The 57,671-nt window shown below is 71.2% G+C and carries 53 protein-coding genes and 2 tRNA genes (2 of these 55 cut by a window edge); 44 read left to right on the top strand and 11 right to left on the bottom strand.

Translation table 11 applies throughout. From position 1 onward, the window contains the following. The 3 genes from obgE to OG928_RS22940 all read left to right on the top strand — a co-directional run. Positions 1-154 carry the end of a GTPase ObgE gene (gene obgE, locus OG928_RS22930; RefSeq protein ID WP_406286757.1) on the top strand. It extends 1,289 nt beyond the left edge of the window, so only the last 154 of its 1,443 coding nucleotides appear in the window; its start codon lies beyond the left edge, outside the window; it ends in the stop codon at positions 152-154. A gap of 64 nt (positions 155-218) precedes the next feature. Next, positions 219-1,322, top strand: a complete 1,104-nt coding sequence (gene proB, locus OG928_RS22935) for a glutamate 5-kinase (protein ID WP_406291141.1) — start codon at positions 219-221, stop codon at positions 1,320-1,322. A gap of 46 nt (positions 1,323-1,368) precedes the next feature. Continuing rightward, a complete protein-coding gene (locus OG928_RS22940) occupies positions 1,369-1,755 on the top strand; it encodes a hypothetical protein (RefSeq protein WP_406286759.1) in 387 nt (128 codons plus the stop codon). Positions 1,756-2,022: 267 nt separating this feature from the next. Here the strand turns inward: OG928_RS22940 and OG928_RS22945 are convergent, their stop codons facing one another. After that, positions 2,023-3,087, bottom strand: a complete 1,065-nt coding sequence (locus OG928_RS22945) for a methyltransferase domain-containing protein (RefSeq protein ID WP_406286762.1) — start codon at positions 3,085-3,087, stop codon at positions 2,023-2,025. Further along, positions 3,084-3,395 carry a hypothetical protein gene (locus OG928_RS22950; protein WP_406286764.1) on the bottom strand — a complete coding sequence of 104 codons (312 nt, stop codon included), beginning with the start codon at positions 3,393-3,395 and terminating at the stop codon, positions 3,084-3,086. The genes OG928_RS22945 and OG928_RS22950 overlap by 4 nt, the downstream gene beginning before the upstream one ends. Positions 3,396-3,928: 533 nt before the next feature. On the opposite strand from OG928_RS22950, the gene OG928_RS22955 reads away from it, so the two are divergent. The 5 genes from OG928_RS22955 (at position 3,929) to OG928_RS22975 (ending at position 8,657) form a co-directional block, all read left to right on the top strand. Then, entirely contained in the window at positions 3,929-4,600 is a 672-nt protein-coding gene (locus tag OG928_RS22955) for a helix-turn-helix transcriptional regulator (RefSeq protein ID WP_406286767.1), read from the top strand. A 19-nt stretch (positions 4,601-4,619) separates the two neighbouring features. Then, positions 4,620-4,760 (top strand): hypothetical protein, encoded by a 141-nt coding sequence (locus OG928_RS22960; protein ID WP_406286769.1) that lies wholly within the window; start codon positions 4,620-4,622, stop codon positions 4,758-4,760. Next, a complete protein-coding gene (locus OG928_RS22965; protein ID WP_406286770.1) occupies positions 4,757-4,945 on the top strand; it encodes a DUF397 domain-containing protein in 189 nt (62 codons plus the stop codon). Before OG928_RS22960 ends, OG928_RS22965 begins: the two co-directional genes overlap by 4 nt. Positions 4,946-5,214: 269 nt before the next feature. Then, complete coding sequence (locus OG928_RS22970) at positions 5,215-6,921, top strand: ABC transporter transmembrane domain-containing protein (protein ID WP_406286772.1); 1,707 nt, start codon at positions 5,215-5,217, stop codon at positions 6,919-6,921. After that, complete coding sequence (locus OG928_RS22975; RefSeq protein ID WP_406286774.1) at positions 6,918-8,657, top strand: ABC transporter ATP-binding protein; 1,740 nt, start codon at positions 6,918-6,920, stop codon at positions 8,655-8,657. Before OG928_RS22970 ends, OG928_RS22975 begins: the two co-directional genes overlap by 4 nt. Before the next feature lie 88 nt (positions 8,658-8,745). Here OG928_RS22975 and OG928_RS22980 read toward each other — a convergent pair whose 3' ends face one another. Beyond that, on the bottom strand, positions 8,746-10,296 hold the full coding sequence (locus OG928_RS22980) for a fatty acyl-CoA synthetase (RefSeq protein ID WP_406286776.1): 1,551 nt from the start codon (positions 10,294-10,296) through the stop codon (positions 8,746-8,748). A gap of 126 nt (positions 10,297-10,422) precedes the next feature. On the opposite strand from OG928_RS22980, the gene OG928_RS22985 reads away from it, so the two are divergent. The 3 genes from OG928_RS22985 (at position 10,423) to OG928_RS22995 (ending at position 13,548) form a co-directional block, all read left to right on the top strand. Then, positions 10,423-11,685: a glutamate-5-semialdehyde dehydrogenase gene (locus tag OG928_RS22985; protein WP_406286778.1), complete on the top strand. Its 1,263-nt coding sequence runs from the start codon at positions 10,423-10,425 to the stop codon at positions 11,683-11,685. A 79-nt stretch (positions 11,686-11,764) separates the two neighbouring features. Beyond that, positions 11,765-12,430: a hypothetical protein gene (locus tag OG928_RS22990; protein ID WP_406286779.1), complete on the top strand. Its 666-nt coding sequence runs from the start codon at positions 11,765-11,767 to the stop codon at positions 12,428-12,430. Positions 12,431-12,495: 65 nt separating this feature from the next. Next, entirely contained in the window at positions 12,496-13,548 is a 1,053-nt protein-coding gene (locus tag OG928_RS22995) for a hypothetical protein (RefSeq protein ID WP_406286781.1), read from the top strand. 7 nt (positions 13,549-13,555) lie between these two features. On the opposite strand, the gene OG928_RS23000 is transcribed toward OG928_RS22995, so the two are convergent. Further along, positions 13,556-14,620: a M48 family metallopeptidase gene (locus OG928_RS23000; RefSeq protein WP_406286782.1), complete on the bottom strand. Its 1,065-nt coding sequence runs from the start codon at positions 14,618-14,620 to the stop codon at positions 13,556-13,558. A gap of 160 nt (positions 14,621-14,780) precedes the next feature. On the opposite strand from OG928_RS23000, the gene OG928_RS23005 reads away from it, so the two are divergent. The 9 genes from OG928_RS23005 (at position 14,781) to OG928_RS23045 (ending at position 23,489) form a co-directional block, all read left to right on the top strand. Next, entirely contained in the window at positions 14,781-14,930 is a 150-nt protein-coding gene (locus OG928_RS23005) for a hypothetical protein (RefSeq protein WP_406286784.1), read from the top strand. 211 nt (positions 14,931-15,141) lie between these two features. Continuing rightward, positions 15,142-16,401, top strand: a complete 1,260-nt coding sequence (locus OG928_RS23010; RefSeq protein WP_406286785.1) for a TerD family protein — start codon at positions 15,142-15,144, stop codon at positions 16,399-16,401. A gap of 114 nt (positions 16,402-16,515) precedes the next feature. After that, entirely contained in the window at positions 16,516-17,811 is a 1,296-nt protein-coding gene (locus tag OG928_RS23015; protein ID WP_406286787.1) for an extracellular solute-binding protein, read from the top strand. Further along, entirely contained in the window at positions 17,808-18,749 is a 942-nt protein-coding gene (locus OG928_RS23020; RefSeq protein WP_406286788.1) for a carbohydrate ABC transporter permease, read from the top strand. Before OG928_RS23015 ends, OG928_RS23020 begins: the two co-directional genes overlap by 4 nt. Beyond that, on the top strand, positions 18,746-19,579 hold the full coding sequence (locus OG928_RS23025; protein ID WP_406286789.1) for a carbohydrate ABC transporter permease: 834 nt from the start codon (positions 18,746-18,748) through the stop codon (positions 19,577-19,579). The genes OG928_RS23020 and OG928_RS23025 overlap by 4 nt, the downstream gene beginning before the upstream one ends. 21 nt (positions 19,580-19,600) lie before the next feature. After that, complete coding sequence (gene nadD, locus OG928_RS23030; RefSeq protein ID WP_406286791.1) at positions 19,601-20,203, top strand: nicotinate-nucleotide adenylyltransferase; 603 nt, start codon at positions 19,601-19,603, stop codon at positions 20,201-20,203. Then, positions 20,200-22,227, top strand: a complete 2,028-nt coding sequence (locus OG928_RS23035; RefSeq protein ID WP_406286793.1) for an LCP family protein — start codon at positions 20,200-20,202, stop codon at positions 22,225-22,227. The genes nadD and OG928_RS23035 overlap by 4 nt, the downstream gene beginning before the upstream one ends. A 192-nt stretch (positions 22,228-22,419) precedes the next feature. Continuing rightward, entirely contained in the window at positions 22,420-22,851 is a 432-nt protein-coding gene (rsfS, locus tag OG928_RS23040) for a ribosome silencing factor (protein WP_406286794.1), read from the top strand. Continuing rightward, the gene (locus OG928_RS23045) at positions 22,848-23,489 is read left to right on the top strand and encodes a histidine phosphatase family protein (protein WP_406291143.1); all 642 of its coding nucleotides are present in this window, start codon (positions 22,848-22,850) and stop codon (positions 23,487-23,489) included. The genes rsfS and OG928_RS23045 overlap by 4 nt, the downstream gene beginning before the upstream one ends. A 159-nt stretch (positions 23,490-23,648) precedes the next feature. Here the strand turns inward: OG928_RS23045 and OG928_RS23050 are convergent, their stop codons facing one another. Then, positions 23,649-24,221, bottom strand: a complete 573-nt coding sequence (locus OG928_RS23050) for a PadR family transcriptional regulator (protein ID WP_406286796.1) — start codon at positions 24,219-24,221, stop codon at positions 23,649-23,651. 118 nt (positions 24,222-24,339) lie between these two features. On the opposite strand from OG928_RS23050, the gene OG928_RS23055 reads away from it, so the two are divergent. The 7 genes from OG928_RS23055 to OG928_RS23085 all read left to right on the top strand — a co-directional run bounded on the left by OG928_RS23055 (position 24,340) and on the right by OG928_RS23085 (position 29,893). Further along, positions 24,340-25,479 carry an LLM class flavin-dependent oxidoreductase gene (locus tag OG928_RS23055; RefSeq protein ID WP_406286798.1) on the top strand — a complete coding sequence of 380 codons (1,140 nt, stop codon included), beginning with the start codon at positions 24,340-24,342 and terminating at the stop codon, positions 25,477-25,479. Between the two features lie 197 nt (positions 25,480-25,676). Next, complete coding sequence (locus OG928_RS23060) at positions 25,677-26,432, top strand: glucose 1-dehydrogenase (RefSeq protein ID WP_406286800.1); 756 nt, start codon at positions 25,677-25,679, stop codon at positions 26,430-26,432. Positions 26,433-26,441: 9 nt separating this feature from the next. Beyond that, complete coding sequence (locus tag OG928_RS23065) at positions 26,442-26,591, top strand: hypothetical protein (protein WP_406286801.1); 150 nt, start codon at positions 26,442-26,444, stop codon at positions 26,589-26,591. A gap of 28 nt (positions 26,592-26,619) precedes the next feature. After that, the gene (locus OG928_RS23070; protein ID WP_406286803.1) at positions 26,620-27,555 is read left to right on the top strand and encodes an alpha/beta hydrolase; all 936 of its coding nucleotides are present in this window, start codon (positions 26,620-26,622) and stop codon (positions 27,553-27,555) included. A gap of 162 nt (positions 27,556-27,717) precedes the next feature. Beyond that, positions 27,718-28,479: an SDR family NAD(P)-dependent oxidoreductase gene (locus tag OG928_RS23075; RefSeq protein ID WP_406286805.1), complete on the top strand. Its 762-nt coding sequence runs from the start codon at positions 27,718-27,720 to the stop codon at positions 28,477-28,479. Positions 28,480-28,652: 173 nt separating this feature from the next. Further along, positions 28,653-28,725 (top strand) — tRNA-Ala (locus OG928_RS23080). Positions 28,726-28,909: 184 nt separating this feature from the next. Then, positions 28,910-29,893 carry an SDR family oxidoreductase gene (locus OG928_RS23085; RefSeq protein WP_406286807.1) on the top strand — a complete coding sequence of 328 codons (984 nt, stop codon included), beginning with the start codon at positions 28,910-28,912 and terminating at the stop codon, positions 29,891-29,893. 33 nt (positions 29,894-29,926) lie between these two features. Here the strand turns inward: OG928_RS23085 and OG928_RS23090 are convergent, their stop codons facing one another. After that, complete coding sequence (locus tag OG928_RS23090) at positions 29,927-30,379, bottom strand: nuclear transport factor 2 family protein (protein ID WP_406286809.1); 453 nt, start codon at positions 30,377-30,379, stop codon at positions 29,927-29,929. Continuing rightward, a complete protein-coding gene (locus OG928_RS23095) occupies positions 30,376-31,014 on the bottom strand; it encodes an HD domain-containing protein (protein ID WP_406286811.1) in 639 nt (212 codons plus the stop codon). The genes OG928_RS23090 and OG928_RS23095 overlap by 4 nt, the downstream gene beginning before the upstream one ends. Positions 31,015-31,177: 163 nt before the next feature. On the opposite strand from OG928_RS23095, the gene OG928_RS23100 reads away from it, so the two are divergent. The 3 genes from OG928_RS23100 (at position 31,178) to OG928_RS23110 (ending at position 33,228) form a co-directional block, all read left to right on the top strand. Beyond that, complete coding sequence (locus OG928_RS23100) at positions 31,178-32,137, top strand: GlxA family transcriptional regulator (RefSeq protein WP_406286812.1); 960 nt, start codon at positions 31,178-31,180, stop codon at positions 32,135-32,137. Between the two features lie 230 nt (positions 32,138-32,367). After that, positions 32,368-33,144, top strand: a complete 777-nt coding sequence (locus OG928_RS23105; protein ID WP_406286814.1) for a rhomboid-like protein — start codon at positions 32,368-32,370, stop codon at positions 33,142-33,144. A gap of 11 nt (positions 33,145-33,155) precedes the next feature. After that, positions 33,156-33,228: transfer RNA gene (locus tag OG928_RS23110), tRNA-Ala, on the top strand. Between the two features lie 80 nt (positions 33,229-33,308). Here OG928_RS23110 and OG928_RS23115 read toward each other — a convergent pair. Then, positions 33,309-34,469 (bottom strand): epoxide hydrolase family protein, encoded by a 1,161-nt coding sequence (locus tag OG928_RS23115; RefSeq protein WP_406286816.1) that lies wholly within the window; start codon positions 34,467-34,469, stop codon positions 33,309-33,311. A 62-nt stretch (positions 34,470-34,531) separates the two neighbouring features. On the opposite strand from OG928_RS23115, the gene OG928_RS23120 reads away from it, so the two are divergent. Continuing rightward, positions 34,532-35,509, top strand: a complete 978-nt coding sequence (locus OG928_RS23120) for a helix-turn-helix transcriptional regulator (protein ID WP_406286818.1) — start codon at positions 34,532-34,534, stop codon at positions 35,507-35,509. Positions 35,510-35,560: 51 nt separating this feature from the next. Here OG928_RS23120 and OG928_RS23125 read toward each other — a convergent pair whose 3' ends face one another. Then, entirely contained in the window at positions 35,561-36,133 is a 573-nt protein-coding gene (locus OG928_RS23125; RefSeq protein WP_406286820.1) for a Uma2 family endonuclease, read from the bottom strand. Positions 36,134-36,324: 191 nt separating this feature from the next. On the opposite strand from OG928_RS23125, the gene OG928_RS23130 reads away from it, so the two are divergent. The 5 genes from OG928_RS23130 to leuS all read left to right on the top strand — a co-directional run bounded on the left by OG928_RS23130 (position 36,325) and on the right by leuS (position 43,829). After that, complete coding sequence (locus tag OG928_RS23130; protein WP_406286821.1) at positions 36,325-37,704, top strand: glutamine synthetase family protein; 1,380 nt, start codon at positions 36,325-36,327, stop codon at positions 37,702-37,704. 7 nt (positions 37,705-37,711) lie between these two features. Beyond that, entirely contained in the window at positions 37,712-39,085 is a 1,374-nt protein-coding gene (locus tag OG928_RS23135) for an aldehyde dehydrogenase family protein (RefSeq protein WP_406286823.1), read from the top strand. A gap of 11 nt (positions 39,086-39,096) precedes the next feature. Then, positions 39,097-39,861 carry a 3-oxoacyl-ACP reductase gene (locus tag OG928_RS23140; RefSeq protein ID WP_406286825.1) on the top strand — a complete coding sequence of 255 codons (765 nt, stop codon included), beginning with the start codon at positions 39,097-39,099 and terminating at the stop codon, positions 39,859-39,861. Positions 39,862-40,041: 180 nt separating this feature from the next. Next, positions 40,042-40,686, top strand: a complete 645-nt coding sequence (locus OG928_RS23145; RefSeq protein ID WP_406286827.1) for a lysoplasmalogenase family protein — start codon at positions 40,042-40,044, stop codon at positions 40,684-40,686. Positions 40,687-40,928: 242 nt separating this feature from the next. Next, a complete protein-coding gene (leuS, locus tag OG928_RS23150) occupies positions 40,929-43,829 on the top strand; it encodes a leucine--tRNA ligase (protein WP_406286830.1) in 2,901 nt (966 codons plus the stop codon). Positions 43,830-43,931: 102 nt separating this feature from the next. On the opposite strand, the gene OG928_RS23155 is transcribed toward leuS, so the two are convergent. Next, positions 43,932-44,525: a hypothetical protein gene (locus OG928_RS23155; RefSeq protein ID WP_406286832.1), complete on the bottom strand. Its 594-nt coding sequence runs from the start codon at positions 44,523-44,525 to the stop codon at positions 43,932-43,934. Between OG928_RS23155 and OG928_RS23160 the strand changes: the two genes are divergently transcribed. The 6 genes from OG928_RS23160 to holA all read left to right on the top strand — a co-directional run bounded on the left by OG928_RS23160 (position 44,514) and on the right by holA (position 52,816). Then, positions 44,514-46,217 (top strand): FGLLP motif-containing membrane protein, encoded by a 1,704-nt coding sequence (locus OG928_RS23160; RefSeq protein WP_406286834.1) that lies wholly within the window; start codon positions 44,514-44,516, stop codon positions 46,215-46,217. The genes OG928_RS23155 and OG928_RS23160 overlap by 12 nt on opposite strands. Before the next feature lie 248 nt (positions 46,218-46,465). Beyond that, positions 46,466-47,098, top strand: a complete 633-nt coding sequence (locus tag OG928_RS23165; RefSeq protein WP_406286836.1) for a hypothetical protein — start codon at positions 46,466-46,468, stop codon at positions 47,096-47,098. 199 nt (positions 47,099-47,297) lie between these two features. Further along, positions 47,298-48,143, top strand: coding sequence for a DegV family protein (locus OG928_RS23170; protein ID WP_406286839.1), 846 nt, complete (start codon positions 47,298-47,300; stop codon positions 48,141-48,143). A 293-nt stretch (positions 48,144-48,436) separates the two neighbouring features. Beyond that, complete coding sequence (locus OG928_RS23175) at positions 48,437-49,237, top strand: helix-hairpin-helix domain-containing protein (RefSeq protein WP_406286841.1); 801 nt, start codon at positions 48,437-48,439, stop codon at positions 49,235-49,237. After that, positions 49,234-51,924 carry a ComEC/Rec2 family competence protein gene (locus OG928_RS23180; protein WP_406286843.1) on the top strand — a complete coding sequence of 897 codons (2,691 nt, stop codon included), beginning with the start codon at positions 49,234-49,236 and terminating at the stop codon, positions 51,922-51,924. The genes OG928_RS23175 and OG928_RS23180 overlap by 4 nt, the downstream gene beginning before the upstream one ends. Next, positions 51,836-52,816 carry a DNA polymerase III subunit delta gene (holA, locus tag OG928_RS23185; protein ID WP_406286845.1) on the top strand — a complete coding sequence of 327 codons (981 nt, stop codon included), beginning with the start codon at positions 51,836-51,838 and terminating at the stop codon, positions 52,814-52,816. The genes OG928_RS23180 and holA overlap by 89 nt, the downstream gene beginning before the upstream one ends. Positions 52,817-52,999: 183 nt before the next feature. Here the strand turns inward: holA and rpsT are convergent, their stop codons facing one another. Next, positions 53,000-53,266, bottom strand: coding sequence for a 30S ribosomal protein S20 (gene rpsT, locus OG928_RS23190; RefSeq protein ID WP_406286848.1), 267 nt, complete (start codon positions 53,264-53,266; stop codon positions 53,000-53,002). Positions 53,267-53,630: 364 nt separating this feature from the next. Between rpsT and lepA the strand changes: the two genes are divergently transcribed. Both lepA and OG928_RS23200 read left to right on the top strand, forming a co-directional pair. Next, positions 53,631-55,484, top strand: a complete 1,854-nt coding sequence (lepA, locus tag OG928_RS23195) for a translation elongation factor 4 (protein ID WP_406286850.1) — start codon at positions 53,631-53,633, stop codon at positions 55,482-55,484. Positions 55,485-55,868: 384 nt separating this feature from the next. Continuing rightward, positions 55,869-57,671, top strand: partial view of an AMP-dependent synthetase/ligase gene (locus OG928_RS23200; protein ID WP_406286852.1) — the 5' portion only. It continues 123 nt past the right edge of the window; the window shows 1,803 of its 1,926 coding nt (coding positions 1-1,803); the start codon lies at positions 55,869-55,871; its stop codon lies beyond the right edge, outside the window.

A 57,671-nucleotide genomic window follows, 5' to 3' on the forward strand; every position in this document is an offset into this window, starting at 1 on the left:
CTGGGAGCCCACCGTGGCCACCGGCGCGGAGATGCTCGGGCGGCGCGGCGAGGACCATCGCCTGCAGACGCATCGTCCGGCGGTGGACAAGCGCCGCGAGCGCGAGGCCATCGAGACGCAGTACGAGGAATTCGATCCCTTCTCGGAATCCTGACCCGCAGCGGGTCGGGGAAAGCGGGGCCAAGGTGCTCAGTGGGGCCGGCGCGGCGCGCGAGGACGTGACCTCCGCGCGCCGCATCGTGGTCAAGGTCGGTTCGTCTTCGCTGACGACCGCCCAGGGGGGGCTGGACGCGGATCGCGTCGACGCCCTCGTGGACGTGATAGCGGCCAAGCGCGCGGAGGGTGTCGAGGTCGTCCTCGTCTCCTCCGGCGCGATCGCCGCCGGACTGGCCCCGCTCGGCCTGCCGCGCCGACCGCGCGACCTCGCCACCCAGCAGGCCGCCGCGAGCGTCGGGCAGGGCCTGCTCGTGGCGCGCTACACCGCGTCGTTCGCGCGGTACGGCCTGCGGGTGGGCCAGGTGCTGCTGACCGTCGACGACGTCACCCGCCGGGCGCACTACCGCAACGCCTACAACACGCTCGACAAGCTGCTCGCGATGGGCGCGGTGCCGGTGGTCAACGAGAACGACACGGTGGCCACCGAGGAGATCCGGTTCGGCGACAACGACCGGCTCGCGGCCCTGGTCGCGCACGTCGTGCACGCCGACCTGCTCGTGCTGCTGTCCGACGTGGACGGCCTCTACGACGGCGACCCGGCGAAGGCGACGTCCTCGCGTGTCCCGTTCGTGCACGGATCGAAAGATCTCGAAGGCATCGAGATCGGCAAGGCCGGCAAGGCCGGCCTCGGCACCGGCGGCATGGTGACCAAGGTCGAGGCCGCCGGCATCGCGACCTCCGCGGGGATCCCCGTCGTGCTCACCGCGGCCCGCTTCGCGTCCGACGCGCTGGCCGGCAAGGACACCGGAACGCTCTTTCACCGCACCGGAGTTCGTACCGCCGACCGGCTGCTCTGGCTGGCCCACGCGAGCACCGCGCGCGGTCGGCTCACGCTCGACCCGGGCGCGGTCACGGCTGTGGTCGAGCGGCACAGTTCGCTGCTGCCGGCCGGCATCACCGGCGTCCAGGGCGGTTTCGCTGCCGGCGATCCGGTGGACCTGGTTGACGAAAACGGTCACATCGTGGCCCGCGGACTGGTCAACTTTGATGCGAAGGAACTACCGGGGCTGTTCGGGCGATCGACCCGAGAGTTGGCCCGGGAGTTGGGCCCGGCCTACGAGCGCGAGGTCGTCCACCGTGACGACCTGGTGCTGCTGCGCCGCTGAGCGACGACCACGGAAGATCAGCAGCTCGCCGACGGGAGGCCCGGCCGTGCCGGAGCGTGAGGATCGTCCTTGGGGCAACGCCGAACACGACGGCGCGGGCCGAATGTGGCACATCACGCTGACCCTGGCCGGCAAGGCGGGGGACCCCGACGACGTGCGTCAGGCGTTGGAGCGGCTCGCGCACGAACACCCCTTTCTGCTCGCGGGGCGCTATGCGGCCGACCATGCCGAGGTGCGGTATTGGGAGGAGGCGCCGAATTTGCACGATGCGGCGGCGATTGCCTTGCGGCTGTGGGGGGAGCATCGGCAGAGTGCGAATCTGCCGCCCTGGGAGTTGATCGGGCTGGAGGTCGTGGATCGGCCGACGTATCAGAAGCGGGCGAGTTCGCCGGCGCCGTTGCCGGTGCGGCCTGGGCGCGTTCAGCCGTTCTGATCGGGCTCCGGTCACCCGCGCCGCCAGCCCGCCCCGTGGCTCTCGCAGCATGACGTTCGTGGGTCGGCTCGGCGTCGTAGTAGTCGACGTTCACGATTCGACCGGGAACGTGGAACTACGGCGAGCCCCACGACCCTCCGGCCGTCCCATCTCGATATGGCACAGCCCACAGGGGGCGGCTCGTTGACCGCCCCCTCGGGTTGTCCCGGGTTGCGCAGAAGCTACTCGGCGTAGGGCGGGAGGACCGCCCACCTTCCCCCCGCGCAATCAGCGATCACGGTCTGTGTCCCGTCGGGGGCGACCGCGATTCGATACGCACTGCGCGACGGCCGGTCGTGCGCCTTGTAGTCGCTCCAGAGGCGAGCCCAGCAGATCGGCCAACCGTCGCGGCCCCGCCTGGCGTGCGATTCCGTTTGTGGTGATGGTCGCAATCGAGCCGTCCCGGTGCCAGACGGTAAGCGCGTCTGACGCCGAGTCGGTCAAGACGTCCTCCAGTCTCAGCCAGAACGAAACCAGGAACGTGAACTCGCTGTCGTTCCATGCCGTCACCGGCATCGTGCAGGGCTCTGCCGGCCCCTCGGGATTGTCGGGGCGCGGCATCAACGGTGCGCCATCGGCTGGGCGCAGGCTCATGAAGTACGCCCCGGTGGGCAGGAATCGCCCCTGCGCGCCATGCTGCTCGTCGATGTCGAGGACTGCGATTCCGGCACCGAGCGGGACGACGACCACTCCGCCGGGATGAACTGCGCGGCGCCAAGCCGCAGGAAGGCTGCTCACTCCACAGGTGGCGATCAGGCGATCGGTGCTGTCGGGCCGCACTACGCCGTCGCTGCCGCCGTCGCCACAGACGACGGTGATCTCGCCGTGTCCGGCGGCGTCGAGGGCCGCGCGAGCGGCGGATACCAGCTCGGGGGCAACGTCGATGGAGAGCACGTTCTCGTCTCCCGCGAGCCGCCCCAGGATGCCGGCGTTGTATCCCGACCCCGTACCGATTTCGGTAACCGTCACGCCGTGACGCACGTCAAGCGCGTCCAGCATGTCGGCCATGAGTGACGGCACCGTGGACGAGGACATGCTGGGCCATGTCGAAGTGAGCAGTACCTGGTCGAGGTAGACCCAGTTGAGCCAGTCCGGGTGTGTGTGGTTCACCTCCTCGGACACCCATGTGCCGTCTGCGATCTGATGGCTGCGCGTGAACCGAGGTACGTAGGTGTGGCGAGGCTCTTCCCGGAACGCGGCGGCCACTCCCGGCCGGAGCGCGTGGCCGCTGGCGGTCAATGCGTCGACCATGGCTGCGCGCCGTGAGACTGCTTCGTCGTCGAGTGTTGTCATGTGTTTGCGGCTTCCTCCAAGTAGTCGGCGATGGCTCGGCAGATGTCGTCGCGGTCGGGCGTGAAGGCCCATTGCCCGTTCGGGTTCAATTCGAGCGCCCAGATCGTGCCCGTGTCGTCTTGTACGAGGTCCCAAGCGGCAAACACCAGACCGAAGGCGCGGGTTACGGCACGGATGGCTGCCTGCACCGCCTCGGGCAGCGTCCCGGGTGTGTACGTGACGCCGTCCCGGCCGACTGCGCGGATGTCGAGGTACGGGCCCACCGCGGCCGCCTCGCTGATGAACAGGCGATCCGCCACCACCGCCACGCGGTACTCGGCCGACTTGGGCCCGATCTCGCGCTGGAGAAAACCGACGTGCCGTAGTCCACGTGGAGGGGGACGAGCAGGTCGGTTTCCGGCGCCTGCGCGAGGGCCTGTGCTTCGATGACCTTCTGCATTGTCGTGTCTCCTATCGGTTGGTGGGCCTTGTCGTCATCGACAAGGAATCCGTGGGGGCGGCGTCGGCCGGTATTTCGGCGGGCGACCGGAGCAAGGGGCCTAGGTCGTCTTCAACCACCGCTCCGATCACAACGGGCGCACTCGCAGGGCGGGTTCAGGTGCACCGTCGGGCTTGCCGCGCTCATCTCGTACCGCTGCAAGGGCTCAAGGTCCTCGCGCTCGCCATTGGCCTTGATCCGATAAACGTAAAGCGTCATTCCGCTCGTGGGGCGCCGGATGTTCATAGAACGACCTCCAGATCACGAACTGCCGGTTTCAGGTACATCATCGACGCGCCCCACCTACGATCTGAAGCTACGGACACTGAACTGTTCGGGACTGTGTAATTCAGGGGAGAGTGCGTGACCAGGGAGCTGGAACCTGGAGCGTCCACGCAGGCGCTCTATGGCTACGAGCTGCGAAGACTTCGCGAATTGACCGGCAAGTCGGCGAAGGAAGTGGCTGACGCCGGAAATTGCACAAGCTCGCTTGTGTACATGTTGGAGTCCGGAAAGCGTCGTCCCCACATGGAGTTCACCAAGTCGGTGGACGAGCTCTTGGCAGGCGACGGTCTGTTGACCCGAATTCAGGAGGTCATCGATCGAGAGCAGCCGCGCTACCCCAGTGGTTCAAGGGCTACGTGGACGCGGCAACGCGCCACTCGGTTACGGATTTTCGAGGCCCAGGTCATCCCGGGACTGCTACAGACGGCGGCCTACGCGCGGCTCCTCTTCGGTGTGAACCGACCCCGTGATATCGAGAAGCGGCCCATCGAAGTCCGAGTCACGAACCGCATGGCTCGACAGGTGATCCTTCACCGCGAGGACCCTCCGGAAGTGTGGGTCGCCATCCCTGAACATGCACTGAGGACGGCGCTTGCACTGCCAAAGCGCGACGCGGCCGAGCGGTATGAGCATTTGCTCACCATCGCCGCGTTGCCCCACGTCGTACTCCAGGTGATCCCGGATCGCCGTGGGGTACATGCTTGTATGAACGGATCGTTCACGCTGCTCACGAGCCCTCAGGGGGGGTGAGTGCGCTTACGTCGAGACCATGGGCAAAGGCTGGTTGATCGACGTTGAAGCAGAGGTGCGCGAAGCCGAGCGCCGTTACGATCTCATGCGGACGGTGGCCTTGACCCCGGCCAAGTCGGTCGCCCTCATCGAAACGCTACTGATGGAGTGTCAGCAATGAGCACTGCCCCCCACTCGCCTCGCTGGTTCAAGTCGTCACACAGCGGCAACCAGGAGGGAAACTGCGTCGAGACCGCCTTCTTGATGACTGCGGTGGGCGTCCGCGACTCCAAGGACACGAGCCTGGGTCAGATTGCTGTCGACCCCGCGTCCTGGTCGGCCATGCTCGGTGCGATCAAGGCGTGACCTACGCGTAGCGGCCGCTCGGTAGGCCCCGGCCTCTGGCGGGCGTACCGGCCGCCCGGCCCCAGTGCGTTCGTGTAGTCGGCGATGGCTCCTTGAGTGCCCAGTACGCCCAAGAACTTCGTAGCACGCTCGGATCGCGGGCGGGCTGGGCCCTTTCGCCGGTCGAGCGCTTGCTGGGATTTCGGTCGGCATGGGTGGGAAGTGTGGGTTGCCGGCCCGGGAATAATGCGTGGCTTGGGGTGGGGGTGCGGGGTTAGCGTCGCGGGACCATGCGTACGTTTCCCGTTGCCGATCCCGGCGATCCCGATATCCGGTCGGCGGGCCGCTACCTGTTCTGGCTCGCTGTTTGTTCTCGCAAGACGATCACCATGGGAATCCTGTGGGCGTCGATGTGGATGGTTGCCCAGGCCCTGCTTCCGGCCGCCGTGGGCCGTGCGATCGACGCGCTCGAATCGCGCAGCGAGTCGGGCCTGTTCACGTGGTCGGGCGTGCTGCTCGGCCTCGCCGTAGCGATCGGCTTCACCGGCACCATGCGGCATCGCAACGCCGTGTCGAACTTCCTGGACGCCGCCTTTCGCACGATCCAACTCGTGACCCGTCAGGCCACCCGACTCGGCGCGGTCCTGCAACGCCGTATCGCCTCCGGCGAGGTGGTCGGCATCGGTACCTCGGACGTCGACTCGATCGGCGGGATGCTCGACATCACCGCGCGCGGCAGCGCGTCGGTCGTGACGCTCGTCGTGGTCGCCCTGGTGCTGCTGCAGATGTCGGTGCCGCTGGGTCTGCTGGTGCTGATCGGCGTACCGCTCCTGATGGGCCTGGTGTCGCTCCTGCTGCGGCCGCTGCACCGGCGCCAGAACGCCTACCGCGACCTCCAGACCGAACTCGCCGACCGGGCCGTCGACATCGCGTCCGGTTTGCGGGTGCTGCGCGGCATCGGCGGCGAGCGGACCTTCTCCGCGCGCTATCGCCGCGAGTCGCAGGAGCTGCGGGTGGCCGGCGTACGGACCGCCCGGGTCGAATCCGTGCTGGAGGCCGCGCAGTTCCTGGTGCCGGGCGTGTTCGTCGCGCTCGGCACCTGGATCGCCGCGCGGCTCGCGCTGGATGGGCGGTTGTCCGTCGGCGAGATGGTGTCCTTCTACGGCTACGCGGCGTTCCTGACGGTTCCGCTCACGACGCTGACCGAGGCCGCCGACCGCATGGTGCGCGGGCATGTCGCGGCCCGCCGGGTCGTGCGTGTGCTCGCGCTCGAACCTGGCGTGGTCGACTGCGCCGAACCGGTCGCGTGGCCGCCGGTCGGGGAACTGGTCGACCGGCGCTCCGGCCTGGTGGTACGCCCCGGCACGCTGGTCGGGGTCGCGTGCGAGGACCCGCAGGACGCCCCCGAACTCGCCGATCGGCTCGGCCGGTACCAGGACGCGGACGTGTTGTACGGCGGATTACCGATCGCCGAATTCGCGATCGCCGACGTGCGGGCCGGGATCCTGGTCGCGCACCACGACGCGGGGTTGTTCGCCGGGCCGCTGAGCCGCGAACTCACGCCGGGTCGCGGCGCGTCGGGCGAAATCGCCGAGGCCGTGCGGATCGCGAGTGCCGAGGACGTGATCGACGCGCTCGACAAGGGGTTGGACACCGAGATCGCCTCGCGCGGCCTGGAGTTCTCCGGTGGCCAGGTGCAACGCCTGCGACTGGTACGGGTGTTGCTCGCCGATGCCGACACGCTCGTGCTGATCGAGCCGACCAGCGCGGTGGACGCGCACACCGAGGCGCGGATCGCAGGTCGGCTCGCCGACCATCGGCGCGGGCGCACCACGATCGTCGCGACGACCAGTCCGCTCGTCCTGGACACCATGGACGAGGTCGCCTACGTCGAGGACGGCAAGGTCATGGCGGTCGGCCCGCACCGCGTGTTGCTGGGGACCGAACCGCGGTACGCCGCGCTCGTCACCCGAGCCGAAGAGGAGGACGACGCGTGAGCGCCCGCGAGCTGCTCCCGATCGCACCGGCCGCCGCGGTCGCCCGGCACGCCGCGCGGCTGCTGGCCGAGCGACGGCGCGACCTGATCCTGACCGTGGCGCTGTACGCGCTCGCGGCCGTGACCGGGCTGGCCGCGCCCAGGCTGCTCGGGATCCTGATCGACAAGGTCCGCGCGGACGCCCCGACGCACACCGTGGACCTGCTCGGCCTGGGCATCGGGGCGGCGCTGCTGGCCCAGGCGCTGCTCGTACGGCACGCGGCGGTGGCCGCGGCGCGGCTCGGCGAAGGGCTGCTCGCGCAGGTCCGCGAGGAGTTCGTGGACCGGATCCTGGACCTGCCGCTGTCCACCGTCGAGCGGGCCGGCCCCGGTGACCTGCTGGGCCGCGCGAACCGTGACGTGTCGGCGATGTCGCGCGCCTCGCGCCGGGCCGTGCCCGCGGTCCTGGTCGCGATCGTGACGATCGTGCTGACGTTCGCGGGGTTGTTGCTGCTCAACCCGCTGCTCGCGCTGCCGCTCCTGGTCACGGTGCCGCTGCTGATCCCGATCACGTGGTGGTATCTGCGCCGGGCGCCCGCCGGCTACCTGCGCGAGAACGCGGCGTGGGCGCAGGTGACCGACTCGCTCACGGAGACGGTCGAGGGCGCGCGCACGGTCGAGGCGCTCGGCCTGGCCGATCGTCGCCGGCGGCGCGCCGACGAGGACATCGCGGACTCCTACGCGGCCGAGCGGTACACGCTGTGGCTGCGCACGGTCTGGTTCCCCTCGGTCGACTTCGGCTACATCCTGCCGATCGTGGCGACCATGTGCTTCGGCGGCTGGGCCTACCTCCAGGGGTGGGCCTCGCTAGGCGAGGTGGCGACCGCGGTGCTGTACGTGCAGTTGATCATCGGCCCGATGGACGAACTGCTCAACTGGCTCGACGAGGTGCAGGTGGCGGCGGCCTCACTGGCGCGCCTGCTCGGCGTGGCCGACGTACCGTCCGACCGCGAACCGACCGACACCAAGCCCGCGGACGAGACGCTGGTGGCGCGCGACGTGCGGTTCGCGTACTCGCCGGGGCGCCAGGTGCTGCACGGCATCGACCTGACCATCCGGCCGGGGGAGCGGATCGCCGTGGTCGGTCCCAGCGGGGCCGGGAAGTCCACCCTCGGGCGGTTGCTGGCGGGCGTCAACGGGCCGACCGAGGGCGACGTGGAGATCGGCGGGGTGCCGCTCGTGGGGCTGCCGCTGGACGACCTGCGCGGCCGGGTCGCGCTGGTGACGCAGGAGCACCACGTCTTCCGCGGCACATTGCGGGACAACCTGCTGCTGGCCCGGGAGGACGCCGACGACGAGGCGGTGCTGGCCGCGCTGCGTGCGGTCGACGCCGACTGGGTGGACGCGTTGCCGGGCGGCGTGGACACCGAAGTCGGGCCCAAGGGCTTCACGTTGACGGCCCCTCAGGCCCAACAGCTGGCGCTGGCCCGGCTCGTGCTGGCCGACCCGCACACGCTCGTGCTCGACGAGGCGACGTCGTTGATCGACCCGCGCGCGGCCCGGCACCTGGAACGCTCGCTCGGCGCGGTGATCGAGGGCCGCACGGTGATCGCGATCGCGCACCGCCTGTACACCGCGCACGACGCGGATCGGGTCGCGGTGGTCGACGACGGTCGCATCACCGAACTGGGCAGCCACAAGGAGCTGATGGCCGCGAAGGGCGCCTACGCGGCCCTGTGGCAGTCCTGGCACGGGTGATCCCGCCTGCGGTCCGCTTCGGCGTGACCGCCGGCCGGGCCATCCGTGGCCCGGCCGGCGTTCGAGCCGCTCGAAGTCGCGGGAGAGCTCACCGGTCCCCGGCGGCGAGAGCCTCGTGCGTTTCGCGGAGGTGACGCTTGAGGATCTTGCCGCTGGGGTTCTTCGGCAGCGACTCGGCGATCACCACGTACTTGGGCACCTTGAAGCCGGCCAGCCGGGTCCGGCAGTGCTCGATCACCTCGTCGGGCGTGACTTTCTCGCCCGGCTTGGGGACGACCACCGCGGTGACCGCCTCGATCCAGTAGGGGTGCGGCACACCGAAGACCGCCGCCTCGGCGATCGCGGGATGCGCGTGGATGGCCTCCTCGACCTCGCGCCCCGCCACGTTCTCGCCGCCGGTCTTGACCATGTCCTTCTTGCGGTCGACCACCGTGAGGTAGCCCTCCTCGTCGAGCACGCCGAGGTCGCCGCTGTGGAACCACCCGTTGCGGAACGCCTCGGCGGTGCGCTCGGGGTCGTTCCAGTAGCCGAGCATCGTGTGCGGGCCGCGATGCACGATCTCGCCGACCACGCCGGCCGGCACCGGCTCGTCCTGCTCGTCGACCACGACGGTCTGTACGTTCAACCCCGCGCGGCCGGCCGAGCCGGCTTTTCGCTCCTGCTCGTCCGGGCCCAGGATGGTCGCGACCGGCGACATCTCGGTCTGGCCGTAGAAGTTGTACAGCCGCAGCTCCGGGAGTCGGCGGCGGAGCTCGGCCAGCACCTCCACCGGCATCGCCGCCGCGCCGTAGTAGCCCTTGCGCAGACTGGTCAGGTCCCGGGTGTCGAAATCCGGGTGCCGCAGCAGCGCGATCCACACGGTCGGCGGGCAGAACAGCTTGGTCACCCGTTCGCGCTCGACGGTCGCCAGCAGCGTCGTCGGGTCCGGCGCGGGCAGGATGATCGAGGTCGCGCCGAGGTAGACGTCCGGTGTCAGGAAGCAGTGCAGCTGCGCGCAGTGATACAGCGGCAGCGCGTGGATCTCGACGTCGTCGGCCGCCATCCCGCCGTCGATGATCGCGGTCGCGTACTGCGCGATCAGGTTGCGGCTGGTCATCACCGCGCCCTTGGGCCGCGACTCGGTCCCGGAGGTGTACATGATCTGTACCGGGTCGTCGTCGTCCAGTTCGAGCTCCGGTACGGTCCCACCCTCCTCGGCGAGCGCGGCGAACGGCTCCCAGCCGGGCGTCGCGGGGCCGAAGACGATCCGCAGCGCGGTGCGCCCGGCGAGTGCGGCGTCGGCCGTCGCGGTCAGCTCGGTGCCGGCGAGCACGGCGGTCGCGCCCGCGTGCTCCAGGACGTACCCGACCTCGGGCGCGGTCAGCATGAAGTTGACCGGCACGGAGATCGCGCCGAGCCGGGCCAGCGCGAAGTACGCCACCGCGAAGCCGTGCGAGTTGCGCGCGAGCAGTACGACCCGATCACCCTTCGTGATCCCGCGCGCGGCGAGCGCGCCGGCGGTCCGCGAGACCGTGTCGTCGAGCTCGGCGAAGGACTGCCGCAGCTCGCCGTCCACGATCGCGAGCCTGCCGGGCAGCCGGGCCGCGGTCCGGGCGAGCAGGTCGGCGATGCCGTGCCGGCGAGCGTGTACAGCGGTCACGGGGGACTCCTTGCCTCGGTGAAGCACCTGGAGGCGTCATTGTGTCCGGCGCGGCCGTGCCGGGGAAGCGTCTCGACCGCTGAAATGCCCGCGAGGATCCTCGGCGCGCGTAGGTAGGCTTGCCTCATGACCAGCAGCGAAGCCTCCGCAGTCCTCGACACCGCCCGTCGCGCCCGGGAGGCCGCCGCCGTCCTCGCGCCACTGACCCGCAGGGCCAAGGACGACGCGCTGCTCGCGCTCGCCGACGCGCTGACCGCCCGCTCGGCCGAGATCGTCGCCGCCAACGCGGAGGACGTCGAGCGCGCCCGGTCGGGCGGTACGAGCGAGTCGATGATCGACCGGCTCACCCTCACCGACGAGCGGATCGCCGCGATCGCCTCCGACGTGCGCGACGTGGTCGGCCTGCCCGACCCGGTCGGTGAGGTGCTGCGTGGCTCGACGCTGCCCAACGGTCTGGAACTGCGTCAGGTGCGGGTGCCGCTCGGCGTGGTCGGGATCATCTACGAGGCCCGCCCCAACGTCACGGTGGACGGCGCCGCGCTGTGCCTGAAGTCGGGCAACGCGGTGCTGCTTCGCGGCTCCTCCTCGGCCTACCGCTCCAACACCGCGATCGTGGCCGTGATGCGCGACGCGATCGTGGCGGCCGGGCTGCCCGCCGACGCGATCCAGCTCGTGCCCGGCGAGACGCACGACTCGGTGAAGGAGCTGATGACCGCCCGCGGCCTGGTGGACGTGCTGATCCCGCGCGGCGGGGCCGGCCTGATCCGCACCGTGGTCGAGGGCTCGACGGTGCCGGTGATCGAGACCGGCGTCGGCAACTGCCACGTGTACATCGACGCGCAGACCGACCTGGAGATGGCCGTGAACGTCCTGGTCAACTCCAAGGCGCACCGGGTCAGCGTGTGCAACGCGGCCGAGACGCTGCTCGTGCACGCCGACGTGGCCGACGCCTTCGTGCCGCTCGCGCTCACGGCCCTGAAGGACGCCGGCGTGACCGTGCACGGCGACGCGGCCGTCCAGGCCTTCTCGGCCGACGTCGTGCCCGCGACCGACGCCGACTGGGACACCGAATACCTGTCCTACGACATCGCCGCCGCCGTGGTGCCCTCGCTGCACGACGCGGTCGCGCACATCCGCCGGCACTCGTCGGGCCACACCGAGGCGATCGTGACCACGTCGCAGGCCGCGGCCCGGGAGTTCGTCAGCCTCGTCGACTCGACGGCCGTCATGGTCAACGCCTCGACCCGGTTCACCGACGGCGGCCAGTTCGGGTTCGGCGCCGAGATCGGCATCTCGACGCAGAAGCTGCACGCGCGCGGCCCGATGGGCCTGCCCGAGCTGACCAGTACGAAGTACGTGGTCGTCGGCGACGGCCACGTGCGTTCCTGACTCCCGATCCGGGGCGGGCGCCCGGACCGGTCCGATGAATCGGTATCCATCCGGGGGCCTGCGGTAATACTGTCTAGGAGTGCCCGATTCACCAGGGCCAGAGTTCCCGGACGGCCCAGACTTTCCCGAGTTCTCGGAGGATGAGCTCTCCTCCGTCGTCTTCGACGAGTCGTTCGTGCGCGCGGCCCGCGTGCACGAGCCCTCGGCGAACGAGCGTGGTGCGGCGATCGATCCTGCGCCGACACCTGCCCCGGCCGCGCCCGAGCGGACCGACCAACAGGCCGAACGCGTCGACCGTTCCGACTGGTTCGACGACGGGACGTACCCACCGGACGGCGAGGACCCGTGGCGGGCCCGCACCGTGCCCGTGCACGATCCCACCCCGGTGCTCCCGCACGTCCCGACCTGGTTCGCCGGCGAGCCGTGGGCGCGCGCCGCGCGGGCCACGCGCTGGCGGCGAGGGGTCGCGTGGGTGCTCGCCGTCCTGATGGGCGTCGGGGTGGTGGCGATGGCGGTGACCGCCGTCTACCGCAGCGGATCCTCGCAGGGCCCGTCCGCTCCCCGGCAGCCCTCGGTCGGCTCCGGGCAGAGCGCGACGACCGACAACAACCCGGTGTTCGCCCCGCTGCCCGGTCAGGACACGTCCCAGGTGCGGATCACGGTCGGGCCGGGGGATTCCGGCGCGGTCGAGGGCTCGGCACCGGTGGTGTCGCAACCCGCCACGGCCCGCTCGGGACCCCGCTGACCATCCGTCAGATCCCGCTGTCCACGCACATATCCACCCGCTCGCGGGCGACCTAAGCTGGATGCATGTCCGGACGGGGAGTGCCCCCCGAAGGCCCGAACCGGGGCGGGCCCGACGGCGAGGACGAGTTCAGCGCCGTCGTCTTCGACGCGACCTTCGTACGCGCGGCGGGGCTGCACGAGCCGTCCGCGCGCGAGCGGCTGCACGGGGGCAAGCGCCCGCACCGGCAGCGGCGGGTGTTCGGGGTGCGGGTGCGCACGCTGCGGGGCGTCCTCGGCGCGCTGATCGTGCTGGGCGTGATCGGCGGCGCGAGCTTCCTGGGCGCCCGGCGGGCCGCGACGCCGCAGCCCCGTCTGGACATCGGCGCGGCCGTGTTGCAGCGGATCTCGCTCGCGCCGCCGATCGGCTACGCGCCGGGCCCGCTGCCCGCCGACCCGTGGCTCGGCGGCCCGGCCGCGGCCTGGGCGCAGGGCGTCGCGGGCATCGTCTCCGGCGGGCCGCGTGCGACGACCCATTTCACGGCCACGCAGGTGCGCCAAGCGCTGGACCTGGTCCGTGAGTTCGTGGTCGGCACCCAGCTCGACCCCGCGGTGCTGCGCGGCGGTCGGCCGTGGGCCGCCATGCCGCTGCTGCGGCAGGAACAGCGCGATCAGCTGAGTTCGGCGCTGCTCACCGCGCACGACGACGACTCGGCCGCCCCCACCGGATGGGTCACCCGGTTCGACCCGGCGAGCGTACGGCTCCTGGACGCAGCGGCCCGGGTGGCCGGCACGTTCGCGGTCGCCGAACGCTCGCGCGACGACCTGGTGGTGATCGCCGACGTGGTGTTCGTGTACGCGGTCGGCGAGGTCGGCGGGCCGGGCTGGACCCGGTTCGTGGTGCACCGGGTGTGGGACTTCCACCTGGACTCGGCCATGGTGCGCGACGGCCTGCTCCAGGTCCGGCGGATCCTGACGGTCGCCGGGCCGCAGGGTTGCGACGCGGACGCGTCGGTCTGGTTCCGGCCGGCCTTCGCCGGCGGCGCGCAGACCGACGCGCCGCCGGCGGCCCAACACGTGGACCCGTACCGTGCGCTCACCGCGGCGGTCGGCTGCGGTCGCCTGGCGGGCCCGCCCTGACGGAGGCTCAGGCGCCGCCCGCGCCGTTCGTGGGAGTCGCGCCCGGCTCGTCCCGGCGCCCCGCGAACTTTTCGCGCAGCTTGCCGCCCGCGTCCGCCGCGCCGTCGGCGAGGTCGCGCAGCAGGCCGAACAACGGGTCCGTGGTGGTGCGTACCGACTCGCGGTAGGCGTTCGCCGAGGCCTTGGCCTCCTCGCGCACCGACGCGTTCGGGTCGTCCTCGCGGCGCGGGTAGTCGCCCGCCATGATCCGCGTGTACTCCCCGCCGTCCGCCCACTTGCGCAGCTCGGCGACGCGGACCACCGGGAACGGGTGCGAACGGCCGAGCAGGTTCATCAGCTTGAGCACGCTGTCGCGCAGATCGCCCGCGCCCTCGTACTCCGCGGCCTGCTCCAGGAACGCGTCCGTGCTCATCTCGTGCAGTTGCGAGCCGCCCGCGACCTTCATCAGCGCCCGCATCGACACCTCGGGGTCCTGCCCGACCAGCAACCCCGCGCGGTCGCACGACAGTTCCGACTTGCGGAACCACTCCTGCAATGCGGCGATGATCGCGTGCACGCCGAGCGAGCCGAGCGGGATCCCCGACAGCGCGGAGGCGAACCGGGTCAGGATCAGCAGCATCGTGCGGTACACGGCGTGCCCGGACAGGATGTGCCCGGTCTCGTGTCCGATCACCGTGCGCATCTCGTCGTCGTCGAGCAGTTCGACGAGCCCCGAAGTGACCACGATGAACGGCTTGTCCATGCCGATCGCCATCGCGTTCGGCTGCGGGTCCTGCATGACGTACAACTCGGGTACGCGCGGCAGGTCCAGGATGTACGCGGCCTCGCGGCTCATCTCGTGCAGTCGATGGAACTGCTGTTCACCCACGCGCACCGAGCCCGCGAGGAACGCGAGTCGGATCGCGCGTTCGGAGACCATCCCCGACATCTGCTTGAGAACCGTGTCGAACCCGCTGAGCCGACGCATCGCCACCAGCGCGGCACGGTCGGCGGGATGTTCGTACGCCCGGGAGGAGATCCCGGGGAAGCGCCTGCGCCCCTCGAAGGGCCCGATCGTCTTGTCGTCCGGCATGCTGTGCCCCCTTGCCTCGACCTATCTGCCCCCAGACTAGGTGTGTCCGCTCGCGGAAGCAGAGGGTCGCCCCCGGGAACCTGGCCGCGCGACTCACTCTCCGCGCCCGTACCATGTCGTCCGCACACGTCGGTAAAAACTACGCAAGGGCTGACCACGGATGAGCGAGCACGCGACGACCGTCCTCACCACGCTGGCCAACGAGGGCGGCAAGCACGAGAACCTGAACGGTCTGGGCGCCGGGATCGGCGCGCTGGCCGCGCTTCTCGTACTGCTGTTCATCGTCACGCGCTTCAACAAGGACCGCTGAGTCGGGCGGGCAGCGCCGCGTAACAAGGGTCGCCGAGCAGGGCTGTTACACACGGCACTTGCCGGGGCCGTCATATCGGGCCGCCGAACACGGACCGTCGCGTGCGGTGTGCCGATCCTGTACCGGATCGCCGGGGTGCCACGTTGCCATCCCGGCGCTTTGTCGTGCGCGTTATGGTGACGCCACGTCAGGGGAGGCCGGGGAGGGCTCGATGCGCACATTCGCCATGGGCGAGAAGGCGAGGCTGGACGATTCCGCCATCAGGGTGGAGATCGAGGTGTCGGGCGAGGGCCTGGCGGCGTACTGCTTCAGCCTCGGTTCGGCGGAACCGGATGTGGTCTGTACGGCCCGTCCCGCGTCGTTGACCAGCGCGGTCGCGCTGGTCGCCGGCGGCACCGGCACGGCCGAGTTCCACGTGGACCTGTCCGCCGTGGACGACGTGGTGGACCGGCTGGTCTTCGCGATCGGCGCACAGGCGCCGGGGTTCGGCGACGGATCGCTGATCCGGGTGCTCGGCGCCGACGGCGAGATCGGCCGCTTCGTGTTGCCGGTCGAGGACCTGACGCGTGAACGCGCGCTGATCCTGGCCGAGGTGTACCGGCGCGACGGGTGGCGCTTCGCTGCGGTGGGGCAGGGCTACGAAGAGGGCCTGGACCAGCTCGTGCGCGATCTGGGCGCGGACCCGGAACAGACGTTGATCGCGTCGGCGGTGATGGTGGTCGAGGAGGTCGAGCCGGCGGCCGAGCCCATCAAGCCCATCGAGGCAGCCGAGCCCGCTTCCGAGCCGGAGTCGGCCCTCGAACCGGACCCGGACCCGGACCCGGACCCGGACCCGGACCCGGACCCGGAGCCGGCTCCCGGCCAGGCTCCCCAACCGCCCGCCGACGTGGAGCAGTCGCCGGCTTCCACTCCTCCTTCCGCTTCCGCGCCGGCCCCCGCCACCCACGACGGCCGCGGCGACAGGGTGCTCACCTTTACCCGACCGGTCGAATCGGGCCCCTTCCTGATCGAGCTGGAGGCCCGCGGCACCGACAACTTCGTGGTGTGGACCCTGGACTCCGAGCTGGAGACGGACAAGCTCCTGGCCAACGCGATCGGCGCGTACCGCGGCCGGGCCCTGGTCGACGAACGCGGCGGCACGACCACCCGCCTGAAGATCGAGGCCGACGGCGAGTGGACCGTCCGGCTGTTCACCCCGGACGCCGCCCGGCTCCTGACGGACCGTCTGGAGGGCACCGGCCCCGAGACGGTGCGCTGGGACGGACCGCGCACCGTGCTCGCGATGACCCACCGCGGCGCGAGCAACTTCATCGTCGGCACCTTCGCCGAACACGCCGGCGCGGACACCTACCTCGGCACCCTGGCCAACGCCATCGGCGACTACGACGGCGAGTCGATCCTGCCCAAGGGCCCCTGCCTGATCGAACTCGAAGCCGACGGCCCCTGGACGCTGACCGCGGTGAGTGGCTGAGCGGGCGGCCCGGAACGCGACGAGGCCCGGGCCGCCGTCACCCGATCGGCCCGACACGCCCCCATTCGGGGGTAAATAAAGCGATAACCGGTGATCCCTTGATCTGCTGACCCGGTGAACCACACGCTGTGCCGTCGCGGACTCTGGGCCGTCGCGCTCGCCCTCGTCGCCTCGGCGGTCGGGTGTGGGGGCGGGAGTTCGGGGCCGCCGGTACTCAACTGGTACGTCCCGCCGGACAACGGGGCCTATCAGAAGCTCGCCGAGCGATGCAGCCAGGCGTCCGACGGGGCCTACCGGGTCAAGGTCTCGGTGCTGCCCACCGACGCGTCCGGGCAGCGCGAGCAACTCGTGCGCCGGCTCGCCGCCAAGGACTCGTCGATCGACATCATGGCGCTCGACCCGGTCTTCGTACCGGAGTTCGCCGAGGCGGGCTTCCTGCGGCCGTTCGAGGCCGCCGAAGCGGCGGTGCTGACCGAGGGCATGCTCGGCAGCGCCGTGGAGTCCTCGGGCTGGCGGGGCCGACTGGTCGCGGCACCGTTTCGGGCGAACACCCAACTCCTGTGGTACCGCAAGTCGGTCGCGGCCGCCGCCGGGCTCGACCTCGACCGCCCGGTCACCTGGGATCAGCTGATCGACGTCGCCGAGAAGACCCGCAAGACCATCTCCGTGCCCGCCAAGCGCTATGAGGGCATCACGGTCTGGGTCAACGGCCTGGTGGCCGGCGCGGGCGGCGCGATCGTGCGGGACGTCGAGAAGGGCGTCGACCTGAAACCCACGCTCCAGCAGGACGGTTCGGGCAAACGGGCCGCCGAGATCATGCGCCGGCTCGGCCGCTCCTCAGCCGCGCCGCCCAACCTCGCGACCTCGATCGAGGACGACACCCGGGTCACCTTCCAGTCCGGCGCCGGCGGCTTCATGGTCAACTGGACCTACGCGCACGGCGCCGCCGCCGAGGCGGTCGCCGACGGCCAACTCTCGCGCGAGATCCTCGACGACTACGGCTGGGCGCGCTACCCGCGGACCGACGCCGGCAAGGTCTCCAAGCCGCCGTTCGGCGGGATCGCCCTGGGGGTCAGCGAGTACGGCAAACACAGCGCGGCGGCGGTACAGGCCGTGCAGTGCGCGGGCACCCTGGAGAACCAGATCACGTACATGTTGGAGTCGAAGGAGACCACGGCCAAGGCCGCCGCCTACGACGACCCCCGCGTGCGCGCCGCGCTGCCGATGGCCGAGCTGATCAAGGAGTCGCTCGAACAGGCGGGCCCGCGCCCGCGCACCCCGTACTACAACGACGTGTCCGCGTCCGTGCAGCGGATGTACCACCCGCCCGCCGACGTCGACCCGAACACCGCCCCCCGTGACACCGACGACCTGATCACCGGGGTCCTGCACGACAAGGTGCTGCTGTGAGCACGGTATCGACGGCCGGCGCCGCGCCCCGGCACAAGAAGCCCGGGAAGTCCAAGAAGCCGCGCGACCACGCGCAGCGGATGCGGCGCACCGGGTGGATGCTCTCCGCGCCCGCCGTCGTGATCATGCTGCTCGTGGCGATCGCGCCGCTGGCCGACGCCGTGTGGCTCTCGCTCTTCCACAAGCGGCTGACCACCCCGGACGCGAACTCGTTCGCGGGCCTGTCGAACTACTGGGTCGTGCTCAAGGACCCGCTCTGGTGGACCGACGTGTGGACCACCGTCGTGCTGACGATCGGCACGGTCTCCGTCGAGTTCGTGATCGGGTTCGGGCTCGCGCAGCTCATGCAGCGCGCGCTCCACATGCGCCGCACACTGCGCACGATCGTGCTGATCCCGTACGGCATCGTCACGGTCGTCTCCGCCTACGCCTGGCGCTACGCCTTCGACCCTTCCACGGGCTTCGTCAACGACTGGTTCGGCACCGACGTCGCGTGGTTCGACCACCGCTGGTCGGCGCTGTTCGTGATCGCGCTCTCGGAGATCTGGAAGACCACGCCGTTCATGTCGCTGCTCCTGCTCGGCGGCCTGATCCAGGTCTCGCCCGACGTGCACGAGGCCGCGCGGGTGGACGGCGCGGGGCCGTGGCAGCGGCTCACGCGCGTCACGCTGCCGATCATGAAACAGGCGATCCTGGTCGCGCTGCTGTTTCGCACCATGGACGCGTTCCGGATCTTCGACTCGGTGTTCGTGATGACCGGCGGCGCCAACGACACCGAGACGGTGTCCTTCCTGGCCTACCGGCAGCTGGTCAGCCGCACGGCGCTCGGTCTCGGCTCGGCGATCTCCGTCCTGCTGTTCGCGTGCGTGCTGCTGATCGCCTTCCTGTTCATCAAGCTCTTCCGCACCGACGTGAGCAAGCTCGGGAGTCCCGCGTGAGTCACACGAGCCCGGCCCGCGAGGGCGCCCGCGTCCTGGTCAGTGTCCTCGTGATCGCGATGACCGTGCTGCCGCTGGCGTGGATGGTGTCGCTGTCGTTCAAGGGCGGCGACGACATCAACAACGCGAAGTTCCTCCCGAGCAAGTGGAGTTGGGAGAACTACCGGACGGTCTTTCGGAACGACCTGTTCACCGACGCGCTGCGCAACTCGATCGGCATCTCGGTGATCGCCACGGTGATCGCGGTCGCGTGTGCCACCGGCACCGCGTACGCGATCGTGCGCCTGGAGTTCCCCGGCAAGCGGCTGATCCTGCTCGGCGCGCTGGCGATCGCGATGTTCCCCACGATCGCGGTCGTCGGGCCGCTGTTCGACATGTGGCGCACCATCGGGTTGTTCGACACCTGGATCGGCCTGATCCTGCCCTACCTGTCCTTCACGATGCCGCTGTCGATCTGGACCCTCACGTCGTTCTTCAAGCAGATCCCGTGGGCCCTGGAGGACGCGGCGCGGATCGACGGCGCCTCCGGGTGGCAGGCGTTTCGCTACGTGATCGCGCCGATGGCGATCCCGGCCGTGGTCACCACCGCGATCCTGGTGTTCTTCTTCGCCTGGAACGACTTCGTCTTCTCGGTGTCGCTGACGTCGACCAACGCTTCCCGTACGGTCCCGGCCGCGCTGGCCTTCTTCACGGGCGCGTCGCAGTTCCAACAGCCCACCGCCGCGATCGCCGCCGCGTCCGTCGTGGTGAGCATTCCGGTGGTCATCCTGGTCCTGGTCTTCCAGAAGCGGATTGTCGCGGGTATCACCTCGGGCGCGGTCAAGGAGTAAGGAGCGATAGATTCTCCCGCCATGAGCGAGCGGAACAGACGTGTCGGTGTCATGGGCGGCACCTTCGATCCCATCCATCACGGGCACCTCGTCGCCGCGAGCGAGGTCGCGGGCCAGTTCGGGCTCGACGAAGTGGTGTTCGTACCGACCGGCCGGCCGTGGCAGAAGGGCGGGCAGGAGGTGTCCCCGCCCGAGGACCGGTACCTGATGACGGTGATCGCGACCGCGTCCAACCCGACCTTCTCGGTCAGCCGGGTCGACATCGACCGAGCGGGTGAGACGTACACCCTCGACACCCTGCGCGACCTGCGCGAGGCGGCTCCCGAGGGCACCGAGTTCTTCTTCATCACCGGTGCCGACGCGCTGTCCCAGATCTTCGGCTGGCACAACGCGCACGAGATGTTCGAGCTGGCGCATTTCGTGGGTTGCACCCGTCCGGGGCACACTCTGTCCGACCCGGGTTTCCCGGACGGCGGCGTGAGCCTGGTGGAGGTCCCCGCACTGGCCATCTCGTCGACCGACATCCGTGCAAGGGTGGCCGGGGGCGATCCGGTCTGGTATCTCGTGCCGGACGGGGTCGTCCAATACATCAGCAAGCGGGGGCTGTACCGGGGAGCTTCGTGAGCAACGACGACCAACGCGAGTGGGAGCCTTACGGCACCGAGCGAGGGGACGGCGGACAGGCGCGGGAGCAACAGCCGGGCCATGGCTCGTACGGACCGGACGGCGCCTACACGGGCTACGATCCGCAGCCGCCGGGGCAGCCCGGAACGGGGCCGGGCGGGCTCGATCCGGTGAGCTTCTCTCCGCAGCAGTATCAATACGACGCGAACACCTACGACCCGAACGCGTACGACCCCGGGACCTACGCCGCCCCGACCGGGTACGACACGGGCGGGTACGACACGGGTGCCGGAGCCGGCACGTACGATCCGAACGCCTACGGGACAGGCGGCGGCTACGACCCGAACGCGTACAGCCCGAACGCGTACGACTCGAACACGTACGACCCGAACACCTATGGCGGCGCGGCCCATCCGGCCGAGGCGAATCCGCAGCCGCAGCAGCAGGGCTACCAGGACCCGGCGTACGGCCGGTCCGGCGTCCCGGATCAGCAGGGCTACTACCAACAGCAACCCGCCGCCTACTACGAACAACCGCCCGAACAGCCGGTGGTGCCGGCGAGCCGGCCCGCGCCCACCGCGCCGATCGCGGCTCCGATCCCGACCCCGAGCGTGAATCCGGCCGGGACCGCGACGCCGGCGTCGGCCTCGACCCCGGTCCGCCCGGCTTCGCCCCGGCCCACCCCGAGCGCGCCTCCCACGCCCGCCCCTTCCCCGGCCGACGACGGCCGCGTGCCGCAGCCGCGGACGCGTCGGCCGGGCACCGGTCGCCCGGGTCGGCCCGGGTACGGGTCGGACGAGTTCGCGTTCGTCGACGACGAGAGCGAGCAGGCCGAGGACGTCATCGACTGGCTGTCCTTCGCCGAGACCCGCTCCGAGCGGCGCGACGAGAAGCGCAGGGCGATCCGGCAGAAGCTGGTCGCGCTCGCGGTCGTGGTGGCGATCGCGCTGGTCGGCACCGGCGGGTACTTCGCGTGGGACCTGTGGCTGCGTGAGGACAAGGCCGCGGCGGCGGCCCCGAAGCGGGGCGCCGTCCTGGTCCAGCTGCGCGACAAGGAGGGCCGCGCGTCGGCCAACGCGATCCTGACCGTCGACCCCGCGGCGAACTCCGCGTCGATGGTCAGCGTGTCCTCGGTCACCATCGTCAACGCGGACAACAGCTCGTACCCGCTCGGCCAGTTGATGGCCGACGAGGGCCCCGGCGCGTCCCGGGACGCGCTGTCCGACCTGCTCGGCGTCCGGCTCGACGGTTCGTGGGTGGTCACCGAGCCGGTCCTGCAGGGGCTCGTCGACCTCACCGGCGGCATCCAGCTGAACGCCGACGTCGCGATCAAGGCCCCCGACGGCAAGCCCCTGGTGACGCAGGGCCGCAACCCGGCGAACGGTCTCGCGGCGCTGGCCTTCGCGAACTTCCGCTCGGCCGGCGAGCCTCCCGCGATCTCCGGCGACCGCTTCGGGCGGGTGCTGCAAGGCTTGTTGAGCGCACTGCCGACCGAGCCCGACGCGATCCTGACGCTGCTGGCCAACATGGCCAACCTGCCGGACCCGTCCCTGCCGGACGACAAGCTCAGCACGCTCCTGGCGAACCTGGCCAAGGCCACCCAGGCCAAGAAGATGGAGGTCCGGGCGCTGCCGGTGTCCCCGGAGGGAAGCCTGGACACCCAGGCCGCGTTGCCGATCGTCAGCGGCCTGCTCGGCGGCACCATCCGCCAGGGCCGCATCCAGACCGGCCCCGCGCGAGTCATGGTGGACGACGCGAGCGGCAAGACGGGCGCCCAGGAGGACGCGCACACGCGTCTGCTGAACGCCGGCAACACCTATGTCCCGGGCGGTGTCCAGGGCAAGCGCACCCAACCGACGTCGACCGTGCAGTACGTCGACGATGCCCGCAAGGAGGCCGCCACCCAGGTCGCACTGACCCTGCACCTGCCCGCGACCGCGGTCAAGAAGGCCGAGGGCGAGATGCTCGCGGACGTGGTCGTCACGCTCGGTCAGGACTATCCGTACGATCCGCCCAAGCCGTAGGCGCGACCGGCACCGGGCGTCCGCGAGTCGTCGCTCGCGGGCGCCCGGGCTCCGGTTCGGGCCCGGGCCCCCGAACGGGCGGGCGTCCGGGCCGCGCGTCGGGCCGTGCTCCGCGAATAACGGGTGGCCGGTCCAGGCCCCGCGTGTGAGACCCTGAACGGTAATCCCCTTGTCGTCCGCAGGAAGCGAACCGTGACCGCAACCCCCCACGCCCTGGAGCTCGCCACCGCGGCTGCCGTGGCATGTGCAGAGAAGCTCGCCACCGACGTCGTCGCCTACGACGTGAGCGAGGTCATCACGATCACCGACGTGTTCGTGCTCGCCTCGGCGGCCAACGACCGTCAGGTCAAGGCGATCATGGACGAGGTCGAGGAAGCGCTCCGCGAGCTCGGCGCCAAGCCGGCCCGCCGCGAGGGCGAGCGCGAAGGGCGCTGGATCCTCCTCGACTACATCGACATCGTGGTGCACGTCCAGCACGCCGAGGAGCGGGCCTACTACGCGCTCGAGAAGCTGTGGAAGGACTGCCCGCGGATCGAGCTGCCGGAGTCGGTCCGGCTCGGCAACGAGCAGGCCAAGGCAGCCGAGGCGGCCCACGCGGCGGAGGCGGCGGAGGACTCGTTCTGAGCGGCAAGGGGCGCCGTGTCCTGCTGTGGCGGCACGGCCAGACCACGTGGAACGTCGAGCGGCGCTTCCAGGGCCAGACCGACATCCCGCTGACCGAGGCGGGCATCGGTCAGGCCCGGCGCTCGGCCCGGCTGCTCGCGGCCCTGGAGCCGGACGCGATCGTGGCGTCCGACCTGCGTCGCGCGATGGACACCGCGGCCGAGTTGGCTCGCCTCGTCGACGTCCCGGTCACGTTCGACCCCGCCGTGCGCGAGACGTACGCGGGGGAGTGGCAGGGGCTGACGAACCGCGAGATCGAGGAGACCTTCCCCGAGCAGTTCGCCGCGTGGCGCCGCGGCGAGCCCGTGCGGCGCGGCGGCGGCGAGCTGGAGAGCGAGGTCGGCGACCGGATGGCCGGAGCGATCGAGCTCGCGGTCGAGAAGCTCCCGGACGAGGGCACGCTCGTGGTGGTCTCACACGGCGGCGCGATCCGCTGCGCGATCGGCGCGATGCTGGGCCTGCCCCGCGAGTCGTGGGGGGCGCTCGGCGCGCTGTCCAACTGCTGCTGGTCGGTCCTGGGGCCGGGCGCGAACGGTTGGCGGCTGCTGGAGCACAACGCGGGCACGCTGCCCGAGCCGGTCATCGGCGACGACGTCTGACGGCCGACCGCCGACGGCTCGCGCCGCATCGGTGGGGGTCGCCGGGGTCACCCGGGACAGCGACGATCTTGGAGTAAGGGGTGCCCCGACGGGCGCCCCTCGGCTCCAAGGTCGTTTTTGTTTTCGGGTCCGTCCGTCCGCCCGTCCGCCCGATGTCCGTCAGGCTTCGTCCTGCTTGCGGTACAGCTCTTCCAGGTCGCTCAGCATCCCGTCGGCCAGGTCGCGTTCGGACTGCCAGTAGCGCTCGCTCCACTTGAGCACCAGCGCCGGGAACGGCCAGCGGTCCTGCGCCGAGTCCTCGCTCGCGCGTACCTCGTCCAGTGTGTTCGCCGCGTGGTCGCGGTGCTCGACGAGCGTCTTGCGCAACTCCTCCGGCTCGCTGAGGTGGCCCAGCCAGACCCGGAGCGCGACCCCGTGCTTGAGCACCGGCGGTCCGGCCGGCGTCTCGCGGGCCCAGGTCGCCAGGGCCGCCTGGCCGGCGTCGGTGATGCTGTACAGCCGCTTGTTGCGCAGTTCGTCCTGGGACGCGATGCGCGAGACGGCGAAGCCGAGCTGCTCCAGGCGCTTGAGCTCGCTGTAGATCTGGCTGAGTGCCGGGCTCCAGTAGAAGAAGCGCAGTGACGCGTCGGCCCACTTCTTGAGGTCGTATCCGGAGCGCTCGCCCGGGAACGACAAGAGGCCGAGCACGGCCCACGCGGTTGCGGGCAGCTTCGGGAGTGGGTCCCCCGTCATCGTGGCCTCCATCGGTACGCGCCAACTTTTTCTGATTCTACGTCAGCTGCCTATTGACCTGACTAGCCGTCATACATCTAATTGAAGTATTCCACGCCTCGCGCACCAGGAGTACGGCATGCAGTTCTCGATGATCTTCGAAGCCCAGATGGCCAACCCCACGGCAGAGCACGAGCGTGAGGTCATCCTCAACTCCGTGGATCAGGCCGTATACGCCGAGGAGATGGGCTTCGACCGGATCTGGGCCGTCGAGCACCACTCGACCAAGTGGTACTCGCACATGAGCGCCCCGGAGATCTTCCTGACCTGGGTGGCCGCGCGCACCAGCCGGATCCGGATCGCGCACGGCGCGGTCTGTATGCCGTTCAACTTCAACCACCCGGCGCGCGTCGCCGAGCGGATCGGCATGCTCGACACGCTTTCCGGCGGTCGCCTGGACGTCGGCGCGGCCCGCGGCGGCACGCTCCAGGAGTCGTCGCTGGTCGGCGTGGACATCGAGCAGACCAAGGCCCAGGTCGAGGAGGCGCTGCGGATCATCGGCGCCGCGTGGCAGAAGGACGAGCTCGAATGGCACGGTGACGTGCTCGACATCGAGGGCTCGCACCCGATCCTGCCGCGGCCCATGCAGACCCCGCACCCGCCGCTGTTCCTGGCCTGCAGCAAGCAACCGAGCCTGGTCGAGGCGGCCGAGTACGGCGTCGGCGCGCTCGTGCTCGGGTTCGCGGGCCCCGAGGAGGTCGCGAACCTCAACAAGATCTACCGCGACGCGATCAAGGAGCGGACCGGCGACCGGTTCGTGTCGTCGGTGACGAACGACCACCTCGTCGCGCTGTGCCCGACGATCGTGTCCGAGGACGGCGCCCGGGCCCGCCAGGTCGGCGCGCGTGGTCAGCGCTTCTTCGCGCAGTCGATCGCGCACTGGTTCTCCGGCGGCAAGTCCGGCATCCCGGACGAGGCCGTGGTCGAGGGTCGCGACGAGGTCGCGGTGATCAACGAGGCGGCCGAGCAGCAGGTCGCCATGCTGCACGAGGCGAAGATCCCGGTCACGGTGAACGCGACGGCGACGTTCAACATCAACCACGCGTACGGGACGGCCGAGGACGCGATCGGGTACGTGCAGAAGCTGATCGACGCGGGGGCGGACGAGATCATGTGCCTGATCCAGATGGGGACGGTTCCGCAGGAGGACTGCATGGAGACCATTCGAATCTGGGGCGAGCACGTCATTCCGCACTTCCGGGCCAAGTACGGGAGCTAGGGCCGGGACTCGGGGCTCTCGGGTCGCGGGAGTGCGGGGTTGGAGCTTGGTCGGGACGGCGGTCGGTTACGCCGTCGCGAGTGGGGGCAGGGCGTCGGATCCGGTGCGGAGGACCGGATCCGACGGTCTTGTCGGGCAGAGTCGGTGGCGATGGTTCGGCTCCGGGCGTGGTGGACGGATATGTGGAGGCGGTACGCATGGCTGATCTGACCGGGAAGGTCGCGATCGTCACCGGCGCGGCGCGAGGGCAAGGAGCGGCCGAGGCGCGGTTGTTCGTCGAGCGGGGTGCCTCGGTCGTGTTGACCGACCTGCTCGAGGACGAGGGCGCCGAGGTGGCGGCGGGGATCGGGGATCGGGCCCGGTTCGTGCGGCACGACGTGTCCAGCGCGGCGGACTGGGCGGTGGTCGCGGAGACCGCCGTGCGTGAGTTCGGTGGGGTCGACGTCCTGGTCAACAACGCGGGGATCCTGTGGACCAAGCCGATCCTGGAGGAGACGGCCGAGGGGCTGGACAAGATCCTCAAGGTCAACCTGTTCGGCACCTTTCACGGGATTCAGACGGTGGCTCCGCTGATGCGGGCGAACGGTGGCGGCTCGATCGTCAACATCTCGTCGCTCGCGGGGCTGCAGGGCATTCCCGGGCACGCGGCGTACGGGTCGTCCAAGTGGGCGATTCGCGGGCTGACCAAGACCGCCGCGCTCGAACTGGGCGAGTACGGGATCCGGGTCAACTCGGTGCACCCCGGCGCCGTGGACACCCCGATGGTCGGCAACCGCTTCACGCGGGGTGCGGGCAACTTCCCCACCGTGCCGCTGCGTCGGGTGGGTGAGCCGGAGGACGTCGGCGACCTGGTGGTCTTCCTCGCGTCCGACGAGTCCTCGTGGATCACCGGTGCCGAGTTCGTGATCGACGGTGGCTCGATGGCGGGCATCGTGCCGCCGGTGCGGGGATAGCGCGGTCGGGTGCGGCGTCCTCGCCCGGGCATCTCGGTGCACCCCGGCATGATCCACACGCCGATGACCGAGCAGTACGCGCAGGCCGGCGAGGGCGACTACCCGAACACTCCGATGGGCCGGCCGTCGACGGCGGTTGGACCACCGGTCCGACCGTGAAGTACGTCATGGGAGGCTGACCCGCTTTATGGCGCAGAACGCGCAGAACGCACAGGACGCGCACGACGCGCCGGATCCGCGGGACGGGCTGGATCCGGGTGCGCGCGCGATCGTCGATCTGATGACGGCCGCGTTCCCCCCTATCGGCCCGGGATTCGACGCCGCCGAGGCGCGGGCCTTCATGGCCGCGGTCCCGCGGCCGCCGGTCGTGCCGACGCCCGTCGCGCAGGTCCTGGACCGGACCATCCCCGGTCCGGGCGGCGAGCTCCGGGTCCGGATCCACCGCCCGGTCGACGTCGAGGGCGCACCGCCCGTGGTGGTGTACAGCCACGGCGGCGGGTGGGTCCTGTGCGATCTGGACTCGCACGACGAGACCGTTCGTCGTCTGGCCAACGCGAGCGGCGCCATCGTGGTCTCGGTGGACTATCGGCGCGCGCCCGAGACGCGCTTCCCGGGTCCGGCCGAGGACGTGTACGCGGCGTACACCTGGACCCGCGCGCACGCCGCCGACCTGGGTGTGGGCATCGCGGGCGACCCCGAGCGGGTCGCGGTCGCGGGCGACTCGGCGGGCGGGAACCTGGCCGCGGCGGTGTGCCTGATGGCGCGTGACCGGGGGGTGGTCCAGCCGACGTTCCAGCTGCTCGTGTACCCCGTCACGGACCACACGCGGGCCCTGCCGTCGTACCGCGAGAACGCCGAGGGCTATTTCCTGACGGCGGTGCACATGGACTGGTTCTGGGAGCAGTACATCGGCCCGGACGGCGACGCCGCGCACCCGTACGCGTCGCCGCTGCACGCGGACGACCTGGCCGGCCTCGCGCCGGCGCACGTGGTCGCCGCGGCGCTCGACCCGCTGCGGGACGAGGGCGTGGCGTACGCGCGGCGGCTCGCGGACGCGGGGTGCCGGCGACCTACGGCCGGTACCCCGGCATGTTCCACGGCTCGATCGGGATGGGCGCGGTGATCCCGGCGGTCGCGCCGGCGTGGGCGGACGCGGTCGCGGCGTTGCGGGCGGGCCTGGGGAGCGCGGGGCCTGTCGGCGCGGGACCCGGGAGTGCGGGACCTGGGAGCGCGGGGCCCGGGGTTCCTGTTCGGTCGGAGAATTCTTGAGGAAAGGTGACATGTCATGGCGGATCTGACCGGCAAGGTCGCGATCATCACGGGTGCCGCACGCGGTCAGGGCGAGGCGGAGGCCCGGCTGTTCGTCGCGAGCGGCGCGAAGGTCGTGCTGACCGATCTGCTCGAGGAGGAGGGCGCGAAGGTCGCCGCGGAGCTCGGTGACGCCGCGCGCTTCGTGCGGCACGACGTGTCCGATCCGGCGGACTGGGCGAAGGTCGTGGCGACCGCCGTGACCGAGTTCGGCGGCGTGGACATCCTGGTCAACAACGCCGCGATCTATTGGACGACGGGCTTCGCGGACGAGACGCCCGAGCGGGTCGAGAAGATATTCGGGGTCAACTTCTTCGGGGTGTGGCACGGCATGCAGGCCGTCCTGCCCGTGATGAAGGCGAACGGCGGCGGTGCGATCGTCAACATCTCGTCGCAGGCCGGCCTGGAGGGGATGCCCGGACACGCGGCGTACGGCGCGAGCAAGTGGGCCGTGCGCGGGTTGTCCAAGACGGTCGCCCTCGAAGCGGGCGAGCACGGCATCCGGGTCAACTCGGTGCACCCGGGCACGATCGACACCCCGATGATCGCCGCGGTCGGCCTGGAGCAGGGCGCGGGCAAATTCCCGTCCGTCCCGATGCGTCGGATCGCGGCTCCGGCGGAGGTCGCCGAGGTGGTGGCCTTCGTCGCCTCCGACGCGGCGTCGTACATGACCGGCACGGAGCTGGTCGTCGACGGCGGGGCGATGGCGGGCATGACGCGCCCCGCAGGCGCGTACTGACGGTCGGCCGGCTCGCGGAACGCTCCGCGAGCCGGCGACCGCGCCCGGTGAGCGGCGGCTTCGCCCGGCGGCCCGGCGTGGCGAGTGCCGGAAAAGGCGTTTGGATGCGGTGCGGGGGAGCGTGTAAAGTACTCGTGGTCGAGCGGGGAAGCCCCTCGGCTCGGTTGAATAGCGGGGCTGTAGCTCAGTTGGTAGAGCGCTTGCATGGCATGCAAGAGGTCCGGAGTTCAATTCTCCGTAGCTCCACAGACAAGACCGCCTCTCGGAATTCGTTCCGAGAGGCGGTCTTTTTTGCTGCGCGCCGGGGGCTTCGTCGGCCCATGGTGGGCCCACCCGGCTTGTTCGTCGAGTGGTGTTTGACGGCTCGAAAACGTGTGAAATCGCCCCTTCGGGCACTCTTCCGAGTGACCGCGACGAAGGTGGGCGTGCGATGACGGAGCCTCGGTTCTGGGAACGGGCGATGGACCGGGCGATCGTGCCGGGGTACAGCCGGATCGGCTACCACGTGCGGCGACGGGCCGGGTTTCCGGAGGATCCCGAGCCGTGGGCGCTCAAGGGGCGGACCGTCGTGGTGACCGGGGCGACCTCGGGGATCGGCGAGGCGGCGGCGACCGGGCTGGCGCGGCTCGGCGCGTCCGTGGTGCTGGTCGGGCGCGACGAGGAGCGCGGTCGGGCGGCCCGCCGACGGGTCGTGGCCCGGGTGTCCGGGGCGGAGGTGACCGTGCGGCACTGCGACGTGGGCAGTCTGCCGGACGTGGCCCGCCTCGCGCGGGAGCTGCGGGCCGAGCACGGCCCGCTGCACGCGCTCGTGCACAACGCCGGCGCGATGTCCGCCGAACGCGCCGAGACCGCCCAGGGCCACGAACGCTCACTGGCCGTACACGTGCTCGGGCCGCACCTGCTCAGCCGGCTGGTGGCGGCCGATCCCGCGTCGTGCTCGCGCGTGGTGTGGATGAGTTCGGGCGGGATGTACACGCAGCGGCTGCCGGTGGACGACATCGAGTACACGCGAGGGACGTACCGGGCCACGACCGCGCACGCGCGGACCAAGCGGATGCAGGTCGTGCTGGCCGAGTTGTGGGCCGAGCACCTGGGCGCGGGCGGTCCGGTCGTGCACGCGACGCACCCGGGGTGGGCCGACACCCCGGGCCTGCGGTCGTCGCTGCCCACGTTCCGCCGGGTGACCGCGCCGCTGCTGCGCACCCCGGAGGAGGGCGCGGACACCGCGGTGTGGTTGTGCGCGGCCGACGAACCGGGCACCACCACCGGCCTGTTCTGGCAGGACCGCCGAGCCCGGCCGACCCACTACCGCGCGGCGACGCGCGAGAGTCGGCCGGACCGGGCATGGTTCTGGCGGCGCTGCCAGGAGCTGACGCACCCGTGGGTGGCGGACTACGGCTGGCGTGCCGAGTGATCGCAGCGCCCCCACGGCGGTTCCCGCGCGCGGTCAGGCGAGCGGGAACGGGACGCCGTGTTCCTCGATGGGGCGCGGTCCGTGGATGCGGCGGTCGGATTCCGTGATGGAGACATCGTTGATACTGGCCTCTCGGCGGCGCATGAGGCCGTCGGCGGTGAACTCCCACAGTTCGTTGCCGTAGCTGCGCCAGAAGGCGCCGGCCGCGTCGCGCCACTCGTACTGGAAGCGGACCGCGATCCGGTCCGCGCCGTACGACCACAGCTCCTTGCGCAGCGCGTAGTCCTGCTCGCGGGCCCACTTCTCGGTCAGGAACGCGGTGATCGCCGCGCGCCCGGTGACGAACCGGTCGCGATTGCGCCAGACCGAGTCGGGTGTGTACGCGAGCGCGACGCGTTCGGGGTCGCGGGTGTTCCAGGCGTCCTCGGCGGCCTGCACCTTGGCGCGCGCGTCGGCCTCGGTGAACGGCGGCAGCGGCGGCTTCACTCGGACCACCCCGAGTTCTCGATCACGTCGACGAAGTTCGTGCGCTCGAAGCCCGGTACGAACCGGTCGAGGACGTCGGCCTTGACGTTGCCGAACGTGGTCTGCGGGCGGTGCTCGATGCCCTCGGTGAACGCGCGCAGGATGCGGCGCTCGAAGTCGGGACGGGGGTGCGCGGCGACGACCGCCGCGCGCGCCTCGGCGGAGATGTCGTCGAGGCCCAGGCCGAGCACGTCGAACTCGACTCCGGCGGTCACGAGCGCGACCTCGGGCTCCATCCGGGTGGGGATCTCGGGGGTGGTGTGCAGCGCGATCGCGGTCCACACGATCCGCGCGCTGTCGGCGGACAGGCCGTGCCGTAGCACGAAGTCGCGGGCGGCGTCGGCCCCGTCGAGCTCGAACCGCTGCCGTGACGCGCGGTGGTCGGCGGTCAGGCCGAGGTCGTGGAACATCGCGCCGACGTAGAGGAGTTCGGGGTCCCAGGCGAGGCCCAGGCGGCGGCCCTGGAGCGCGCCGAAGAGGTACACGCGGCGCGAGTGGTCGTACAGGAGCGGGCCGGCGGTGTCGCGGACCAGCTCGGTGGCCTCCTTCGCGAGCGCGCTGTCGGGGATGTCGATGTCGGCGATCCGTTCGGACACGGGTGGGCTCCTTCGGGGTGTGGAGGGGCGTGGTGGGTGGGGCGGGCCACGTCGGGTCGTGATCGGGCCGGGTTCAAGCCTTCCTCGGACGCCGGATCGGAGCCATGTCCATCCAGACGTGGATCCCTCACATTCGGACACGGCCCGCGGGTAGCTTTGGGGTATGCAACGCAGGAAGGTGACGGTGCTCGCGTACGACGGCGTCCGGCTGATGGACGTGACCGCGCCGCTGGAGGTGTTCGGCACGGCCGCGCGCATGGGCGGCGCGTACACGCCGACCCTGTGCTCGCCGACCGGCGCCCCGGTGACCACCTCGGCCGGCACCCGGCTGATGGTCGACGCCGCGGCGGGGGAGATCGGCGCCACGCACACGCTGGTCGTGCCGGGGTCGGTCGAGTTCCCGCACCACGCGCCGCCGACCGGGCTGCTCGACGCGGTGGTCGCGCTCGCCGCGGTGTCCGGGCGGATCGCGTCCGTCTGTACGGGCGCTTTCGTGCTGGCGCGGGCGGGCCTGTTGGACGGGCGCCGGGCGGCGACGCACTGGCGGCACGCGGCGGTGCTCGCCCGGCGCCATCCGGCGGTCACGGTCGAGCCGGACGCGATCTTCGTCCGGGACGGCGAGGTGTACACGTCGGCGGGCGTGACGGCCGGGATCGACCTGGCGCTCGCCCTGGTCGAGGCCGACGAGGGCGCCGACCTGGCCCGCGAGGTGGCCCGCGACCTGGTGGTCTTCCTGCGCCGACCCGGCGGCCAATCGCAGTTCTCGGTCCCCTCGCGCACCCCGACCGGCTCCGACGACCCCCTGCGCCCGGTCCTGGACGCGGTCGCCGCCGACCCGGCGGCCGACCACTCGCTCCCCGCGCTGGCCCGACTCGGCGGCTTCAGCCCACGGCACCTGACCCGACTGTTCAACGAGCGAGTCGGCTCGCCCCCGGGCGTGTACGTGGAGGCCATGCGCGTGGAGGCGGCCCAGGCCCTTCTGGAAGCCGGCTCCTCGGTCACCGAGGCCGCGGCCCGAAGCGGCCTCGGCAGCGACGAATCCCTCCGCCGAGCCTTCCTCCGCAGACTGGGCGTAACCCCTTCGACCTACCGCTCCCGCTTCCGCAGCACAACGCGCGGCTAGGCCGAGGCCACGAGGCCCGACCAGTCCCACCCGCTGCCCGTGAAACCGCAGCCACCGACCAAAACGCAACGGGCGGGCGGGTGGGCACGAATCCCAACCCGACCAAGACGCGCCCGCAGCGCCCCACCAACGCCCGCACAACCCACAGGGCCACGCGGCCACGAGCATCGCTCGGCCACCCGGTGGACGCGGCGGATTGGTATCGCCCGCGTCCGGGCACCGGCTCTCGCGTGACCGTCGGCCTCGGACTCGTCCTCACCATCGCGTGGTACCTCCTGCGCGGCCTCGCCCGATATCGGGCCGAGGCACGCCGGTTGGTCGAGCGGCTGAGCCCGTGGACCACCCGGCTGCACGCGTGGGTGATGTCCGCGCCGATCACGTTCACCTACATGGCGATCTTCACCGCGTCCACGGTCGTCCAACGCACGTCGCCGCCACGCCTGATCGACCTGCTGACCAAGCTGAACAGCAGCAACCTGTTCCGGCTCGGCGACGACCCCGTCGAGGTGTTGCTCACCAGCGCGTTCTGGGTCGCCGACCACGGCTCGGATCTGGCCACGTACCTGATCGTGTTCGGGACGGTGGTGGCCTGGGCCGAGCGCCGCTACGGCTCGCCGCGGATGCTGCTGATCGGCGCGAGCGCGCACGTGTTCGGGTCGCTGCTCACCGCCGCGCTCGAGAAGGGCGCGATCGAGACCGGTCGACTCCCGGACCGGATCGCGTTCGCGACCGACGTCGGGGTGAGTTACGTGGAGGTCGGTTCGTGTGCGGCGGCGGTGCTGGTGATGGCCGGCTGGATGCGGCTCGCGGGCACCGTTGTGATGTTCGTCATGGTGGGCATCCCGGTGATCGTGGATCACACCATCTGGGACGTCGGCCACCTGCTCGCGACGCTGTGCGGGTTGACCGCGGCGCTGCTGCTGCGGCTGGCCGGGCCGCTGCGCGCACCCCCGCCGCTCGCACCCCCCTTGGTCGTGAGCACGGCGGCCGACCCGGTAGACTTATGACGTATTCACGCGGGGCTGTAGCTCAGTTGGTAGAGCGCTTGCATGGCATGCAAGAGGTCCGGAGTTCAATTCTCCGTAGCTCCACAACAATCGAGAAAGCCCCTTCCCGATCCTGATCGGGGAGGGGCTTTCTCGCGTTTTCGGCTTCCTCCATGCCGCCCCGGCTAGCCGAGTTCGCCGAAGAACTCCCGTACGTCGCCGATCAGCAGCTCGGGCTGCTCCAGCGACAGGAAGTTGCCGCCGCGTTCGAGTTCGGTCCAGCGCACCACGTTGTGGTCGCGATCGGCGAACCGGCGGATCGCGACGTCCTGCGGCAGCGCCACGGCCACTGCGGTCGGGACCGTACCGCGCTCCTTGGGCGCCCACGCGCCGGCATCGTGCGCCATCTCGTAGTAGAGGTTGGCCGACGACCCGGCGGTGCCGGTGAACCAGTACACGGCGACGTTGGTCAGCAGGGTGTCGCGGTCCACGGCGTCCTCGGGCAGCTCGCTCGCGGTGTCCGTCCACTCCTTGAACTTCTCCACGATCCACGCGAGCTGGCCGACGGGCGAGTCGTGCAGCCCGTACGCGAGGGTCTCCGGGCGGGTCGACTGGATGGCGTTGAAGCCCATCTTGTCGTCGCGGAACTCCTGCAGCCGGGCCAGCCGGGCCTGCTCGCCCTCGGTCAGCCCCGCGAAGTCGGCCGGGTCGTCCGACGGGAAGGTGACCAGCCCGTTGACGTGGATCCCGACGACGTTCTCCGGCGCGATCCGGCCCATCGCCCCGGCGATCCACGCCCCGCCGCCGTTGCCCTGGACGCCGTACCGGTCGTAGCCGAGCCGCGCCATCAGCTCGGTGAACGCGCCCGCGATCCGGTCGGTGGTCCAACCGGTCGAGGACAGCGGGCCGGAGAAGCCGACGCCCGGGGTGTTCGTGACCACCACGTGGAAGTCGCGCGACAGCGGCTCGATCACGTCGACGAACTGGACGAACGAGCCCGGCCAGTCGTGGATCAGCAGCAGCGCGCCGGCGTCCGGCTTGGCCGAGCGGACGTGCGCGAAGTGGATGTCCTGGCCGTCGACCTCGGTGACGAACTGCGGGAACTCGTTCAGCCGAGCCTCCGCCTTGCGCCAGTCGAACCCGTTCGCCCAGTAGTCGGCGAGGCCCTTGAGGTAGTCCGCCGGCACACCGCGCGTCCAGCCGTCGACACCCGGGACACCGGCGCTCCACCGGGTGCGGGTGAGGCGGTCGCGCAGGTCGTCGAGATCGGCCTGGGGGATCTCGATCCGGAAGGGGCGGACCTCGGTGGAGGCGGGGGCGGGGGCGGTGTTGCTGCTGTTCTCCATGAGTAGAACTGTAGGATGGCAATAGGAACACCTCGTTCCTACTGAGGCATCAGGCTGAGAATATGTTGGAAACCTCCGCGCGATTGTTGCGCCTGCTTTCACTGCTCCAGTCGTCGCGCGCCTGGCCCGGCTCCGAACTCGCCGAGCGCCTCGGGGTGACCGGTCGCACGGTCCGCAACGACGTCGAGCGACTGCGCGAACTCGGCTACCCCGTCGATGCCACCCGCGGCTCGACCGGCGGCTACCGGCTGGCCTCAGGCGCCGCGATGCCGCCGCTGCTGCTGGAGGACGAGGAGGCGGTCGCGGTCACGATCGGCCTGCGCACGGTCGCGCAGGGCGCGCTGGCCGGCATGGAGGAGACCTCGCTGCAGGCGCTGGCCAAGCTCGAACAGGTGATGCCGGCGCGGCTGCGTCGCCGGGTCCGGACCCTGCAGCGGTACATGGTGCCCGTGCCCGCGGACAAGCCGGGCGTGCCGGTGGACCCCGACGTGCTCACCACGCTCGTGTCGGCGTGCCGCGACCACGAACGGCTGCGCCTGGACTACCGCGACCACGCCGGCGAGTCCACGCGGCGGACGGTGGAGCCGCAGCGCGTCGTGAACTGGGGGCGGCGCTGGTACCTCGTCGCGTGGGACGTCGACCGCGACGACTGGCGCACCTTCCGGATCGACCGGATCACGCCGCGCACCCCGACCGGGCCGCGCTTCGCCCCGCGCGAGGACCCGGGCGGCAACGCGGCGGAGTACGTCTCGCGCAAGGTCTCGGCCGCGGCCTGGCGATACCGCGCGCGGGTGGTGGTGCATGCGCCGGCGGCCGCGGTCCTGGAGCGGATCAACCCGGCGGTGGGCGTCGTCGAACCCCTCGACGACCACACCTGCGTCCTGGACACCGGCGCCGACTCGCTCGACACCCTGGCCGTCCACCTGGGCATGCTCGGCTACGACTTCGACGCCACCGAACCCCCGGAACTGCTCACCCACCTCCGCGCCCTGACCACCCGCTACGCCCGCTCGACCCCACCGGACCCACAGCCGATGTGAGCCCACGAGCCGAGCACGCCGACCTCTGACGCGCTGACTCGGGGATGGTGCTCAGCGCAACAGCGAGGCCAGGTCGATGTCGATCGCGAACGGGACGAGGAGGTCGAGCCGTACCCGCTCGATGGCCGTGGCCACGTATGCGCTCGTAGTCGGTTCCAGTTCGAAGACGTGTACGACCGGGGAGTTGTTCTCCTCCTCGATCCGCCAGAAGTGCGGGATACCGGCCTTCGCGTACTTGAGCGGCTTGGTCTCGCGGTCGCGGTCCTGGGATTCGTCCGACACGATCTCGACCGCCAAGATGACGTCGGCCGCTTCGAAGAAGGTGCGATCCCAAGCGGGCACACCCCGGGCTGCCACAACATCTGGCTCAGGACGGTTGCGATGTCCGAGTTTGACAGTCATTTCCTGTGCAACGGCGACGTCCGTAGGGGCTTGCTCGGCAAGCTTGTATGTGAGGCGATTCATCACCGTCGCATGGAAGTATCGCTGCGGCGACATCATGAAGATGAGTGCTCCGTCTATCAACTCGATGTGGCGGGGAGCGTCGGCGGGCAGCGAATCCAGGTCGTCGGCCGTCCAGCCACCGGGATTCGGCGGATACATCCAGTCAGGCAGTGTCGTCACAGCGGTCGCTCCCTTCGGCTCTCCCAGAGTACGGGCCTCGGCCCGGCGCGTCGCGGGATTCGTTGATCTTGTGCCCAAGGGGGGTAAAGCGGGCATCGTCTTCCGCTGCCTGTCGCAAAGATCACCGAGCGCCGGTCCGCTGCGCCGATCGGGTGGGGAAATCCCCCGGTTGTGGGGGTGATTGCGCTTGGATGGGGCCAACCGACGGGGAGGCATGGATCGTGCTTGAGTTGGGGCGGTTGCGGGAGCTGGTGCAGGCGCGTGAGGTGGACACCGTCGTGGTGGCCTTCACCGACATGCAGGGGCGGTTGCAGGGGAAGCGGCTGTCGGCGCGGTTCTTCCTGGAGGAGGCCCTGGAGCACCACACCGAGGCGTGCGACTACCTGCTCGCCGTCGACGTCGACCTGAACACCGTCGACGGCTACGACATGAGTTCGTGGGATCGCGGCTACGGCGACTTCGTGCTGCACGCCGACCTGCGCACCCTGCGACTCGTGCCCTGGAACCCCGGGACGGCGCTCGTCCAGGCCGACCTGAGATGGGGTGACGACCGGCCCGTCGCCGCGTCGCCCCGGCAGATCCTCAAGGCGCAGACCGAGCGGCTCGCCGAACGCGGGTGGACCGCGATGGTCGGCACCGAGCTGGAGTTCTGCGTCTACCGCGACACGTACGAGGAGGCCTGGCACTCCGCGTACCGCGACCTCACGCCCGCCAACCTCTACAACGTCGACTACTCGATCCTGGGCACCGGCCGGGTGGAGCCGCTGCTGCGCCGGATCCGCAACGACATGACCGACGCCGGGATGTACGTCGAGTCCGCCAAGGGCGAGTGCAACCTCGGCCAGCACGAGATCGCGTTCCGCTACGACGAGGCCGTGCGCACCTGCGACAACCACAGCGTGTACAAGACCGGCGCCAAGGAGATCGCCGCGCAGCAGGGGATGAGCCTGACCTTCATGGCCAAGCCCAACGCGCGCGAGGGCAACTCCTGCCACATCCACCTGTCGCTGCGTCAGGAGGGGGACGGGCACCCGCTGTTGGCGGGCTCCGGCCCCCACGGCCTGTCCCGGCTCGGCAGCCAGTTCCTGGCCGGCCAGCTGGCCGCGCTGCGCGAGTTCACCCTGCTGTACGCGCCCAACATCAACTCGTACAAGCGCTACCAGCCCGGCTCGTTTGCGCCGACCGCCGTCGAGTGGGGCGTCGACAACCGCACCTGCGCGATGCGCCTGGTCGGCCACGGCTCGAGCCTGCGGGTGGAGAACCGCGTTCCCGGCGGCGACGTCAACCCCTACCTCGCCGTCGCCGGCATGATCGGCGCCGGCCTGTACGGGATGGACCACTGGCTGGAGCCGCCCGACCCGTGCGCCGGCAACGCGTACGCCTCCGACGCGCAACACGTGCCCGCGTCGCTGCGCGAGGCGCTGGAGCTGTGGGAGAAGAGCGCGCTCGCCCTGGAGGTGTTCGGGGCCGAGGTCGTCGAGCACTACGCCAATGCCGCCCGGGTCGAACTCGCCGCGTACGACGCGGCCGTGACCGACTGGGAGTTGTTCCGTGGCTTCGAGCGGATGTGAGGGGTACGTGTCCGACCGGGAAGAGCTGTACGACGTGATCAACCCGGCGACCGAGCAGGTCGTCGGCCGAATCGAGATGGCGAACGCGGACGCGGTGACCATCGCGGTGGCCAAGGCCCGGCACGCGTACGAGGGTTGGCGCCGGGTCACCCCCGGCGACCGGGCCCGGCTGCTGCGCCGGTTCGCCGACCTGGTCGGCGAGGCGGCCGACGAGCTGGCCGCCCTGGAGGTCGCCGAGGCCGGCCACCCGATCGGCAACGCCCACTGGGAGGTGGGCAATCTGCGCGACGTGCTGCACTACTACGCGGGCGCCCCGGAGCGGCTGAGCGGCCGCCAGATCCCGGTCGCGGGCGGCCTGGACGTGACCTTCCACGAGCCGCTCGGCGTGGTCGGCCTGATCGTCCCGTGGAACTTCCCGCTGCCGATCCTGGGCTGGGGTCTGGCGCCGGCCCTGGCCGCCGGCAACACCGTGATCGCCAAGCCCGCCGAGTACACCCCGCTCACCGCGCTGCGGGTCGCCGAGCTCGGGCTCGAAGCCGGTCTGCCCGACGGCGTCTTCCAGGTGCTGCCCGGCCACGGCACCGAGGCCGGCCGGGCCCTGGTCGAGCACCCCGACGTGCGCAAGATCGTGTTCACCGGGTCCACCGCCGTGGGCAAGGACATCGCCGCCCGGGCCGCCGCGCAGGTCAAACGGATCACGCTCGAACTCGGCGGCAAGAGCGCCAACGTCGTGTTCGCCGACGCCGACCTCGAACGGGCCGCCGACCCGATGGCGTTCTGCGACAACTCCGGCCAGGACTGCTGCGCGCGCACTCGCGTCCTGGTCCAGCGCGACGTGCTCGACGAGTTCCTGGCGATCCTGGAGGGCCGGGTCAAGGCGCTGCGGACCGGCGACCCCACCGACCCCGGCACCGACCTCGGCCCGCTGATCTCGGCCCGCCAACGGGACCGCGTCGCTTCCTACGTCCCGGCCGACGCGCCCGTCGCGTTCCGCGGCGAGGCGCCGAGCGGCCCCGGCTTCTGGTTCCCGCCCACCGTCCTGGCCCCGGTCGCGAGCACCGACCGGGCCGCCGTCGACGAGATCTTCGGCCCGGTCGCCGTCGTCGTCCCGTTCGACGACGAGGCCGACGCGATCCAAATCGCCAACGACACCGCGTACGGCCTGGCCGGCTCGATCTGGACCCGCGACCTGGGCCGCGCGCTGCGGGTCGCCCGCGGCGTCGAGGCCGGGAACCTCTCGGTCAACTCGCACTCGGCGGTCCGCTATTGGACCCCCTTCGGCGGCTTCAAGCAATCCGGCCTCGGCCGCGAACTGGGCCCGGACGCGCTCACCGCGTTCACCGAGACCAAGAACGTGTTCATCGCCACCGAGGAAAGCTGAGGGCAGCGCGCATGCAGCGATTCGAAGGCCGCACCGCCGTCATCACCGGCGGCGGCTCCGGCATCGGCCTCGCGACCGCGAAACGGCTCGCCGCCGAGGGCGCGAAGGTCGTCGTGGTCGACATCGACGACAAGACGGGCGGCGCGGCCGCCGAGGCGGTCGACGGCCTCTACGTCCGGGCCGACGTCACCAGCGAGGACGACGTGCGCCGCATGTACGAGGTGGCGTTCGCCACCTACGGCAGCATCGACGTCGCGTTCAACAACGCCGGCATCTCGCCGCCCGACGACGACTCGATCCTGACCACCGGGCTCGACGCCTGGAAGCGGGTCCAGGACGTCAACCTGACCAGCGTCTACCTGTGCTGCAAGTACGTGATCCCGTACATGCGCAGGCAGGGCAAGGGCTCGATCGTCAACACCGCGTCGTTCGTCGCGCGGATGGGCGCGGCGACGTCGCAGATCTCGTACACCGCGTCCAAGGGCGGCGTGCTGGCGATGTCGCGCGAGCTGGGCGTGCAGTTCGCCCGCGAGGGCATCCGGGTCAACGCGCTGTGCCCGGGCCCGGTGAACACCCCGCTGCTCAAGGAACTGTTCGCCAAGGACCCCGAGCGGGCCGCCCGCCGGCTCGTGCACATCCCCGTCGGCCGGTTCGCCCGGGCCGAGGAGATCGCCGCCGCCGTCGCGTTCCTGGGCAGCGACGACGCCTCGTTCGTGACCGCGTCCGAGTTCCTGGTCGACGGCGGCATCTCCGGCGCGTATGTGACGCCGCGGTGAGCACCCGGCGCGCGCCCTCGGCCGAGGTCACCGCCTCCACCGAAGTCGCCCGAAGGGGGACACGCGGACCCGCCCCGGCGGCGCCTCGTGATCACGATTGAGGTCGATCCCGTCACGGTTGCGTGACGGGTCGAACGAGTGGGCGAATGGTCCGTTTTCCGGCGCGTAGTGTCCCCGGACGTGACCCTCACCGCCTTGCTCGTTCTGGTGCTCGCGAGCCTGCTCGCGGTCGCCGACTGGGTGGCCGTCGCCCGGGAACGACTCCCGCTCGATCGGTTCCTCAAGCCCGCGGTGATCTGCGCCCTCGTCGTCCTCGTGTGGTCGTTCGACGACGTCGACGGTGCGTGGCGCGCGCTGTTCAGCGTCGCGCTCGCGCTGTCGCTGCTGCGCGACGTGCTCGCCCCGCGCTGGTTCCCGGGCGCGGTCGCGGCGGCCCTGCTCGCCCACGGCGTCTACGTCGTGGGTTTCCAACGCATGGGCTGGTCCTGGCTGTGGGCGGCGGCGGGCATCGTCGTCGTGCTGTTCGCGGCCGGGGCGTACGCGGTGCGCCTGGTCACCGGCGCGCGCGAGAGCGCGCCCACGTACATCGGGATGGTCCTGGTGTACATCGGCGTCGTATCGCTGATGGTGGTCGCCGCGGCGGCGACCGGCCGGCCGACCGCGGTCGCGGGTGCCTTCCTGTTCTACGTCAGCGACACCCTCGTCGGCTGGAACAGATTCCGGACCCCGACGCCGTACGCTCCGCTGCTGATCGTGGTCGCCTACCACCTCGCCCAGATCCTGCTCGTGGTGTCGCTCGCGACGGGTGCAGCCCCCGGGCTGTGACCGTCCTGCGGTAACCTGAGGCCATGCGTGCCGTACTGCTGCTTACCGGGCCGCGCTGAGCAGACCGGGTGGAGGACCGTTCCCACCCGACTCGGCGCGGCGACCCCTCCTGTGCGAGGGGTCTTTTCGTTTCCGCCGACGGTCGCCCCGCGGTGGCCGCCGGTAGCACCGGAACGATCACTTCGCGGTGGCCGAGACCGCAAGCAGCCGAAGGGCTGCCCACACCCCGATGGTTGAGGACGATGACCGAGATGACGCAGGGCCCTGCCGGCAACACCGACGCCCCGACCGAGCCCTACCGCTACAACGCCGTCCTGGCCGGCGACATCGAGGCGCGCTGGCAGGACCGGTGGGAGGCCGACCGCACGTTCGAGGCGCCGAACCCGGCCGGCCCGCTGGCCGAGCCGGAGAAGGTCGCCGGGCGGCCCAAGATGATGGTGATGGACATGTTCCCCTACCCCTCGGGTGTGGGCCTGCATGTCGGACACCCGCTGGGCTTCATCGCGACCGACGTCTACGCCCGGTTCAAGCGGATGACCGGCCACAACGTGCTGCACACGCTGGGCTATGACGCGTTCGGCCTGCCCGCCGAGCAATACGCCGTACAGACCGGCACGCACCCGCGCGTGACCACCGAGGCGAACATCGCCAACATGCGCCGCCAGCTGCGCCGCCTGGGCCTGGGCCACGACCAGCGCCGCTCGGTCGCGACCACCGACCCGGCGTACTACCGCTGGACCCAGTGGATCTTCCTGCAGATCTTCAACTCCTGGTACGACGCCGAGGCGCCGGGCGCCGACGGCGGCGTGGGCCGCGCGCGGCCGATCGCCGAGCTGGTCGAGCAGTTCGAGAAGGGCGACCGGCCCACCCCGGACGGCCGCCCCTGGGTCGACCTGAGCGACCCCGAGCGCTCGGCCGTGCTGGACGACTACCGGCTGGCCTACATCTCGCAGGCGCCGGTCAACTGGGCGCCGGGCCTGGGCACGGTGCTGGCCAACGAGGAGGTCACCGCCGACGGGCGCAGCGAGCGCGGGAACTTCCCCGTGTTCAAGGCCGATCTGCGCCAGTGGATGATGCGCATCACCGCGTACTCCGACCGGCTGCTGAACGACCTGGACAAGCTGGACTGGCCCGAGTCGATCAAGATCATGCAGCGCAACTGGATCGGCCGGTCCGAGGGCGCCAAGGTCTCCTTCGCCACCGACGCCGCGCCGATCGAGGTCTTCACCACCCGGCCAGACACGCTGTTCGGCGCGACGTACATGGTCCTGGCGCCGGAGCACGCGCTGGTCGACGAGATCGCCGCCGACGCGTGGCCCGAGGGCGTCCCGGCCGTGTGGACGGGCGGCGCGGCCACCCCCGCCGAGGCGATCGCCGCGTACCGCCGGTTCGCCGGCTCCAAGAGCGACGTCGAGCGACAGAGCGAGGGCAAGGACAAGACCGGTGTCTTCACCGGCGCCTACGCGACCAACCCGGTCGACGGCGAGCGGGTGCCGATCTTCATCGCCGACTACGTGCTGATGGGCTACGGCACCGGCGCGATCATGGCCGTGCCCGCGCACGACCACCGCGACTTCGAGTTCGCGCGCGCCTTCGAGCTGCCGATTCGATGCGTCGTACAGCCCACCGACGACCGCTCGGTGACCGACACCACCGACTGGGACGACGCGTTCGTGTCCCACGACGCCGCGCTGGTCAACAGCTCCGGCGAGGGCATCACGCTGGACGGCCTGGGCGTGGCGGACGCCAAGAAGGCGATCACCGCGTGGCTGGCCGAGCGCGGCATCGGCGAGGGCACGATCAACTTCAAGCTGCGCGACTGGCTGTTCTCGCGCCAGCGCTACTGGGGCGAGCCGTTCCCGATCGTCTTCGACGAGGACGGCGTCGCGCACGCGCTGCCCGACTCGATGCTGCCGATCGAACTGCCGGAGATCGACGACTACCGGCCGCGCACGTTCGACCCGGACGACGCGGACACCAAGCCCGAGACCCCGCTGTCGCGCAACGCCGACTGGGTGAACGTCACGCTGGACCTGGGCGACGGTCCCAAGCCGTACCGCCGCGAGACCAACACGATGCCCAACTGGGCCGGTTCGTGCTGGTACGAGCTGCGCTACCTGGACCCGACCAACTCCGAGGTGCTGGTCGACCCCGGGGTCGAGAAGTATTGGATGGGCCCCCGGCACGAGGGCCACACCGGCGGCGTCGACCTGTACGTCGGCGGCGTCGAGCACGCGGTGCTGCACCTGCTGTACTCGCGCTTTTGGCACAAGGTGCTGTTCGACCTGGGCCACGTGTCCTCGTTCGAGCCGTTCCACAAGCTGTTCAACCAGGGCTACATCCAGGCGTTCGCGTACACCGACGAGCGCGGCGTGTACGTCGAGGCGAGCGAGGTCGAGGAGCGCGACGGCGGCTTCTTCCTGGGCGATCGGCCGGTCAAGCGCGAGTACGGGAAGATGGGCAAGTCGCTGAAGAACTCGGTGACGCCCGACCAGATGGCCGAGGAGTACGGCGCGGACACGCTGCGCCTGTACGAGATGTCCATGGGCCCGCTGGAGATCTCCCGGCCGTGGGACACCCGCGCGGTGGTCGGCTCGTACCGCTTCCTGCAGCGGCTGTGGCGCAACATCGTGGACGAGCGGACCGGCGAGGTCATCGTCGCCGACGTCCCGGCCGACGAGGCCACGCTGCGCGCGCTGCACAAGGCGATCGACGGCATGCGTCGGGACATGGACGCGCTGCGCTTCAACACCGCGATCGCCAAGGCCATCGAGCTGAACAACGCGCTGGTCAAGCTGCCGGCCGTGCCGCGTGAGATCGCGGAGAAGCTGGTCCTGATGGTCGCGCCGCTGGTGCCGCACGTCGCCGAGGAGCTGTGGTCGCGGCTGGGGCACGGCCAGACGGTCACCTACGAGGCGTTCCCCGAGCCGGACCCGATCTACCTGGTCGAGGACACGGTCACCTGCGTCGTGCAGATCAAGGGCAAGGTCAAGGCCCGCCTGGAGGTCGCGCCGACGATCGGTGAGGACGAGCTGCGCGCCCTGGCGCTGGCGGATCCGACGATCGTGGCGGCGCTGGGCGGGGCGGGGGTGCGGATGGTGATCGTGAAGCCGCCGAAGCTGGTGAACATCGTTCCGGCATAGCGGATTCGACCGTCGCGAGCCCGGTGGGCGGGCCGAGGGTCGAAGGCCGAGAGCCGGGGGCCGGCCGCTTCGTGCGGCCGGCCCTCGGCATCTGCGGCCGGCTCAGGCGCCGCACCAGCCGATGGGGGAGCGGGGGCCGCACACGGCGGCCAGGCTGCCCGTCTGGACCATGTCGTTCGCCTCGTCGTAGGTCCAGGTCTCGGTACGGCCGGTGGCGTCCAGCCGCACGGTGGCCGTGTTGCCGTTCCGGGCGATGACGCGGCCGGTGGTCTCGCGGTAGTAGGGCTGGGGAGGGTCGGCGTAGCTACGCGCGCGATAGGTCCACGTTCCGTCCGGCTCCATCGTCAGCGTTCGGCTGTGCCCGCCCCGTGAGATCGCGAACGGGCCCAGGTCGAGCGGCGCCGCGTTCGGGTCGGCGACCTCGGCGAGCGCGGGGCCGCGCAGACGTAGGAACACCTTCTCGGTGGACCGCTGTTCGGGCCGATCCTCTTCGGCCGGGCTCGACGTGGTGTAGCCGAAGGTGATCAGGCCGCGATCGAGCGCGAGCTCGACATCCTTCGGCTGCTCCCCCATGGCGTGACCGCCGATCGGGACCGGGTTGCCGGCGTCGTTGCGCCAGACCACGAGCATGCCGATGCTCGGGCCCGCGCGCGGCGGGGTGTTCGGTCCGTCGTTGTAGACCGGATGCGCGAGCACGAGCCCTGCCGCGTCCCGATCGCCGTCGCCGTCGAGATCGCCGTGCCGGAGCCGGGAGATCGAGTCGACGTCGACCGTGCCGTGCCCGACACCCTCGTAAACGAGGGCGAAGGCTCCGCTGCCCCGGCCGCCGGTGAGGTCCGCCCACGCCGACAGCGGCAGCGGCGTCTCGCTGTCCAGGATCGCCTGCTCGGCGAGACCGGGCAGCCCCGGACCGCATTTCTTCGGCGCCGCGCCGGCGAGGGTGTCGCCCGGGGCCGGACGCCGAAGTTCCGCTGTGGGATCGGGGATTCGGCCCCGATCGACTTGGCGGCACGCTTCACCGTGCTCTCGGCCGACGGCCTGCCCCAGCCGGCCGTGATCGCGGCGGACGACCCCTGCCCGCCCGACCTCGCCGCCACGGGGCCCGCACCGGACTCGCTCAAGCCGCGGACGTCCGACGTGGCCGAGTCCGTGCCGCGGCCGTTGGATCTGACGGTCACGCCCGAGCGGGTCGCGTACGCGGCCGGCGGGGTGGCGGCGTTGATGGTGCTCGTGGCGTTTCCGGCGGCCTTGCTCGACAAGACGTTGGAGGAGAACCGGCAGGTGCTGCCGTGGTGGCTGGGCGGGGGGATTCGGCGGCGGACCGGGGCGGGGGACGGTGGGCCGGCGTCGCGGCCGGGGGTGCCGCCGGTCGGGTCCGCTCCGCCTGGTCCGCCTGGTCCGCCTGGTCCGCCGGGTTCGGCCGGTTCGGCCGGTTCGGCCGGTCCGGCCGCTCGGCCGGGTGGTGCCGGAGCGTCCGGGGCATTCGGTGCGCCGCCGCCGCGACCCGGGTACGCGCCCGGGATGCCCGCGCCGACACCGCCGTCCGAGCCTTCCCGGGTGCGCATCGGGTGGGCCCTGTTCGCGCCCGTGGTCGGCCTGTTGGTGTTCTCGGCCGTCGCGGCGGCGCTGCTCGCCATGGTCGAGCCGAACGCCGGGTGGAACGGGCGCACACTCGCGCTCGGGATCGGGCTGTTCCTCGCGCTGCCGGTGGTCACGTGGACCGCGACGCGTCCCGGCGAGCGGTACCTGCGTCGGTTGACCGGGTTGCACGGTCGGCTGCGGATCGTGCCCGCGGCGCTGGTCCTGGCCGCGCTGATGGCCGGGTTCTCGCGGTGGGCGCACTTCGTGCCGGGGTTCGTCTTCGGCCTGGTGATCGGCTACGTCGCGGTGACCGATCGCTGGGAGCGGGTGCCGCCGGCGTACCGGATCGCGCACGAGGGGCAGGCCGCTCTGCGCGGGGCGGTGTGCGTGCTGCTCGTCGCGGTCGCGGCGTGGTTCGGGCTGGCCGGACTGGACCGGATGGGTGGTGGTGACGCGACCTGGCGGGTGGTGCTGCGCGAGGCGCTGACGGCGGTGTTCGTGATGGGCGTCGAGGTGGTGGTGATCGGGCTGCTGCCGCTGCCGTTCCTGGAGGGGAGTCGGCTGCTGCGCTGGAGCCGGACGCGGTGGGCGCTCGTGTACGTACCGACGGTCGCGCTGTTCTCGTACGTGCTGTTGACCTACTACCGCACCGACGTCGAACGGGATCGGGTCGACGACATGTTGCGCCGCACGGGCGTGGTGTTCGCGACGTTCGCCCTGCTCGCGATCGCGATGTGGGCGTTCTTCAGCTGGTACGGATCGCGGCCGCGGCCGCTCGGGGCCGGGGCCGACGGCGGCGGTCGGTAGGTGGATGGGGTGCCGCTCGCTCGCGGGAACCTGCCGGCAGCGGCTTCGTGCCGGGAGCGGCTCCGGACCGGGTGGCCGCGTACCGGGCAGGTTTCCTCGGGAGCGATTTCGGGGCGGTGTCCGGACGGTTTCCGGTCGGTGACGATCGGTCGGGATCGCGGTGTTTTCCACCGCGTGCGTATCGAAGGGTCTCGGCGGCGTTACTGTGAGGGGAGACCTTCCGGCCCCGACCAGGCAGGAGACGCCCCGTGCTGCTCGCCGAGGTTCCCTCGACCACCGACTCGTTGGCCGATGGCGCCGAGACCTTGGGCGTGGTTCTGGGCGCCGGTGTGCTCGCCTGTCTCGCGCTCGTGGGCATCGTCGTGGGCCTGATCACGATGATGCGGCGAGCCGTGCGCCGTCGCATCGAACGGCACGCGCCGCGGGTGCGGGGTCTCGTGGAGGACGCCGCGTCCAAGGCCCGTTCGTACACCCTCACGGGTGGCGCGGGCGACGCGGCGCGGATGCGAAGTTCGGTGCGTCGTTCGCTCGACCAGACCCGCAGGGTCCTGGAAGCGGGCTACGCGCACGACAACCAGCTCTCGGACGCGGTCGCGCTGCTGCGCCGGCTCGACGAGTTCGCCAAGGCTCTGGACACCGACCTGAAACTGGTCGAGCGCGAGCCCGACCGGGACCGGGTCGAGCGCGAGCTGCCGGGCCTCAAGGACCGCGCCGACCGGATCGAGCACGCCGCGGCCTCGCTGCGCTGGGCCGTCCAGGATCGCGAACGCCACTTGGGCGAGGACGAGTTGGAGCGGCTGGGTACCGACGTCGAGCGCGAGGCCGCGGCACTGCGCGCGCACGCCGACGAGAGCCGGTCCTCGACGAAGCGGCTGACCTGACCTTTCGTCGGCGGCGGGTCCCCACGACGGGACGCGCCGGCCGCACCGTGGCGCGCGCCACCCGCGCGCCGGGGCGTGGCATGGTGACAGTGAAAAGTGCTTGTGGTGTCTCGAATCAGCGACCCGACCCCCGGTCGTCGTGGCACCGACCCCGACCCCTGTCGTCTCACATCCGGGTGGTTGCCCGCTCATGCCGACGATGCCGACCGATATCGCCGTGGTCACGGACTCCACGGCCTACCTACCCGAGGAGCTTGTCGAACGGCACCGCCTCGTGGTGGTGCCGCTCAAGGTCGTGTTGCGCGGCCGCCCGCTGGACGACGGGACCGAGGCCACCCCGGCCCAACTCGCCGACGCCCTGCGCCAACGCCGGATCGTGACGACGTCGCGGCCGGCGCCCGAGACGTTCGCCGAGACCTACCGCGAGCTCGCCGAGAAGGGCGCGACGGGCATCGTCTCGATCCACATCTCGGGCGAGCTCTCGGGCACCTACGAGGCCGCGCTGCTGGCCGCGCGGGACGCCGACGTGCCGGTGCGCGTGGTGGACTCGCGCACGCTCGGGATGGGCATGGGCTTCGCGGTGCTGACCGCGGCCGAGGCGGCGGCCGACGGGGCGACCCTGGAGGAGGCCGCGGTGGCGGCCGAGAAGCGCGCGCAGACCACGTCGGCGCTGTTCTACGTGGACACGTTGGAGTATCTGCGCCGGGGCGGTCGGATCGGGGCCGCGGCGGCGTTCATGGGCACCGCACTCGCGGTCAAGCCGCTGTTGCACGTGAGCGACGGTTTGATCGCGCCGTTGGAGAAGGTGCGGACGTCGGCCCGGGCGATCAGTCGGCTCGAGGAGTTGGCGGTCGAGCGGGCGGGCGAGGCGGCCGTCGACATCGCGGTGCACCACCTGGCCAGCGCGGAGCGTGCGGAGGCGCTCGCGGGCCGGCTGCGCGAACGGTTGCCGAACCTCGGCGACCTGTACGTCAGCGAGGTGGGCGCGGTCATCGGGGCACACGCGGGCCCGGGGTTGCTGGCTGTGGTGGTGTCGCCGCGGTAGAGCGCGTAAAGCGCGGGGCGCGCGGGAGTGGGGCGGGGCGGGGTGCCTTGTTTCCCAGGGGGTGGCACGCCCGGTCGCCGGGGCCGGGTCAAGCGTTGTCCTCAAACGCCGGACGGGCTGATTTGGCTGGGCTTGGGTGTCGAGTCGGGCGGCCGGGGACGCGGGTGTGTTCGGGGCTGGTCGGCGGTTTCGGGTCGCTCACGTGGGGGGCTTCGGTTTCCACAGTGGGGTGGTTGTGCACAGGCCGGCGGTGAGGCGGCGGTGGGTGGGGTGCGGCGACCTAGCTTCGGGGCATGTCCGGATCCGCGTCCTCCTCCTTCCCGCCCCCGTCGCCGCCTCGGCCCGCCGCGGAGCGGGTCGCCGCGCTGCTCGGGCCGCGTGAGGCGGCGCCGGACCCCGTGCGTCGGGCGGTCGAGGCGGTGGCCGATCGGGTGCCCGCGCGCTTGCGAGTGGGGGTGGATCGGCGTGTGGTGGCCGCGATCGCGGTGCTCGCGCTCGTGGCCGTCGCACTCGCCGTGGGTGGGTGGTGGCGGGCCCGGCCGCAGAGCGTCGATGCGCCCCCACCCGCGATGGCGGCCGGGGGTGCGTCGCCGGTCGCGGTGACCGGACAGGTGACGGGTGGTCAGGTCGCGCCGTCCCAGCCCGCGTCCGGGTCGCCGGCGCCGATCACGGTGCATGTCGCCGGGAAGGTCGCGCACCCCGGAGTGGTCGTACTGCCGCCCGGCGCGCGGGTGGCCGACGCGCTCCGAGCCGCCGGGGGCGCGCTGCCGGCGGCCGACCTGGCCACCCTGAACCTGGCCCGCCCGTTGGCCGACGGCGAACAGGTCCCGGTGGGAGTACCGGGCGCCCCCGCCCAGGCCCCGCCCGGGCCGGCCGCCCCGCCCGGGGCGACACCCCCGAACGCCGTCCTCGACCTCAACACGGCCACGCCCGAACAGCTCGAACAACTCCCCGGCGTCGGCCCGGTATTGGCCCGCCAGATCATCGAGAAGCGCACCCAACTGGGCCGGTTCGCCGGCATCGACCAACTCCGCCAGGTCCGCGGCATCGGCGACCGCAAATTCGCCGACCTCAAGACCAAAGTCCGCGTATGACCCCCCGCGAGAGGCACGGGCGGCGGGCGGACGCGCGGTTGGTGCCGGGGGCGGTCGCGGCTTGGGGAGCCGCGTGGGTGGCGCCGCTGGTGCCGCTGTGGGTGAGCGTGATGGGGTCGCTGCTCGCGGCGCTGGGGGCCGGGGCGGTGGTGGCCGTGCCGGCCGCTCGGCGGCGGGCGGTGGTGGCCGTCGTGTTGGTGTGTGTCGCGGCGGCCGGCCTGGTCTCGGGATTGCGTACCGCGGCCGATCGGGCCGGGCCCGTCACGGAGTTGGCGCGGCGCGGGGGCGAGGCGGGGGTCGAGCTGACCGTGCGGACCGACCCGGAGCGGCGGGTCACGCGCGTACGGGGCAGCGAACTCGGCGCGCCGCCCACGGTGTTCGCCGCCCGGATCGAGCGCGTGGGCGACACGCGGGTCCGTACTCCCGTCACGGTCCTGGCGAGCGGGCCCGACGCGGGTGCCTGGCTCGGCCTGCTCCCGAGCACCCCGATCCGTACGCATGGCCGCTTCGTCGAGGGCCGGGCCGGCGGCGCCCTCCTGCTGGTGCGGGCCGCGCCGGAACCGACCGGCGCCGCCGCGGCCCATCAGCGCTTCGCGGGATACCTGCGGGCCCGGTTCCGGGACGCGTGCGCGGGGCTGTCGCCGGCCGCCCGCGGCCTGTTGCCGGGCCTGGTCGTGGGCGACACGAGCCGGCTGCCGGCCGACCTCGAAGCCGACTTCGGAACCACCGAGCTGACGCACCTGACCGCCGTGAGCGGCACCAACATCACCATCCTCCTGGGCTTCGTGCTCGTCGTGTTGCGCGCCGGCGGCGTGCGCGGTCGTTCGTTGCCGATCGCGGGCGCGGTGGCCGTCGCCGGATTCGTGGTGGTGGCCCGCCCCGAACCGAGCGTGCTGCGCGCCGCCGCGATGGGCCTGGTGACCCTGATCGCGCTGTACACCGGCCGGACCCGGCGGGGCCTGCCGGCGCTCGCCGTCGCGGCGCTCGCACTGGTGCTGCTCGATCCGACGCTGGCCCGCTCGTACGGGTTCGCACTGTCCGTGCTGGCCACCGGCGCGCTGCTGCTGCTCGCGCCGCATTGGATCGGGCGGCTCCGGGCCCGGGGGTGGCCGAAGTGGGCCGCGGTGCCGGTCGCCGTGCCGCTGGCCGCACAGGCCGTGTGCGGGCCGCTGGTGGTGACCTTCGCGGGGCAGGTCAGTGTGGTCGCGGTGCCGTGCAACCTGCTCGCCGAGTTCGCGGTCGCGCCCGCCACGATCCTCGGCTTCGTCACCCTCGTGCTCGCGCCCGTGTGCCTCCCGCTCGCCCGCGTGGTCGGATGGCTCGCCTCGTGGCCGATCGCCTGGATCGCGATGGTGGCCCGCACCGGCGCGCAGTTGCCCGGCGCCGCCGTCACCTGGCCGACCGGCCTCGTCGGCGGCGCGGCCCTCGCGGCGATCACAGTCGCGGCCGTGCCGACGCTGCGCGTGCTGCGCGCCGACGACGCACCGCACCGCGCGCCGCGCCACGCACCGCAGGGCCCACGCCGACCGGGATGGCCCCGGGTCGCGGCCGCGGCGCTGCTCGCGACCGTCGCGGTCGTGGCCCTGCTCCGCCCACCGGCCCTGATCCGCCCGCTGACCGGCTGGCCGCCGCCGGGCTGGCACCTGGTCATGTGCAACGTCGGGCAGGGCGACGCCCTCGTGCTGAACGCGGGGGCCGGCGCGGGTGTCCTGGTCGACGCCGGCCCCGACCCGCGCGCGGTCGACCGCTGCCTGCGCGACCTCGGCATCGACCGCCTGCCCCTCGTGCTGCTCAGCCACTACCACGCCGACCACGTCGAGGGCCTGCCCGGCGCGCTACGCGGCCGCGCGGTGGGCGCCATCCAGGGCACCAACCTCGCCGAACCCGCCGGCGAGGTCACCCGAGTCCGCCGCTGGGCCGCCGCGGCCGGCACCTCGCTGACCACCCCCACCGACGGCGAACAACGCGCCCTCGCCGACCTGACCTGGCAGACCCTGCTCCCCCGACCCGCCACCCCGACCCACCCCACCGCCCGGGCGGCGGGCGGGTCCGCCGCCAACAACGCCAGCCTGGTCCTGCTCGTCCGGCGACACGGCGTCCGGATGCTGCTCACCGGGGACGTGGAGACCGAGGCCCAGGAAGCCCTGCGAACCCGCCTGACCGGTGTCCGGGTGGACGTCCTCAAGGTCGCCCACCACGGCTCGGCCCGGCAGGACCCGGCACTCCTCCTCGCCCTGCGCCCCCGCCTGGCCCTCGTCTCGGTCGGCGCGGGCAACCCCTACGGCCACCCGTCGCCCACGGCGCGCACCCTCATCGCCGCCACCGGCGCCCACCTCCTGCGCACCGACACCGACGGCCCCATCGCCGTCACCGGCACCGGCTCCCACCTGAAAGCGGTGGCCCGAGGCCCCGACACCTCCCCCCACCGGGCCAAACCGCTCCCGCCCGCACCTCCGGCACCACCCCGCCCCTCGATGCCACCCGCCCCCGAGCAAGACGCGACGTCCGCCGAAGCGGCCCGGACGGCCCGCGTGTCGGCCCCTCCGGCCCGGTCCGGGCCGGAGGGCGGTGTCCGTGGGGCGTGGGATGCTTGGGCGGATGGCCAGGAAATCGCAGGACGACCCGCTCGCGCCCGTCACGCTCGTCGTCGGGCCCGAGGAATTGCTCGTGGATCGGGCGATCGGTGATGTGGTGCGTGCCGTGCGCGCGCTGGATCCCGATGCCGACATCCGCGACCTCGCGCCCGGGGCGTTGCAGCCCGGGATGTTGTCCGAGTTGACCAGTCCGTCGTTGTTCGGCGAGCGCAAGGTCATCGTGATTCGGTCCGCGCAGGATCTCGGTGCGGATCTGGCCGGCGAGGTCAAGAAGTCGATCGCCGATCCCGCCGACGAGATCGTGCTCGTGCTCGCCCATCTCGGTGGGCCCAAGGGCAAGAATCTCCTGGACGCGGTCCGCAAGGTCGGCGTGCGTGAGGTCGCCTGCCCCAAGGTCACCAAGGTCGGGGACCGGGTCGCGTTCGCGCGGTCGGAGTTTCGGATCGCCGGGCGCTCGCTCACCGAGGACGCCTGCCGGACCCTGGTCGAGGCGATCGGCAACGATCTGCGCGAGCTGGCGTCCGCGTGCAGCCAGCTCATGGCGGACACCGACGGCGTGGTCGACGAGGAAGTCGTCGCGCGCTACTACAGCGGCGTCGCCGAGGCGTCCAGCTTCACCGTCGCCGACAAGGCCGTCGAGGGCCGTACCGCCGAGGCGCTGGAGCAACTGCGCTGGGCGTTGTCGGTCGGTGTCGCCCCCGTCCTGGTCACGAGCGCGTTGGCGCAGAGCGTGCGCCAGATCGCCCGGGTGGGCGCCGCCCCTCGCGGTGCGCGGCCGGGCGACCTCGCGCGCGAGCTGGGCATGCCGCCGTGGAAGGTGGACCGCGTCCGCCAGCAGCTGCGCGGCTGGACCCCCGACGGCATCGTGCAGGCGCTGTGCGCCGTCGCCGACGCCGACGCGGCCGTCAAGGGCGGCGGCACGGACCCGGCCTACGCGCTGGAGAAGGCCGTGGTGACGGTCTCCACCGTCCGCAACGCCTCCTGAGGAACGACACGGGAGACGACACCGCCCGCCACGCGCCACCACGTACCCGGGCACACACCACGCCCCCGAACGCACGCAAGGAACCCAACGGGAACACACAAAGGCGCCGCCCCCGGAAACCGGGGACGGCGCCTTCGAAGTCGCTACGAGCGCAAGCGCTCAGGCGTCAAAAGGTGCTGCGATTCAGGCCTTGGCCGTCGCGACACGCTTCTCCAGGGCCGACTTCTTGTTGGCAGCCTGGTTCTTGTGGATGACACCCTTGCTGACGGCCTTGTCGAGCTTGCGGGCCGCGAGGCGGGTGAACGCCTCGGCCTGCTCGACGTTGCCGGCCTCGGCCGCCTCGCGCGCCTTGCGCACGAAGGTCTTGAGCTCCGACTTGACGGCCTTGTTGCGCTGACGCGCAATCTCGTTCGTCTTGTTGCGCTTGATCTGGGACTTGATGTTCGCCACGAAAGAGCCTTCTGAGTACTAGGTCGGGATCCGATCCAGGGAGAGGGCCCGTCCGGACGTTGACTGCATGGCAGAGACACGTACGCCATACGCGATCCATCAGATTACCAGCAGCCGGACGGGTGGGAAGCCACGGGCCGCATTCGGGCCGCCCGAACCACCCCGATCGTGGCCCGACGACCGCCCCGATCCCCCTTCGGAACAGCCACGACCGCCTCCACCAACGCGTCGTACCCATGTCGCATGGGACGATGTGAGGAACACCTGCGATCCCACGCGTGATCCGCGGGACTCTCGCAGCAACCCAGCAACACCTTCGCTCGACCCTCGCCCAGTCCACCCGATCGAGAATCTGGAAGCCCGCGTGCCCGCGACCCCGCCAGTGAACGTGCCGGAGCCCAGCCGTACCGACCCGGCGCTGATCCGGAACTTCTGCATCATCGCCCACATCGACCACGGCAAGTCGACGCTCGCCGACCGGATGCTTCAGCTCACCGGTGTGGTCGACTCGCGGCAGATGCGCGCGCAGTACCTCGACCGCATGGACATCGAGCGTGAGCGCGGCATCACCATCAAGTCGCAGGCGGTGCGGCTCCCGTGGACGGCCCCCGACGGCCGGGTCCACGTCCTGAACATGATCGACACCCCCGGCCACGTGGACTTCACCTACGAGGTGTCCCGATCGCTCGCGGCCTGCGAGGGCGCGGTCCTGTTGGTCGACGCCGCGCAGGGCATCGAGGCGCAGACGCTGGCCAACCTCTACCTGGCGCTGGAGAACGACCTCCAGATCATCCCGGTACTGAACAAGATCGACCTGCCGGCGGCGCAGCCCGAGAAGTACGCGGCCGAGCTCGCGCACATCATCGGCTGCGACCCGGAGGACGTGCTCAAGGTCTCGGGCAAGACCGGTGTGGGCGTGGCCGAGCTGCTCGACGAGTGCGTCCGGGTGGTCCCGCCGCCGATCGGCGTCAAGGACGCGCCGGCCCGCGCGATGATCTTCGACTCGGTCTACGACTCGTACCGCGGCGTGGTCACCTACGTCCGTGTGATCGACGGCGACCTGAAGAAGCGCGAGCGGATCCAGATGATGTCGACGGGGGTGACCCACGAGCTCCTGGAGATCGGGGTCATCTCGCCCGAGCCGAAGCCGGCCGACGGCCTCAGCGTCGGCGAGGTCGGCTACATCATCACCGGCGTGAAGGACGTTCGGCAGTCCCGTGTCGGTGACACGATCACGTCCCTGCACCACGGCGCGACCGAGGCCCTCGGCGGCTACAAGGACCCGAAGCCGATGGTGTTCTCGGGCCTGTATCCGCTCGACGGCTCGGACTACCCCGAGCTGCGCGACGCGCTCGACAAGCTCCAGCTCAACGACGCCGCGCTGGTGTACGAGCCGGAGACCTCCGTCGCGCTCGGCTTCGGCTTCCGCTGCGGCTTCCTCGGCCTGCTGCACCTGGAGATCGTCCGGGAGCGCCTGGAGCGCGAGTTCAACCTCGAACTCATCTCGACCGCGCCCAGCGTGGTGTACCGCGTCGTCATGGAGGACGGCACCGAGCACACCGTGACCAACCCGAGCGAGTTCCCCGGCGGCAAGATCGCCGAGGTGCACGAGCCGGTGGTGCGGGCCACGATCCTGGCCCCGAGCGAGTACATCGGCACGATCATGGAGCTGTGCCAGACCCGGCGCGGCGTTCAGCTCGGGATGGACTTCCTCTCCGAGGACCGGGTCGAGCTGCGCTACACGCTGCCGCTCGCGGAGATCGTGTTCGACTTCTTCGACGCGCTCAAGTCCAAGACGCGCGGCTACGCGTCGCTCGACTACGAGACCACGGGCGAGCAGCAATCGGCGCTGGTCAAGGTCGACATCCTGCTCCAGGGCGAGGCCGTCGACGCGTTCAGCGCGATCGTGCACAAGGACAAGGCGTACAACTACGGCGTCGAGATGACCAAGAAGCTGCGCGAGCTGATTCCGCGTCAGCAGTTCGAGGTGCCGATCCAGGCCGCCGTCGGCGCGCGCGTGATCGCCCGCGAGAACATCCGCGCGATCCGCAAGGACGTGCTCGCCAAGTGCTACGGCGGTGACATCAGCCGCAAGCGCAAGCTGCTCGAGAAGCAGAAGGAAGGCAAGAAGCGGATGAAGATGGTCGGCCGCGTGGAGGTGCCGCAGGAAGCCTTCATCGCGGCGCTGTCCACCGACGACAGCGGCGGCAAGAAGTAGTACGGCGCAGTACCGGCGAAACAGCCGGGAGGCAGTCGGGAAGCAGCACACGGCGACCGCTCCACGAGCGGTCGCCGTGCGCGTTCCGCGGTGGGCAAAACTGGCGCGGAAGCGTGATTCGAAGGCGGATCCGCGCGAACCTACTACCGCGTAGCCTTTCGGCGGCGTACGTTGCGGGTGCATCGGGCAGGTCCGATGCACCCGCTTCGTTTTTTGCCCGCGCTATACCGAACGACAAGCCCCCGGCCGACGCCGTGCATCACCCCATCCCGGTATCGACACCCGTATTCGATATCGGGTACCAGTACCAACACCGGCACCACCCGTAACACCAGCACTCAGCATCGCCACCCCCTGAAATCCGCCCAGGACACGGAGGCCGCAGTGAGTCCAGAGCCCGCCGGCATCGACAACCGCCCGCCGTCCATCGCCGTGGACTTCCTGGAGCGCGTCCGGGCGACTCCGGACCGGGAGGCATATCGCCACCCGGTCGCCGTGGGCGAGGGCGACCGCGAGGAATGGCGTTCGCTCACGTGGGGGCAGACCGGTGACCGGGCCAAGGCGATCGCCGCCGGCCTGGTCGCGCTCGGCGTCGAGCCCGAGGACCGGGTGGCGATCGTCGCCGAGACCCGGCTCGACTGGCTGCTCGCCGACATGGGGATCATGTGCGCCGGCGCGGCCACGACCACGGTGTACCCGACCACCAACGCCGACGAGGCCGCCTACATCCTGGAGGACTCCGGCAGCGTCGTGGTGTTCGCCGCCGACGAGGAGCAGCTCGCCAAGCTGCGCACCGAACGGGCCCGACTCGGCGCGGTGCGCAAGGTCGTCACCTTCGACGAGACGGCGAAGCCCCCGGAGGCGAACGCATCCGACGCGGCCGTCGCCCCCGACGCATCCGACGCGACCGACGACACGGCCGTCGCCGCCGACGACTGGGTGATCACCCTCGCCGACCTCGAAGAGCTCGGCCGGGCCCGCCTCGACAAGGAGCCGGACCTCGTCGAGACCAGGGTCGCCGCGATCGAGCGCGACCAGCTCGCGACGCTGATCTACACCTCCGGCACCACCGGCCGCCCCAAGGGCGTCCGACTCACGCACGACACCTGGGCCTACCAGGCCGCCGCACAGGCGGAGATGGCGCTCACCGACGGCAACGAGCTGCAATACCTGTGGCTCCCGCTCGCGCACTGCTACGGCAAGGTGATGGTGTCCGGCCAGATCCGGATCGGATACCCGACCGCGGTCGACGGCCGGATCCCCAAGCTGATCACCAACCTCCCCATCGTCCGGCCGACCTTCATGGCCGCCGCGCCGCGGGTGTTCGAGAAGGTGTACAACTCGGTCCACGTCAAGATGCGGGCCGAAGGCGGCCTCAAGTACCGGATCTTCCAATGGGCCGTCGGCGTCGGGCGCGAGATGTCGCAGACCCGGCAGGCCGGGCGGACCCCCTCGGCGCTGCTGAACGCCAAGTACAAGGTCGCCGACCGGCTCGTCTTCGCCAAGCTGCGCGACCTGTTCGGCGGCCGGCTCAAGGGCTGCATCTCGGGCAGCGCGGCGCTGTCCCCGGACGTCGCGGAGTTCTTCGACGCGATCGGCATCCCGATCCTGGAGGGCTACGGCCTGACCGAGGCCAGCGCGGGCAGCTCGGTCAACCGCTACGACCACCACCGCATCGGCACGGTCGGCCTGGTCCTGCCCGGCTCCGAGATGCGCATCGACGAGGACGGCGAACTGCTCCTGCGCGGCCCCGCCGTCATGCAGGGCTATCACAACAACCCCGAGGCGACCGCCGAGGTGCTCACCGAGGACGGCTGGCTGCGCACCGGCGACATCGCCGTGATCGAGGACGGCTTCCTGCGGATCACCGACCGCAAGAAGGACCTGATCAAGACGTCGGGCGGCAAGTACGTCGCGCCCAGCGAGATCGAGGGCCGCTTCAAGGGCATGTGTCCGTACGTCAGCAACATCCTCGTGCACGGCGAGGGCCGCAACTTCTGCGCCGCGCTGATCACGCTCGACCCGGACGCGGTGAAGGGTTGGGCCGCGGGCCGGCCGGCACTCGCGGACAAGTCCTACGAGGAGCTGGCCGCGAGCGAGGCCGTCCGCGCGCTGCTCGCCGATTACATCGACCAGCTCAACACCGGCCTACAGCGCTGGCAGACGGTGAAGAAGTTCGCGATCCTG

The organism is Embleya sp. NBC_00896, assembly GCF_045207785.1.
Classification (GTDB): domain Bacteria; phylum Actinomycetota; class Actinomycetes; order Streptomycetales; family Streptomycetaceae; genus Embleya.

What these genes read in the sequence shown, in the direction of transcription:
- OG928_RS23175 (WP_406286841.1), top strand. Translation starts at nt 48,437, where the DNA reads ATGTCCGGATCCGCGTCCTCCTCCTTCCCGCCCCCGTCGCCGCCTCGG.
- OG928_RS23160 (WP_406286834.1), top strand. Translation starts at nt 44,514, where the DNA reads ATGCGCGAGCACGAGCCCTGCCGCGTCCCGATCGCCGTCGCCGTCGAG.
- leuS (WP_406286830.1), top strand. Translation starts at nt 40,929, where the DNA reads ATGACCGAGATGACGCAGGGCCCTGCCGGCAACACCGACGCCCCGACC.
- OG928_RS23085 (WP_406286807.1), top strand. Translation starts at nt 28,910, where the DNA reads ATGACGGAGCCTCGGTTCTGGGAACGGGCGATGGACCGGGCGATCGTG.
- OG928_RS23115 (WP_406286816.1), bottom strand. Translation starts at nt 34,469, where the DNA reads ATGGAGAACAGCAGCAACACCGCCCCCGCCCCCGCCTCCACCGAGGTC.
- OG928_RS23130 (WP_406286821.1), top strand. Translation starts at nt 36,325, where the DNA reads ATGGGGCCAACCGACGGGGAGGCATGGATCGTGCTTGAGTTGGGGCGG.
- OG928_RS22985 (WP_406286778.1), top strand. Translation starts at nt 10,423, where the DNA reads ATGACCAGCAGCGAAGCCTCCGCAGTCCTCGACACCGCCCGTCGCGCC.
- OG928_RS23060 (WP_406286800.1), top strand. Translation starts at nt 25,677, where the DNA reads ATGGCTGATCTGACCGGGAAGGTCGCGATCGTCACCGGCGCGGCGCGA.
- OG928_RS22965 (WP_406286770.1), top strand. Translation starts at nt 4,757, where the DNA reads ATGAGCACTGCCCCCCACTCGCCTCGCTGGTTCAAGTCGTCACACAGC.
- OG928_RS23010 (WP_406286785.1), top strand. Translation starts at nt 15,142, where the DNA reads ATGCGCACATTCGCCATGGGCGAGAAGGCGAGGCTGGACGATTCCGCC.
- holA (WP_406286845.1), top strand. Translation starts at nt 51,836, where the DNA reads ATGGCCAGGAAATCGCAGGACGACCCGCTCGCGCCCGTCACGCTCGTC.
- OG928_RS23070 (WP_406286803.1), top strand. Translation starts at nt 26,620, where the DNA reads ATGGCGCAGAACGCGCAGAACGCACAGGACGCGCACGACGCGCCGGAT.
- OG928_RS23005 (WP_406286784.1), top strand. Translation starts at nt 14,781, where the DNA reads ATGAGCGAGCACGCGACGACCGTCCTCACCACGCTGGCCAACGAGGGC.
- OG928_RS23140 (WP_406286825.1), top strand. Translation starts at nt 39,097, where the DNA reads ATGCAGCGATTCGAAGGCCGCACCGCCGTCATCACCGGCGGCGGCTCC.
- nadD (WP_406286791.1), top strand. Translation starts at nt 19,601, where the DNA reads ATGAGCGAGCGGAACAGACGTGTCGGTGTCATGGGCGGCACCTTCGAT.
- OG928_RS23000 (WP_406286782.1), bottom strand. Translation starts at nt 14,620, where the DNA reads ATGCCGGACGACAAGACGATCGGGCCCTTCGAGGGGCGCAGGCGCTTC.
- OG928_RS23055 (WP_406286798.1), top strand. Translation starts at nt 24,340, where the DNA reads ATGCAGTTCTCGATGATCTTCGAAGCCCAGATGGCCAACCCCACGGCA.
- OG928_RS23120 (WP_406286818.1), top strand. Translation starts at nt 34,532, where the DNA reads ATGTTGGAAACCTCCGCGCGATTGTTGCGCCTGCTTTCACTGCTCCAG.
- OG928_RS22970 (WP_406286772.1), top strand. Translation starts at nt 5,215, where the DNA reads ATGCGTACGTTTCCCGTTGCCGATCCCGGCGATCCCGATATCCGGTCG.
- OG928_RS23100 (WP_406286812.1), top strand. Translation starts at nt 31,178, where the DNA reads ATGCAACGCAGGAAGGTGACGGTGCTCGCGTACGACGGCGTCCGGCTG.
- OG928_RS23180 (WP_406286843.1), top strand. Translation starts at nt 49,234, where the DNA reads ATGACCCCCCGCGAGAGGCACGGGCGGCGGGCGGACGCGCGGTTGGTG.
- OG928_RS22945 (WP_406286762.1), bottom strand. Translation starts at nt 3,087, where the DNA reads ATGACAACACTCGACGACGAAGCAGTCTCACGGCGCGCAGCCATGGTC.
- OG928_RS23075 (WP_406286805.1), top strand. Translation starts at nt 27,718, where the DNA reads ATGGCGGATCTGACCGGCAAGGTCGCGATCATCACGGGTGCCGCACGC.
- OG928_RS23050 (WP_406286796.1), bottom strand. Translation starts at nt 24,221, where the DNA reads ATGACGGGGGACCCACTCCCGAAGCTGCCCGCAACCGCGTGGGCCGTG.
- OG928_RS22995 (WP_406286781.1), top strand. Translation starts at nt 12,496, where the DNA reads ATGTCCGGACGGGGAGTGCCCCCCGAAGGCCCGAACCGGGGCGGGCCC.
- OG928_RS23170 (WP_406286839.1), top strand. Translation starts at nt 47,298, where the DNA reads ATGCCGACCGATATCGCCGTGGTCACGGACTCCACGGCCTACCTACCC.
- OG928_RS22960 (WP_406286769.1), top strand. Translation starts at nt 4,620, where the DNA reads ATGGGCAAAGGCTGGTTGATCGACGTTGAAGCAGAGGTGCGCGAAGCC.